This is a genomic window from Streptococcus parasanguinis, from assembly GCF_031582885.1.
Classification (GTDB): Bacteria; Bacillota; Bacilli; order Lactobacillales; family Streptococcaceae; genus Streptococcus; species Streptococcus parasanguinis_M.
Window position 1 is genome coordinate 57,672 of the sequence record NZ_CP133988.1, and the last position, 57,671, is coordinate 115,342.

Genomic DNA, 57,671 nt, shown 5'->3' on the forward strand with positions numbered 1-57,671 from the left:
GATCCCCAATTGTTCCATGGCTGTCAGAATCGCATCCATGTGACCTGGACTATTAATGGTTGGGATGACACCTACTTTCTTCGATTTGGCGTAGGCCAAAATATCATCCATTTGAGCCTGGGTCAAGGCTGTCCCGTTCGGATCATCGTAATAAGCTTTCGTTCCTTTTTCAACCGCATCTGTCACGGCTTGGCTAGAATAAGAAGTATCTCCAACTTTCAAAGACATATCATCCAGCACAAAGCGCAAGCCGTCATTTCCAACTAGAAGATGCAAGTCTGTATAGCCCGTCTTACTAGCTTCATCAATAATTTCCTTGATTTGGTCTGGTGAGAAGTACTTGCGACCAGCATCGATCGAAACAATCTTTTTCTTGGCTAATTTTTCTTCTTGGTCAGGATCTTTAGCAGGCGTTTCCGTCGCTGCTGTCGCTGGTTGAGCTGCCACATCCGACTCTGCGACAGAGCTCGCTTCTTCGCGAATCAAACGGTCAAGATCTGATACCCGCAATTCACGATCAGGCAGTGTCGGTTGACTTTGATCGACGATTGGGGCAGGAGCCGTTGGTTTTTCTACTGTTGGCTGAGAAGCTTCCTCATTAAGAGGAATCGTTGACTCACCCTCGCTTGGCTGAGTTGGAACTGTCGTTGAAGGACTTTCAGTAGTCGTCGGTGTATCTGCAGCTACAACATGAGCACCAGCAAAAAATCCTATGAGCACCGAAGCAGCTCCTACTGCATACTTGCGAATCGCATAACGTGGTTGATGTGATTTCATCAGGACCTCCTAAATCGTCTTTGTAATCGTTTTCTTAAATTTACCACGATATCTTAATAAATTCAATGAGGGGTCACATTATTCTTTAATTAGGAGAGGAAGTTCTTGGATTCGATCCAAAATAAAACGAGCCCCTTACTCAAAAGGAAACTCGTTCATTCTTATAAATCATCTAAAGCATCTTTGACCTTATCAAAGAACCCTTTTTTCTTTGGGTTGACCTTCAAATCACTTGCTTCCGCAAAGGCTTGAAGGGCTTCTTTTTGCTTGTCATTTAAACCAGTTGGGGTGACGACATTGACAGATACATATTGATCCCCCATAGCACCACCACGTAAGCTTGGAGCCCCTTTTCCACGGAGACGGAATTTCTTACCGGTTTGGGTTCCTTCAGGAATGACCAAATCGACATCTCCGTGAACAGTTGGCACATGGACCGTATCTCCAAGAGCTGCTTGAACAAAGTTCAGGTCTAACTTGTAGTAGATGGTTGAGCCATCTCGTTCGAAGCGATCGCTCGGCTCAACATTGACAACAACATACAAGTCCCCATAAGGTCCACCGTTAAAGCCAGCTTCTCCTTGACCAGCTAAGCGGATTTGTTGACCCGTTTCAACTCCGGCAGGAATCTTGACGTTCACGCTATGAGCTTGTTTTTCATGACCTGTTCCACGACAAGTCGTACATGGATCTTTGATTTCTTGACCACGGCCATGACAGACATCACAGGTCACTTGACGGCGCATCATCCCAAGAGGGGTTTGCGTATCCACATTGATGACTCCAGAACCATGACAGCGTCCACAGGTCACCGGACTAGTGCCTGGCTTAGCTCCAGAACCATGACAGGTATGACAGCTAGCTTCCCGATGGTACTTGACTTCTTTTTCCGCACCAAAAATCGCTTCTTCAAACTTGAGATTGACGCGGTATTGGAGGTCATCCCCTTGGCGAGGAGCATTCGGATTACGGCTTGCACCACCACCAAAGAAGCTAGAGAAGATATCTTCAAAGCCACCAAAACCAGCACCATCAAAGCCACCAAAACCACCTGCTCCGCCACCGAAGCCACCATTGGCACCTGCAGCACCATATTGGTCATAAGCAGCCCGTTTTTGCTCGTCACTCAAAGTCTCATAAGCTTCTTGAACTTCCTTGTACTTCTCCTCAGCACCAGGCTCCTTGTTGATATCTGGGTGATATTTTTTAGATAATTTCCGATAGGCTTTCTTGATCTCATCTTGAGATGCATTCTTTGAAACGCCCAAACGGTCATAAAATTCAGTATTGTTCATACAAGATACTAAGAGCGAACAGAAAGCGACTGAAATTTAGGAAACCGACAAGAAATCCTGATTTCTTAGGCGGTTTATCTAATTTCCAAGCTTTCCGCTCGGGTTCAATTCCCCGAACACTCTTTGTTCCTTTCTATAATTTTCATGTAATCTTTAGAGGGCATTTTCTATGCTTCGCTTTACTTGATCAAACTCTTTGTCCGATAGAGTAAATATCAAATCCTCTTCTGAGTAGTCGTTTTGTTCTTTAAAATAGTTGTCCGTATTCTCTTCCAAGCCTAAACTTAGAATCACTCTTCTTGCAAACTCTTGATGGGCAAAACCGATAGCCGTAATGATCTGTTTATCTTGCACAAGCACTTTCGGTTGGAAATTCTCACGTGGAAGAAATTCAAAATAGTCAAAGAAGTTTTGCCAAATTCCACCTGTAAATTTCGTGTCCTTCAACAGACCTGCTTTCGCTAATAAAAGAGGCGCTGAAGAAATGGCTGCAATGAGGATATCTTGCTCACCAAGGTCCCTCAAGAACGAAATCAATTTCTCATCCTGTAGGGCAGGTCCTATATTGACCATTCCTGGCAAAATCACGCAAGAATACTCTTCTATACGGATTTGATCTAGAGTTTTCGTTGGTTGACAGGGCAAGCCATCCTCAGAGACCACCATCGAATGATCTGAAGCGGCATAATCAATCGTAATATCAAAAGACAGAGCTAAAGTACTCGTTAAAGCAGTTATCTCATAAAGAGAAAAATTAGGATAAATGATACAAAGTACTTTTTTTCATAGGCAACATCCTCTATTTTACCGAAAAACAGAGGCTGGGTTGCAACCTCTGGATTTCTTTTTATCATTTACTAGTTAGGCGTTTAGGAAAGGCGCCATAGCGATTGCCGTAGAGTGACAATCACAAGAGTGAGTATCCATTATTAACGCCTCGCTCTCCGATTTTCAAGCTCGGGATAAAATAGTCCACTGGACTATTTTATTTTTCCGTAAACTCTCCGTCTACAACGTCATCGCCTGCGTTTCCTGATGCTTGTGCGCCTTCTGCTCCTGCTTGTGCTTGTTGCGCTGCTGCAGCTTGTTCGTAGAGTTTAACAGCCAATGCTTGTGCTTTTTCGTTCAAGGCTTCAAGTTTTGCTTTCATTTCTTCAAGGTTACCTGATTCTTGAGCTTTCTTAAGATCATCAAGTCCTGCTTGAGCTGCGTCACGTTCTGCATCAAAGCCTTTGCCTTCAGTTTCTTTAATTGTCTTTTCAGTCGCAAAGATAGCTTGGTCCACTTCGTTACGAAGGTCTACTTCTTCTTTACGTTTCTTATCTGCTTCAGCATTTGCTTCTGCGTCTTTCATCATGCGATCGATTTCTTCATCTGTCAAACCTGAGTTTGATTGGATAACAATGGTTTGTTCTTTTTGAGTTCCAAGGTCTTTCGCTTTAACAGATACGATACCGTTCTTGTCGATGTCGAATGTTACTTCGATTTGTGGGATACCACGAGGTGCAGCTGGGATATCAGTCAATTGGAAGCGTCCAAGAGTCTTGTTATCCGCTGCCATTGGGCGTTCCCCTTGAAGAACGTGAATATCAACGGCTGGTTGGTTGTCTGCTGCAGTTGAGAAGACTTGTGATTTAGAAGTTGGAATCGTAGTGTTGCGGTCGATCAATTTTGTGAAGACACCACCCATTGTTTCGATACCAAGTGACAATGGAGTTACGTCAAGAAGGACAACGTCTTTCACGTCACCAGTGATCACACCACCTTGGATCGCAGCACCCATAGCCACTACTTCGTCAGGGTTCACTGATTTGTTTGGTTCTTTACCAGTTTCAGCTTTAACAGCTTCTACAACGGCAGGGATACGAGTTGAACCACCGACAAGGATCACTTCGTCGATATCTGACAAGCTCAAACCTGCATCTGAAAGGGCTTGACGAACTGGAGTTTTCGTACGTTCTACAAGGTCACGAGTCAAATCATCGAATTTCGCACGAGTCAAGGTCATTTCCAAGTGAAGAGGACCAGCAGCGCCTGCAGTGATGAACGGCAAGCTGATTTGTGTTGAAGTAACACCAGAAAGGTCTTTCTTCGCTTTTTCAGCTGCGTCTTTCAAACGTTGAAGCGCCATCTTATCTGTTGACAAGTCGATACCGTTTTCTTTCTTGAATTCTTCAACCATGTGGTCGATGATTTTTTGGTCAAAGTCGTCACCACCGAGTTTGTTATCCCCTGCAGTTGCCAATACATCAAAGACACCATCACCCAATTCAAGGATAGATACGTCGAATGTACCACCACCAAGGTCGAATACCAAGATTTTTTCTTCTTTATCAGTCTTATCCAAGCCATAAGCAAGGGCTGCTGCTGTTGGTTCGTTGACGATACGTTCTACTTCAAGACCAGCGATTTTACCAGCGTCTTTTGTAGCTTGACGTTGGGCATCGTTGAAGTAAGCAGGAACTGTGATAACAGCTTTGGTTACTTTTTCACCAAGGTAATCTTCCGCATAACCTTTCAAGTATTGAAGAATCATAGCTGAGATTTCTTGTGGTGTGTATTCTTTACCGTTAGCAGAAACTTTTTCAGAAGTACCCATCTTAGATTTGATAGAGATGATGGTATCTGGGTTTGTGACTGCTTGACGTTTTGCGGCGTCACCAACGATGATTTCACCGTTTTTGAAAGAAACTACAGATGGAGTTGTACGGTTTCCTTCTGGGTTCGCGATGATTTTTGATTCAGTTCCTTCAAGAACTGCTACTGCTGAGTTTGTTGTACCTAAGTCAATACCGATAATTTTAGACATATGTTTTTCTCCTTAAGTTTTTTCTCTTTTTTTCTTTTTGATATTTCCCTTAAGTGGTGGGGACGTGAGCAACTCCCTTCGGGATTTCATCACTTATTTTTGAGCCTACTGTCTCAAAAATCCCCTATTTCAGTAGCACAAGCTACTGAAACTTTCACCACGGCGGGAAATATCTTCCTTGCAAGCCTCCGGCTTGCATCTTATCTTTCTTTCATAGTTTAGTGTCGTTTCGGACAAGGTAGCCTAGTTATATACTACTACCATGGCTGGGCGTAGGATGCGGTCATGGAGTTTGTAGCCTTTTTGGAAGACTTGTGCGATGGTGTCTGCTGGATGCTCGTCATCTGCAGGTAAGGTTTGGATGGCCATGTGGTAGTTATGGTCAAAGGCTCCATCTGCTGGAATTTCTTCAATCCCTTCTTCTTTCAGGGCGTGAATCAAGCTTTCTTGGACCATTTCCAAGCCCTTCTTCACATCATCTGTCAAGCCTTCAACGGCAAGGGCACGTTCGAGGTTGTCAAGTGATGGTAAGATCGCTTTTGCCAAATCTTGGCTACGGTATTTTTGTAATTGTTGACGTTCTTCGTTAGCACGGCGCTGAATGTTTTGCATTTCTGCATGAGCACGAAGGTATTTGTTTTCAAATTCCTCGGCACGCGCTTGTGCTTCTTCTAATTCAGAAGGTTGGTTGCTTTCCTCTACAACTTCTTCAGTTGTTTGGGCAACTTCTTCTTCTTTCACGTCTTCTTTTTTGATATCTTCTGTCAAGGCATACACCCCTTTCATTTGGTCTTAATTTACTTCATAATGGTTGCTGTTGAGGTAACGGTAGTAGTCCGTTAACTTCATGACCAGTACCCGTCCGATAACATTGACCAGGCTAATCACACGCCTGTAATCCATCTCTACGGGACCAATCACATGCATGAGGGCCATCCCACGATAAGGAACCAGGAATTTATGACTAATCACGGTCACATTTTTCAAAGCCTTCTCTTGGGATTCAGCAACCAGAATCTGGGTCATTTGGTCCTCTGGCATTCCCCCTCGCAACTCCAGAGCTACGTGTTGGGGGTTATCTAAGAACTGATAGGTCTGAAGATCGGCGTAGGTTAAGGATGAAACCTTTCCTTCTACAAAGACCAGTTCTTGAAACAGTTGCGAGAAGACATAATCAAACAGATCCAAGACATTGTCTGTCGTCTTAAAATAGCGCTGTACTATCTGTGGAATCTCTGTCCGCAAGCGGTAGTGGATATCCAAGACTGTATTTCCAATGAAACGTTCTTGAACCAGCTGATGGAAAATTTCCAAATCACTGGTTAAGAAATTCTTTGGAATGGCAAATTGTACAGTGACAGGCTTTGATTCATCCAAGGTCAGAACCGCTAAAGCATCGTGGTTGGATAAGGGAACAATCTCAAAACCAGTCAAGCGCTGCCGCGTCGGCTCAACATCCTGAATGACTGCGGTGTAGCCCGTCATCTGGGCCAATAACTTAGCCGTAGCATCCAAGATATCGTCTAACTTAAAGGCTTCGAAATCGAAGGCTTTTACCACCTGGTAGACATCTTGCTCATCAATCAACTCTAGATCCAGCGAGTTCTGAACAAAATATTGAAAACCAGCTCGGCTGGGCATTCGACCACTCGAAGTGTGGGCTTTTTCTAGTAAACCTTGCTTTTCGAGGGCAGCCATATCATTTCGGATCGTCGCACTACTAGATTGAATGACATCTTGCAGTGCTTTTGAACCGACTGGTTCGCGGATCTTGGTAAAGATATCGACGACAAGATTTAGAATCTCATTTTGACGTTCTGTAACCATGACCTCACCTCTCTTTCGTATTTAGCACTCTAAACACTCAAGTGCTAAACTGTGATTCTATTATACACCCTCTCAAAAGAAAGTCAAGAAAAAAATCCAAAAAATTAGCACTCTTTTCCCAAGAGTGCTAAAAATCATTCTGAAGACCTAGAAAAAGAGAATCTCCTCCTATTTTCCAGCCTTTTTCAATAGTTGAATATATTCTTCCAATACTAGCTGATGTTTGGCCATATACTGGGCATTTTCTACGCCAACATAACGGAAATGCCAATTCTCAAAATTTACACCTGTGATGTTGCTCTTCCCATCTGGGTAACGAAGGACAAAGCCATATTGCGGTGCGATGGCAGCCAGCTGCAAGCCCAACTCATCACTTTGACCAGCTTCGACACTCATATCGATCGCAAGCCCCGTCTGGTGTTCACTAGCACCAGGAACCTGTACCTGGGTCTGTACCTGCTTTTCAGCTTCTTCGTGCGAAAGGCCGCTAGCCTCTAGTTGCGAAACACGTTCATTATAGAGCTCTGTTTGCTCGGCCACACTTCGATAGCCTGATATCAAGGTTTCTTCTGGGGCAATTTTTCGAGCCGCTTCTAAAAATTGACGAGTTGGTTCTACAATCCGACTATCCACTTTGATAGCATCCACATCTGTCAATTGCGGGTTCAACTCTGGCTTCACATTGTCACGATTGACCAAGATCAACTGCCAGTCTTTTGTCGAAACAGCTGGTAAATCTGATTTTTCTTTCTTTTTCTTAGAAGAAGAGGGAGTCGTTACAGCTGTTTTTTTTGCCTTCCAAAACTGAAGCCCTGAAAACAAGCTTGGTTTAGCCAAGTAAGCACCAATTCCTGATCCAAGGACCACAAGAAGAAAGAAACTCAATAGGTAGGGCCACCATTTCTTACGTTTTTTTCTTGCGCGTCTATACTTATTTGTCATGGCCATCCTCTAAGAGTTTTGCTCCAACCTTACGATAGGACAGATCTCCAATCTTTTCAATATGAAAGGCGCCATCCTCATAGGCCAAAACCGTTACACTTCCGTTGTCCAAGACCAATTCTTCGACTGCTTTCGGATCGATGAGATAAATCAAAGTCGTAATGGTCATGCCGTGGCTGACAACAATCGCATTCCCACCACCAGCTGCTTCTACCTCTTTTGCAATAGCTTCAAATCCTTCTAAGATTCGGCCACTCAAGGCGCTCCAGGATTCAGCCCAACCCGTGGTATCCACTTCAACGATCCCTTCTGCCAACTCCATTAAACTCAACCGATGGAAATCATCGACCTTAAAGACACGGGGTAAAACCCCCATAAAGAGCTCGCCATCATAGGCACCGTCGAAGCTACCAAAACACCACTCGCGGATCCGTTTGTCATAATGATAAGGGGTTTTCCCTGTCAGACCGAGTTCTTGAAGAATAATCCCCATGGTTTGAATGGTGCGTCCAGAATCACTCGAAACAGCCTCTTCAAAAGAAAGGCCAGCTTCCTTGAGACCAAGACCGAGTTCTCGAATCCCACGCTCTCCTGCTTCTGTCAGCGGAGTGTCTGACCAGCCCTGTGCTCGCCCAATGGTATTAAACATGGTTTTTCCATGACGAGCAATATATAATCTGGTTTTTGTCATTGTATTACCTCCGTATGTATCTCTTTCATTATATCATTTTTTGTAAAAAGAAAGTAGGAAAGCTCTTACAAGTTTTGAGAGAAAGAAAAGGCTATGACCAAAGGGTCAGCCTTTCAGGACGGACTAGGATTCTTGCAAGCTTTCACCGACCTCACGGTAACTGCTATCTCCAACCCCCTTAACCGTCAATTTTCCATCTTCATATTCTACAAGGGTAACACTACCGTTTGAAAGAGGCAGATTAAGATTTGGTTTTCCTTCGATCAAGCAGACCAAGGTCTGAATGGTCCAACTATGGCTGACCACCAAGGCATTGCCTCCACCATTTTCTTCCACTTCTTTGGCAATAGCTTCAAAACCTTCTAGGATTCGGCCTTTCAAAACTTCCCAAGGTTCAGCCCAATCTGCTGTGTCCACTTGGCAGATGCCATTGGCCAAGTCTTCCAAGGTCAAGGTCTTATAGTCTTCTACATCTAGCACGCGCGGCACGACACCGTGAAAGAGCTCCCCACCGTAGGCCCCATCAAAGCTACCAAAACACCACTCGCGGATCCGTTTGTCAAAGCGATAAGGAATCTGGTCTTTCAAGCCCAATTCATCGAGAATGATCCCCATAGTCTGAATGGCACGGCCTGAATCACTGGAATAAGCTCGAGTAAACTCCAAACCGGACTCACGCAAGCCGATTCCTAGAGCTTGAATCCCTCGTTCTCCTTCTGCTGTCAAGGGTGTATCGGACCAGCCTTGAGCACGGCCAATGGTATTAAACATGGTTCTCCCATGACGAATCACAAATAATCTTGTTTTAGCCATCTTGTCTCCTTTTGCAAGAAAAAAGTCTGGAGTTTTATCATCACAGACTTTTCTATTTTCTACTATTATACTAGATTTCTCTTAGTTTTTAAAGCTATGAACCGGAGCTGGAATTTGACCACCACGGGCAATGAAATCAGCTGATGAAGCTTTGTTGACCTTCATTACCGGAGCAGATCCAAGAAGTCCACCGAGCTCTAACATATCGCCTTCTTTTCCATAAGGAATGATCCGAACGGCTGTTGTCTTTTGGTTAATGACCCCGATAGCTGCTTCGTCGGCGATCATGGCCGCAATGGTTGTATCTGGAGTATCAGCTGGGATGGCAATCATATCTAGACCGACGGAGCAGATAGCTGTCATGGCTTCCAATTTTTCCAAGTTGATATGACCGGATTGAACCGCCGCAATCATCCCTTCGTCTTCTGAGACCGGAATGAAGGCACCTGACAACCCACCGACTTGGTTACAAGCCATGATCCCGCCTTTTTTCACTTGGTCATTGAGCAAAGCTAGTGCTGCTGTTGTTCCGTGGGTTCCTACTACTTCAAGCCCCATGGCTTCAAGGACACGGGCAACCGAATCCCCAACAGCTGGTGTTGGCGCGAGAGACAAGTCTACAATCCCAAACTCAACACCGAGACGTTCACTAGCCATTTGACCCACTAATTGCCCAACACGGGTAATCTTGAAAGCTGTCTTCTTGACTGTTTCAGCCAATACATCAAAGCTAGCGCCTGGAACTTTTTCGATCGCCCGTTGGACGACACCTGGTCCTGAAACCCCAACGTTGATGACGACATCCGCTTCACCGACACCGTGGAAGGCACCCGCCATAAAGGGATTGTCTTCTACCGCATTGGCAAAGACCACGAGTTTACCTGGTCCCATTGGATCTGCTTGGGAAGCTTCTTTAATGATGCGCCCCATGTCTCGGACAGCGGTCATATTGATCCCTGTCTTGGTCGATCCGATATTGACTGAAGAGCAGACAAAATCTGTCTCCGCAAGGGCACGAGGAATGGAATTAATGAGGATCTCATCCCCTTTTTGGTAGCCTTTTTGAACCAGAGCTGAGAAGCCACCGATAAAGTTGACCCCAACTTCTTTGGCCGCACGATCTAGTGCCTTGGCAAAGGGTACATAATCTGTCGCATTGGTTGCTGCCCCGATAATAGAAATCGGAGTGACCGAAACCCGCTTATTCACAATGGGAATACCAAGTTCTGCCGCAATCTCATCCCCAACAGCCACTAAGTCTTTAGCCTTTTTCACAATCTTATTGTAGACTTTTTCTGCCGCCTTTTCGATATCCGGATCAATACAATCTAGAAGCGAAATCCCCATGGTGATAGTCCGAACATCGAAGTTCTGCTCCTCAATCATGGCAATGGTTTCTGTTACCTGTTTAATGTCCATAAATTCTCAACCCCTATCTTACAAATTGTGCATAGCATCAAAAATCGCTGCGCTTTGGATATTGATTTTCACATGCAGAGACTGACCGAATTCTTCCAACTCTGAACGAAGCTGTGTGAAATCTTTTTTCTCATCTGACGATACAACCGCCATCATGGTAAAGTATTCATCCAATACGGTTTGAGAGATATCATCGATATTGAGTCCTAATTCTGCCACTTTCGTTGCAACACCCGCTACGATTCCTTTTTGGTCTTTACCAACGACTGTAATAATTGCTTTCATTTCACTGCTCCATTCTATCTATTTGCTTCCATTGTAGCACAATCCCCTTAAAATCGCCCTTCTCAACCGGGAACGTTCGTATATTTTCCGCGTGCATAAAAAATAAAGAGGCTGGGACAAAAGTCCTAGCCTCTTAATTGTTTTTGGATTGTCGAACAAGACGCAGTGGTTGAGTGGGCTCTACTACGCTGATTTCATCAGCTTTTACAGCCCTACTCAACTGTGCGGAGGTGAGACGACGAAATCGAATTCTAACGAATTACTGATTTCTGTCCCACTCTCTCTATTTTGACGATTCAGTTTCATCTTTTAAGAGCTCTTTCTTCACGCGCACCGTACTCTCATACTCAGCCCCAGCTAGACGGTCAAACAGAAAGCGACGATTAAGCAAGATAATGGCAAGAGTGAGAATCAGGTACAATAAAACCACAAAGAAGAGCAATAAAATCATGGACAGGGTTAAGAGAGAATTGTCCGTCAAATCGCTATTCAAGAGCGAAATCAAATAGAACAACCCTTGAGGAATCAGATAGAAATAACCTACTACCAGGATTCCCCACCAGATGGTGCGAAGCCATTTTTGCTTGTCAAAATGCAAGCGGAATTTCAATAAAGCCATTCCCAAGGTTTTGCCCCGCCACAAGGGAATCAAACCAAAATAAACAGCCAAAACCGCTACATAAGGAATCGTCTCTAAACGCTCGATTACCGCGTAAAGCAAGGATAGCATCACAAAGTCGATCAAGAAGGCAAGACCCGTCCGGAAACCAGATACTCTGGTTCCTACTCGGAAAGAATGTTCGTCAATTTCATCTCGTGTCGGCAATAACCAAACCAGGAACCAACCAAGCAGATAACCCACTCCACCACCAGTGGTATTTTGAATAATATCATCGACATCTGCTAGGCGGTAAGGACCCGGATATAGAAAGTAGAGACCTGATAACTGGGTCAGCTCCAAAAAGAGACTAAAGAGGGCTGTCAGGAGAATCGTTTTCTTAAAACCACACTTGAAATAATAGCGTAGATACATCCCAAAAGGAATCAACATCAGAACATTAAAGGCAGGCACATAAAAAGTTGGATGCTTAAGGGCTTGAATCCATGTACCAGTCTGCGCTAAATCAAAGGGGCTCTCCTGGAAAAAATCCACTACAAAAGCAAAGGGATGGAGATTGACCATTTCCGAGTAGTTAGTATGAATCTTACTTGGATCCGGCAGAGGCAAGATCACCAAGAGATAGACCGTCATCAAGTAAAGCATAAAAGAATAGAAAATCAGCACCCGCAGTTTATTGACCGAACCATATTTTCGATAATTCAAAATCATGTAGGGCAAGGTCAGCAAAAATGCCAGAAAAGGAAAGAGCTGAACAGCTGTTTTGATCGTAGAGATATACCCCATTGTGTCTCCTTTTTTTCGTTATAAAATCACCCTTTGCACAATGACAAAAGGTGATTTCTTCATTGATATAGAATATTATACGGCCCGGTAGAAGAAGAGTCAAGGAAGTACGATGAAAACCTTACTGAGGAGCCATCTTAATAGTTAGCTCCTCCCCTTCAATCCTTTACTTCCGATAAAGACCAATAGATAACTCACAATCCCTGAAAGATGCAATAGTGTTGATATCCATCCGGTGATTACTGGTAAGAGCATGAGGCCAGATAGAAAAATCAAGAATAGATAAAGCCATTTTACGGTACGTGAAAATTCTTTCCACACGTTTGGCAGGATCATAACCCCTCCGGTCACAAAGGCGTATCCTACAGCAGAGATCCCTGTTGCCTGAATGTCCTGCTCCTGGGTTAAAAAGTGAAAAACGATGGAAGAGAGGACTGTCGCCGTCACAAAAACGATTAAGACTTGTCTGGAGCCTCTTTTTCTTTCTAGCAGTCCTCCGAAGGGAAGGATCATGAGTCCATTTAACAACAAATGGACCCATAAAAACCAGATAGGGGCTCCTTTACTACCGTGCATCAGGGTCCCACTAACATATTGCCAACCATACACCGGCTTTGAATGAAAAGCCAATAGGTCATAATACATAGCATCCCCATAAAAGGAAGTCAATAGACCGAGCGATAAACAGATTAGAGCTAAAGTACTGATAACAGGGTAGGTTGTAAGGATTCTTTCCATATTTATCTTCTCTTTTTCAAAAAACAGCGTTACGATGTCTCCATTCACGACCATTATACCATTTATTTCATTGGAGACAGAAAAGTTTTTGCTTCTTTCGTTTCAAATCTTTGCTGGAAAAACGAAATATCGTGACTTATTAGTCGGTCATTATTCGTGACCGGAAAGCGATCCTATTTTTTAGCCGTAGCAAAAATTTGACTTTCCATTTTAAAAAGAATATACTCATTCTAATCTGAGACAAATATTTTTTATTTTTTTAAATCAACAGTATTGCATTCAGAGAAATAAACGACTAACTTCATGGAGGTGACGCTATGTCATTAGAAGAAAAATTGAACCAAGTAAAAGGCTCTGTTAAAGAAGGCTTCGGTAAATTAACCGGCGATAAAAAAACAGAAGCTGAAGGCACTGCTGAAAAAGTTGCTTCAAAAGCAAAAGAAGTTGCTGAAGATGCAAAAGAAGCTGTTGAAGGAGCTATCAAGGGCGTTAAAAATATCTTTCATAAAGAAGACAAATAGTCTTTAACATCCTAGACCCACTCTATTTTCTACAGTCATGTTTGACCGTGGAAGATAGGGTGGGTTTTTATTTTCCATTTATCTTAGGTATAGAAAAAACACCCCGAAGGGTGCTCTTTGTAAGTATAGTAATTCTTTCGAATTAACATTTTGCGTGCAGTGGTTGCTATCCATTCAAATATCGCTTCGCTTGTTTTCTTGGGGCAACTGTGCATAGCATATCTCTACGCGACTAAAGTCGCTAGAGCTATCCTAATTGCGCACCGCTAGTTCTCATACAAAAAACACCTTGCAAGATGCAAAGTGTTTTCGTTTGTATTCTGCTTTCCAGCAACGAATTAACGTTTAGAGGCAATTGACTTCGTCGAATTGCAGCCGTATTTGTAAGTGGCTAAAGCCACAACAACTACGTCAACTGCCACAATTTAGTATGAAAACATAAAAAGAACACCTCGAAAGGTGTTCTTTGTAAATATTGTAATTCTTTCGAATTAACGTTTACTAAATTGTGAAGCTTTACGAGCTTTCTTAAGACCTGGTTTGACACAGTTGGATTTCAGGTACTTTCAGTTTAGCTTTATATCAACCATCATCAAAATCCAACTATTTTCTTATTTTAAAAAATATGAATAAGTTTGATTGAATGAGGGAATTTCTTTAAATTTTTTCTTAGCACCTATAAGTTAATAATACTATTCTTTAAATTATAGTTTATAATTATCTGATGTTTCAATGACCACAAAACAAAGTACAGCGAATCACTTCCTTTAGTCAAACATATAACTGAACAACATTGTTTATCTTCCTGCACTTTCATATTTTTTCAATCCTTTTCTAAAAATTGTACGACTGATAATAATCAAAAAAACTGTAAAAACTATTTGATAGAAAAATAGGTTCAATGTATCTTTCCCTAAAAATATTAATACTGCAGGATTGGCAATTAATAAATTGGGAACAAATAACATAGTGATCAATCTGTTAATACCTGTAAAAATATTATATGGATACTTAGAAATTCCAATATAATTCAAAAATACATCTACTTTTGAAAATTTAGTTGGGAACCAAAATGAACTAATCGTTATTAGAAACCAAATTGAATAATATATAATACAACCACACATTAAAGAAAGGATATAAAATAATATTTTTAATGAATTTAAATGTACATTTAAATTTCCATAACTTATAAAAATGATCGCAAGACCAAAAAAAGTATTCACGAATTGAACTAAATTAAATGATCTAAAAATATAGAACAACTGAGTATCAAACGGCCTCAATAAAATTTGATCCAAGTTACCACTCAAAATATCTGATTCTAAAATTCCCATACTTCTAATTAACAATCCCATCATAACTCCATCTACAATAGTGTAGGAACCTACCAAAAATAAAATTTGATAATAGTCCCAACCATTAAAAGAGTCTATGTTTAAGAAAATCAATCTAAAAAATACAATAGGTAAACCAATCCACAGTATCGACGAAAATAGACCACAAAAGAAGTCAAAATGAAAATTCATATCAGATTTAAAACCAAAATGAAGTAGCCTAAAAATTACTTTTATTCTAAACATTTTATCCTCCCACATTTGAGAAGTGCTCCACTCCTTTTCTCAATATGAATCTTGATATAATATAAAAAATGATGCACCAAATCAATTGAATACAAATAATTCTCAAATAGTCTATTAATTTATATGTATCATTACTAAACATCTGAAGCGGTTCATATACTAAGTATTTAAAAGGTAATACATCTAAAAACAGACGAAAATTATTTGAAAAAAAACTTAAAGGCAATAATATTCCTGATAAAAACTGAATTACTATTTCTTTAACAGTAAGGACAAAAAATATATTTTCTAACCAAAAAGAAAGCATACCTACACAACATGATATTAAAAACCATAGAACCATAGATAGAATAATTGCAATACTTCCTAAAATAAGAATTTCAATGGTTAATAACTTATTCTTGTAATAAACACTGGAGAATAAAATGACAGGAATGATGATAAATAATAAATGAGCAAGCCTATCTCCAAGCATTTTACAAAAATAATACTTATAAAAAGTAACAGGTTTTATTAATATGCTAAAAAAATTTCCTGAATGAACATCGTCATTGATTTCCCAATCAACTGGATAAAAAACAAAATATGAAAAAATTATAGTCCCCAAATAGTATTGAACCATTGAGGTAAAATCATATCCTGCTATATTTATCTGGTTACTCTGATATATATACGTCCATAAAAATACTGATATCATAATTTGTATACTTGCCTGTAACATTAACAATAGTACACTTGATTTATAGTTCAAAATAGATCGAAATGATATCAGAATAATAGACATTTCTTTTTTCAATTGTGCTCCTTTTTTGTAAAATAGTTTTGTAAAATAATTTCTTCTAAAGAAAGATTTGATATTTCAAAATCTTCTATATCTACAAGCTTATTGATTGATTCTAATGTCTCAAAGACAAAATCTCTAGGTATTTTTAGTATACATTCCGATTTTGTTTGAGAAATGACTACTACTCCTTTAACAGAGCATAACTCTGGTACCAAATCTAATGTCATTTTTATCTTTAAATATTTAAAATCAGAAAATTTAGATAAAATAACATCCATTGACTCCTGCAAAATAATTTTTCCTTTGTCAATGACGATTAATTCGTCACAAACAGACGAAATATCATCCATATCATGACTCGTTAAAATAATAGTAGTATGACATTCTTCATTCATTTTCTTTAAAAATGTTCTGATATCTTTTTTAGACTGTATATCTAACCCTATAGTAGGCTCGTCTAAAAATAATATTTCCGGACTTGTTAAAGATGCCGCGATAAACTCCATTTTCATTTTTTGTCCAAGAGAGAGGGTCCGGACCTGCTGGTAAAGCTGATCTTTTACATTCAACAAATTGCTTAATTCCTGAATTCGTTCTTGTAAAATCGCCGGTTCTACCTCATATAAAGTACCAATCAATTGAAAATAATCCATAGCCGAAACATCTTGAAATAACTGTAATTTATTTCCTACTACTATTGAAATTTTTTTTCTAAAATTTATACTTCTTTTAAATGGAATTTCTCCATTCACTTCTAATTTTCCGGAACTAGGATAAAGAGTCCCAGTCAACATTTTAATCGTTGTGGATTTACCAGCTCCATTACTCCCAATAAAGCCAACTATACTCCCTCTCTTAATCGTAAAACTAATATCTTGAACAGCTCGAATCGTTATTTGATTACGTTTCAAAAATCTCTTGATAAATGGGAGTCTTGAATCAAAATTATAAAAATTTTTAGATAAATTCTGAGCATTAATAACTATTTCACTCATATATCTCTCCTTTCGATAAAATATATTTACTTGTACTTTTTCCATACTTTACCAAAATGCTAAAGATTGAGCTAAAATCTTCGGGATGGGTAAAATAATATTTGTCTTTAAAAAGTTTCTCAAAACCTTCAAGGCGATTATTGAAATCATTAAATTTTGTATTGTCTAGCTGGTTGAATGTCTCTTTAATATCCATAAACTTTCTCCGTGATTCTTTATTTCACTTTATAAATAGAAGAGTGTCTGTATATTTATAGATCCTCAAGAACTTGCATTTTATCAAGTATAAGTAGAATAGTATGTAAGGGTTTACATTTTCATATTATATGATTATTTAAGGAATCCGTCAATTTTCCACATTATTATATGACAAAATGTATTTTTTAAAAATGCAAAAATCTATGAGCAAGATGTTTGACTTCCTTTTTTAAACTATATATACTTATATTAACCTTAGAAAAGAAAAAATGTTTGAACAGATATTCAATAATAATTACTTTTTTTAAAATTAAAATTCGAACTTTAAATTTTTATCTTTTTTATATTATTGAGTAACCTAAATTGCCCAATTTGTAAAATTTAGCTAGACAAAAAAAGACATCCAAGAGAAATTTCTTAAATGTCTGTAAACGTTGATATAAGCGTGTTGATTAACGTTTTGATAATTGTGATGCTTTACGAGCTTTCTTAAGACCTGGTTTGGAAAGTATGGGTTTCAGTTGGACTAAAAACAGCGTATTATCAAGGCTTTTCAGAACGATATCTACTGATTAATTTCATAAAATATGAATCAATAGATTATAAATAGGGGAATAGTTTAGGTCTGTGAGCATTAAAATAATACACCTAACTTTGATCACCATTTTTTAGTTATTCACTCTTTTTTCAGATAGTGTTTTTAAAGTTATGATGTAAAATGCCGCAATTAAAACACTATACATCATAATCGGAGGATAGAGAATTAAGGATAGAATCAATCCCACTCCTTTAATTATTTGGTCAGGTATCAATAACTTTCTATATTGTGCGTTAGCTTCAAGTAATTCTTTCTGATCTATATTGGGTTTATCAATTACTTTATGTAAAAACCAGTTTGCTACCGTTGAAACAATAACGATCAGTCCATAAAAGAGCTGTGCCGTATGATTCATGAAATGACTACTATCAAAGATACATTTTCTTTCAGATTTCTCCCTTTTCAACTTGGCTAACTTGACCTGCATTACCTAGGTCGCTTTGCTTTAAATTATACTTTTTTCTTAAACATTTGCTACGAGTAGTCTTTCTTGTGAGTAATTTTCATCAAAAAATTTCATAGATAAGTCCTATATATAATCATGATAAAGTAGTAAAAATAGTTGTTATCCTAGTTGATTAAAAAAGTCTTTGATTTCCTCATCTTTTATAAAATAATATATAATTTTCCCCTCTCTTCTAGTATCCAAGATGTTTTGATTGGCTAGTTTACGAAGATGGTGGGAGGCAGATGCCATACTGAGATTTAGTAAACAGGCTATATCGCAGACACAGAGTTCTTCGACGGCAAGGAGATAAAAGATGATATTTATCTGTTTATTATCGGTAAATTTTGATAAAATGCGAAGTGATTTTTGGACTTTTTCCTTTTCAAGGTAGTTCGTTGCGGTTGTAACATTTTGTTGATTTATAACATCCACTTGACAGATACTATCTTTTTTCATAATTTTTTCTCCTAGCCTAACACAGCCCATAGCATGTCAAAGCTGTTGTTTTCAATCAGGATATACATCCCCAATCCTAAATAGACAACAGCAATAAACCATCTGCTATATTTTTCCAAAGTTTCTCCAACAGAAGGGACTTGTGCTAATTTTTGGGCAGAAAAAACCAAGAGATAAATCATGACTAGAAAAGTAAGTAAAGTCACTATCAAATTCGCTAAATTTAAGGTGGTAAAATATGGGACAAAGACACCAATATTGTCAGCGCCACAACTTGCAAAAGTAATCATAGCGACTAGAAAAATCAGGTTTTTATTGTCTTTTCGCAAACCATCTTTTGCAATAGCTTCTCCATCAGAATCTCCTAAAAGCAAAACTTTGAGGCCTAGGAAAATTGGAATCAAACCGAGTAAACCTAAAATCTCTTTACTAGGAATATAATTTAAGACAAATGCAAAAAGTAAACTTAGCAATATTAGACTAACAGAGCCTAGAAATTGTCCTAAATAGATGTTAATGATGTCTTTTCTGCTTTTTCTTTTGGCAAAAAATAACATTAGGATAATAAGTAAGTCTACGGCTGTCCCAGAATACAGGATTATTGAAGTAACAACATTTTGAACCATAAAGCACCTCATTCAAATATATTTTTGAATGTATTTTAACATTAAACTTTGTAGATGTCAACTTAAAATCCACCAATTAATAATTGCATGTCAATATTTGTATTGTGAAACTAGTTTCAGAAATATATAGTCTTAAAGTATGTCCACTGCCAATGGTTTTTTCAATATTTAAGAAGAGATTTATAATGGTTCATTTCTATAAATTTATAAACGAGTTATATATTTTGTTTAACCAATTATTAACTATTTTTATCAATAATCACTTCATTAATTTGTACTTTTTAATTTTGATTTATTTTTCGTGCATATTTTATATGAATTTAATTCTAATACATTTTAAATAAAAAATACGCAATTTTAATTGGCACTGACCCCCGTAAATGAGAATTAAATAAAAACACCTCCAAGTTGGATTTGGTACAATATAATCAAATGCTCATGGAGGTGTCTTTTTATGGTTAAAAAACGTGTGGAGACGGTGGTATTATTGTCAAGAAAATAGAATAACAAGCTATAAAACTGTCGAAATAGGTGGCTTATAGGATTTTCACAGAAATCAGTTCTATAATAAATTAAAAATCGTGTTGGTAGAAAAATCGTCTACTTCTACCAACACGATTTTACAAAGAGCCTTTTTTATACAAAAAAGACATCCAAGAGAAAACTCTTGAATGTCTGTAAACGTTGATAGTATCGTATTGATTAACGTTTTGAGTGCAGCGGTCGCCATCCAATCAAACATCGCTTCGCTTGTTTTCTTGGGGCAACTGTGCATAGCATATCTCTACGCGACTAAAGTCGCTAGAGCTATCCTAATTGCGCACCGCCAGTTCTCATAGAAAAAACACCTTGCAAGATGCAAAGTGTTTTCGTTTGTATTCTGCTGTCCAGCAACGAATTAACGTTTAGAGAACTGGCTAGCTTTACGAGCTTTCTTAAGACCTGGTTGGAAACACTTTTATTTGAATAAGTTTCAATATCCGCTTAAAATCAATGTTTTCCCACGTTTTCAGAAAGAATAATTTCATCTAATTTGAATATATTTCATTTGAATGGTGTGAATTTTACCCTAAAAATACACAAATTGAGCTAGATTTTACCAAAAAGTTCACACCATTTGAATTGTTATTGTTTTGTACATTTGATATACGGAGTGCATTATAAATTATCTCAAATATCTCTCAATATACTCTACGAAGATAAAAGGTTCTATATCTTTATAAGCGAGACCTTTAGATAGAGTAAGGCATTGTTTTGCTGTGCCTTTTCCTGGTCGATGGTAAAACGTTCTAATCCCTTGAAGGAATATTCCAAAACGCGAATGACGTTCCGAGGTTGTCATCTCATCTAAATATTTGTCAACAGCTAAAGCGAATACATTTCCATAATACCTATCATCGTCAAATCTTGTTCTAGCCATATAATCTTGAATGTCATAGAGCATAGATTTCATATTTCGATAATTGGGTGCTCCCACCAATGCTCGACTAGCTCTATTTATACCATCAACATAACTGTAAGCATCATTTAATTGACCAAAATCCCAAAACCTTTTAGAATCAAAATACTTATACTCCATATCTAGTTGTGATTTTAATATTCTTAAAATGGACAGTGCTGTACTGTCATCTTTATTTTTTATTGCCACATAAGCTTCTTCTACTCCAGTATTATAAAAATCAATATGTTGATTGATTTCATAGCCTAAAATTCCTGTAATATCAAATTCAAGTAAATCATTTTCCAATGTAATCATAATTGCTCCTTCAACTTTCAGTTCAACAATTGTTAAAGTTTATTTACTAATCAACTAATGACAGAACATCAACAATATCACTCTGTTCAAAATAATCTTTAGCTTTTTCAAGAATCTGTTGGTCATTACATGGCATATAAACAATTAAGTTTTTCATTGCTCTAGTGATTGTAACATAAAATAGTTTCTTAGTTCTGTTTTGAACCTTCTCATTAGATGAACCTTTACCAAATATAGAATTAAAATTATATTGATTCCATCTTCCATTATCTAACAAAACTAAGACATTCTCATATTCACTGCCTTTAACCTTATGCTGAGTTATGACAGATACATATTCTCTAAGATAAGCAATACTATTTACATATTCTTGAAATGGTAATTTCTCAAGGCGTAACCATAAATAATAGCCCTTATTTTCTATAAAATTAGTAAATAAGTCGTCCTTTGAAATTAATCCAGTTCTCTCTGCAAGTTTTATGACTTTTCCAATTGTAATATCATTATCAGAGATTTCTTCCATAATTTTAGATAGATTAATTTTATCAGCGGACGAAGTTATTTTAAAGCAAGTAATACGCAAAAATTCGTTATGCTTACCTATTTTATATAGTTCTATTAGTTCAAAGATTAGATCTAATCTTTGAAGAATCCTATCTCTATCTGTACCCGCCTCATATCTACTACTTAAACCATTAAATTTATAGGCCAATAAAGAATCTTTATTAACTTTACTCTTACTAATCACTTCTTCAAATGAAAATGTCTTAATTTCTTCGTAAATGGCTAAAAGTTCTGGAATAGATTTGACAATATCAATTATTAATGGACCACCCTTTCTAACAACAATTTGAGCTTCTTCTACTAATTCTTCAAAAGTTTTTCCTTTATCAACTAACTCACTTGCATTAAATTTTTTCTTCATATCTGTAATTAATTTCACAAGCAAATCAGAACTATACAATTCAAATAGTTTAGAAAACCCAGCCGTTTCTGCATTAAGTTTGTGTGTTAATCGCAATTCCTTTGTTTTCTGTGGTATATCAAACTCTAATTCTTTAAATAGTTCGCTATTTCTAAGATCTTCAAGGTGGGTAATACCATCACCATAAATGAATTTCACCGTTCCTTCAATTACATTACCATTATTCATGTTTGGAGCCGCTACATCACTAGAAGGAATCTGAACTAATCCATCGCTTCTAAATTTATTTGCTAAATTAATAACTTTTCGTGGATTACGTCTATTTTGATTTTTTTGTATTTTTTCAAGACCATAGGAATCTATGTTTCCCACTCCTGAGTCATAGATAGCCTGCATTGAATCTCCAAAAAAACCTACAATATTATCTCTAGTACTCTTTCTGAGATGCTCTAATAAAATTTTTACAACTAAGGGACTCGTATCTTGATACTCGTCAACAAAAATATAGTTTGCAGTATCCTTTAAAATATCACTCAACTTCTTATATTTAGAAAACATTTTTTCAGCAACTATAAGAACATGGTCATGACTTATTTGAACTTTATTTTGCTCAGTTATGCTCATAGAATACCATTCAGTATATTCAACACGAACACTATCAAAGTAATCAAGCGAAATAAGTTCCTCACCTAATACTTCCTTTGGAGCAACGAATAGAATTTGTTCATCATCATTTATTAACTCAACAAGACATTCTTTAATCTCTTTTTGGAAATTTTTAATGACATGCCATATAAAATCGTGAATAGTTGAAACCCGTAAATTATCATTAATGATTCTAGATCTAATCTCTGCAACAGCATTGTTAGTATAAGTAATGCATACAATCGATTTTTTTGGTTCTTCCATAGATATTTTTTCAATAATGGAAATTAATGAATAAGTTTTCCCACTCCCAGCACCACCCTCAAGGATAAAATTTTGACCTTGTTTTATTACTTCAAATACTTTTTCTACCTCTGGTTCTACTGTTTTCTCAACCATAATAATCCCTCCGAAATATATTTAGGTACTTTCCAAGTATTTTCTTCACCTTCAAAATATAATAAACTTGATGCAAATGCAGATTTTTTGTTTACTTTATCCCTAGCAAATTTATAGAAATCTTCTATTTCACTATCATCAAAGTCTTTTAAAGCTTCAAATTGAATAAAACCAGCTTTTTGATCAATAATGAATTGTTTATTTAAACTGATAAAAGCATCCTCAAAACTAGCAGGCTGATAACCATTTTCATCTTCGGGAATTTGATATGCAATACGAATTCTACCATCTGATGTTATTTTTTCTGCCAAACTCTTTTGAGCTACTATTGAAAAAACTTCATCTCCAGAAATATCAAAAAAATTTTTAATTGAAGCATTTGTCGTAGAGGTAGCATCTACTGCTGAGCAAGAAGTTAAGCGATTATTTTCATTTTTATTTGCTGGATCAATATCCGTAATTATCAATACTTTTATTCCTAAAAAATCAAATAACTTCCTAAACACTTGTGAATGGGCACCTGTTTCAATGATTGAAATATTTTGAGAAAGCAATGGCATTGTATTAGAAGCTTGATTTATTGGATTGGTTGTATCTACCTTTTGCATCATCGTAGGAATTAAAATCCTTTCTGTATCACCTTCAACACAAATGACTTTATCAGCAAAAAATAATTCACTACTATTGAGAGTAAGGTACTGCTTTACAAATTTATATCCTAGTTGTTCATCACCATATTCTTCTTTCAATGAATTAAAAGCCTTTGATACTGCTGTACCGTTATCACGTTTAAAATAAATTAGATCATCAAAGTTACAATCAGAAACTATATGAGAGGAATGAGTTGTAATTAAAGTTTGAATACAACTAAAATCTCCACTTTCTTTTAGTTCATCATTGTGTTCCTTTAGCAAATCTTTAATATTCTTGATAAAAATATACTGTAATTGTGGATGTGTATGTGATTCTGGTTCTTCAATATATATTAGGTTAATATCAGCAGGTTCGCTTTTTATATCTGCCATTAAAGTTTCAATTTCAAAAATAATTCCATATAAATTTAAATATCCCAAACCATTATATGTTTCAGGTAATAGACTATCGTCATGCTTATAATACAATGTCGTATTATTGCTTAAAATATCTTTCTCAGATAGTGATGAATGAATTGCTAATTCTGCTTCACTATCATTTCCACCAAATCTTTTGACGCGTTCAAAGACTGAAGTAAAAATTCCTTCGACGCTATCATCACCACTATATGCTCTGGTTAAAGTTTCATCTGCCTTTAAAATAGCAGATTGCAGTAAATTATTTGCTTTACTGTTAATTTCTTCGCCATTATTTAATTTATAAAATCGATTTGATGTCTTAGATAATGAATGGTTATTTTCTTTATTAGATACTTCTCGACTAGCACTAATCCCTCTTACTTTAATAATTTTATGAACATCTTTCATTTCATGTAAATCAGACTTTTCTTCTGTCATTGCTTGAGTAATAGGATTATATCCACGTGAATAAATCTGTATTTCGAAAAATTTATTCAGATTTTTCTTCATAAATGATTCAAATTTTGAAAAATCATCTGCAAAATCACAAGTCAAACTACTTATCTCGCGAAGCTTTTGAGTAGGAATTATATACGAAAATTCAAGAATAATAAAATTATTTTCGGGATTTAAATCCATCATAAATCCTTGGATATTTTGATAAGAATCTAATTCTGAGTATTGAATCCAAATTTGAAGATTAATCCCTAAAATAGACGATAATTCCGAATCAGGAATATCAGAGACTCTCTTTATATTCTCAAAGATTTCCCTCCTATGATTTAAATTAATATCTTCCCATACCAAATTGCGATTGGAATTTTTATTGAATATTTTTTCTAACACAGATAAAACCGAAGTCTTGCCACAATTGTTTTTACCCACAATTAAGGATAAATCATTTTTTAACTCTAAAGAAAAATCGTTTAATGAACGATAATGTTGAATATAGATTTTTTTAATTTCCATCAATTATCCCTTTTTTCATTTCCATTAATTCTCTCAACCGTTCCTGCCCCATCTTAAACATCTCTTCCTCCACCTTACTCCATTTTCCGAAGAGGCATTCTTGTAGAATTTCTGCTGCTGAGGTTTGATCTACTTGCGAATCATAAACGCACGATTGATCTCTTTGATAAATTTGAATTTGTCTAAAAAGCTGATCCTTTTCCAACTCCCGTAAATTCTCAACCAAATTTTCTACAATTCCATCATGGTGTGCTTTAGGAGTTGCTCTGGCTTGACTAGGATTTATAGCATAGAGCTCTTCATAACGTATCAAAGTGCTGAGATAGGACAATTCAGGCTTGGTCGCAATCAGTGCAAGTGAGACTTGGTAACCTCTAGTTGCCAATAATTGGGCCGTTTTTCTAGGAACTTCTGTTGTTCTCAAGGTGCCCTCGATTAACAAATGATAACCTTGTTTACTCAATTCATCTACGAGATATTCAACCATTTGTCCCGCAAATACTTTGGTATAATCCACACTATCTTTGCCATACTTTTCCTGTAGGCCAAGGTAGTTCGGATGAAAAGAGCGATAACTATCTCCATCAATGATAATGATATTGCCTTGAAATTCCCTTTGTTTCACACGATGAATCGTTGTCTTACCAGCACCACTCTGTCCACCTAGCAAGATAGCCTTGGGCTGAGACGAAGTTGTTTTACCACGAGTTAAAGAACGAACGAGTCGTCTGGATGCTCGTTCAAAATCATCTTGACTAAATTCTTCTAGTTTCATTAAGCCACCACCAGATGAGTTGCTTGTTCTAGCATCCGTTCAATGCCATCCAAATAGCCATTATATCGCTCTACTTCATCAACAGTCCCCACAAGATAAATCTTCGTGTTCAGCAAATCAGACAAATCATCGCTCATTAGAACCCAAGGATTAGAAGTATCATCAAATGAAATTCCTTGTTCATCTTGAAAACGATAAAGTTGCGCTAAGATATTCGCCCCTCGTTCTTTAATTACTTCAATTTTTAGAGTGAGCTGGTAATCTTCTACTGGCGTGAGCATCTTTTCCTCTCCTACAATATCGATATAGGAAACATTAAATTTCTGACAAATACGATCTATTAATTCTGTCGAAACTGAACTTGTCCCGTTTTCATAACGACTCAGGCTATTTCGAGAGATACCAACAATCTTTGCGAACTCAGGCTGGGTTAGGTCATGTGTTTTACGTAACGCTTTAATATTTTCTCCGATCATGAGGGCCCTCCTTTTATTTATTTCTATTATAGCACAAAATTTAAAAACGCACCAAAAATGGTGCGTTTTTAAATCTGGTAGATGAATCTTTCTTCAATCTAACCTACTGATCTCAGTATGTTAAAACTAATCCAAATATATAATTTTATCAAAAAGAGATCTTATATTTTCATCTAGATGATGGCTTACAAAAATAACAGTTTTTTCTGTCATCGAGAATAGATGTTTCTCAATTTGATACCGTCTTTCTTTATCAATCGCATCAGTTGCCTCATCAATAATTAAAATTGGTTTTTCTTCAAGATAAGCTCTAGCTAGACTAATTCGTTGCTTCTGTCCACTAGAAATGTCTTGGCTAATTTCCGATAAAGTAGTTTCCAATCCATGACTCAATCCATTAATCCAGTCTCTTAAATAAAATAATTCCAATGCTCTTTCGATTTTTGAATCTTCTATTTCTCGGCCTAATGTCAAATTAAATAAAATGGATTCGTTAAAAATATGATCTTCCAAACTAACATAAGAAATATTTTCATGAAGATCCTTGAAATTCATATTTTTTGAATCGATATTGTCATAGAAGATGTGGCCTTTCGAAATTGGGATTTCACCATTAATAGCCTTTAATATAGTTGATTTTCCTGAACCAGATGACCCTGATATTGCATACTTCTTATTTTTTTCAATTTTAACATTTAAATTATCTAAGACAATCTTACCGTCACGTTCAATAGTTACCGATTGAAATTCTACTTTATCTATAAATTTCTTCCAAGTTTGTTTATTAACATTACTTTCATTAATACTTTGGTCACCTTCCAATTCAAATTTTTCAAATATTTTGTTTACAGTTTTAAACTCAGCGTAATTTGCCGTTAAGCCTGTTAAGCCAGCAAAGATAATTGATGAAAAATATTGAGAAGAAGATACAGCACCAATCGGAATTAATCGGTTAAAATATAAGACCCCTGCGTGGGTCAACATGGCAATTTGACTCACAAAACTAGTCCCATTTTGAACAGACATAAGTCCACCAAAGGTTTTTGAATATGAAACTCTGGACTTCGAATATTTTTTTGAATAAGATAAAATTTTTACCATTAAAAAATGAAGTTGATTAGCATTGGATAACATTCGAAATCCACTTAAAGAATCATCAATTGCTTTAACTAATTCTTCATTCTTCTCAGTAAAGTAAACAGCTTTATTCTCCATTTTCTTTGTAAATATTTTAGGGAGATTTACCATTAGAATGAAGAATATCAAAATTGTAAACAATAATGAATAATGGAAACTAAAAAAGGCAATAATTGCAAAAATGATATTTAATGCTTGACTAATCATTAATTCAAGTGTTTCAAAGCCAAGATCTCGAATAGTATTAAGATCATTTGTCAGCCATGAGGTATAGGCGCTAACACTTTTTGAGCCAAAACGTATCACACCCTTACTTTCAATACTTTTTACAATATCTTTACGTATTTCGGTACACATTTCTTGTATGGCTTTTTCACTTGCTTTTGAGTTTTGATATATTTGCAATACCCATATTAAATTTACAGCTAAAATCGCTCCACTTAAATACAAAAATCCCTGTAAATCAAAATTTACAATTGTAGAGATTGCTTTGGCACTCAATATACCATTTAAGTAAACACATAATGAATTAATAAAAATCCAAAACAACCATATAGAATTACTTCGTTTGCATCTAATTAAATAAGTTTTTAATGTCATATCCCAGCCTCACTTAAAAATTCCAAATATTTCTTCACCAATTATTTTTCTTTGATATTTAATTGCAATATAAGATAATAAAATTCCTATTTTTCCATCTAATACTCCCCATATACTGTACTCATCCAGTACTTTGTTATTGAAATAATTACTTTCCAATAACCTACAACACTTCTGAATATCTTTAGTTGAATACCTATCATGACACGAATAAAGTAGCCCCGCTAATCCGTGACAAAAACAAACATTATTTGTCTCTAATGTCTCATTATTAATAAACTCATTCACACGAACCAGTAATCTATCTTTTAGATAAGTAGAAAAATTTAGCCCCTTATTTCTTTGAAATATATAGTGTCCATATACTCCATAACACCACGAAAAATTTTCATTATCTCTACTATACAAAAATTTCACATCTTTATTACATTGTAAATCTACTTCTACATACTCTGGAATCCAAGCTATATTGTCAATAAAATCTTGATAAATTATATTCAACTTATTTGGCACCATAATATCTATGCCGTCTAACAATAGGGAAGAATTCAGTAACGAAACCATTCCATGAGATAAACTTAAATTAATAATAACTGTTTTATCCAAATTCTTAGCTTCTTTACTTTCAAAATTGGAAAAGAATAATTTAAAGTTGTCATTATTTTTAATAATTTTATTAACTAACTTCGACAAACATTGATCTAAATTTCTTTCAGTTTTAAATAATGGATGATATTTAATAAAAATAATAATTCCTGCTAATCCATATAAAATATCATAAGTAGTAGAATCCGAATAGTTCTTTATTTCTTCATTTAAATAAGTGTCTATAATCTTTTTAGAGGCTTCCGTTAATTGTAAATCTAAATTTTTAAATATATCGTTGCAAGAATATCTTCCCCACAAATTTATAACATAAGATAAACCTATGACACCAGTCCACAACCCTCTATTATAGTTCGAAATACTGAAATTAAAATCCGTTTGATATAGTACTTCTATCGCCTTCTGTTCATAAAAATCATCTTTTTCTATTAAATACAAGTTTAATAGAAACAAAAGGAACCCTGAACTACCATCCAATAAACTAACGTCATTATAATTTGTAAAATTTTCTAAACAATCTCTTATTAATTTATTTTCTCTTAATTTCAAAATTTAATACTCCTAGAATATAATTTCTATATTTAGACTCAACCTCTAAATCACCAAACAACCTATTAAAATGCATATGTAATAGACTGTCTAATAGTTGTTCAACATTTTCAAGATGTAATAAACCAATAAACTCAACAAGCTTTTTAAAATTTATATTACTTTTAATTAAATTCAAATTTTTTGAATCACTTAATCTAATTATAGATTTTAAAATATTTTTATCTTCTAGTTCTCCTTTTTTATAAAACAAAAATTCATAGTTATTTACTTGTTTTAATAATTGTTGAAAAATTTCTATCGAGCTATAAACAATTAACCATTTAAACTTAAGATCAGATAACTCTTTTCTTTTTTCTAACGAATCAAGACAAAGCTTCGAGTCAAATTCAAAAATTTTTTCAACCAAAGGATAGTTTTTTATACCGTATCTCTCATATTCTCTTTCATATGGACAAATAGAATAATCATCAATTACCCCATTACTTAATAAACTTGTAACAAGATGAAAAATATCGTATAAGTTATACTTACTTTCAGAGTCAATATAAATTCTGAACCTTATATGTGGTCTATCATCCGAATAACGTAGATAAAACCAACTCATAGTTATATCTTTAAAGTATCTATTCAAATATGTCAACAATTGATCCTGTAAATTTTTGTACGTATACAATTTCACGTAAAACCATCCATAATTATTCTCCATAATTTGCAATCTATCTTTCACTTCAATAACAGGTTGAATTTGATGACTACTTACTCTACGATTATAAAAAGTAAATGTCAACTCAGTTGCAAGAGATTCCAAATTTGTATATGTGTAACATTCTCCATAGCATTCATAGACTTCAATTTTCCCTTCTTTCTTTAAAATATCAATAAATAGTTCAACATCTATCTTTTTAGTGATATCCAAAACCAATACTTGATCTTCAATCATAAGCTTCACTTTTTTAGGTATACAATAACTATTAAATAAATTTATAACTCCTTCAATATCATACGAGAGTAACATATCTTTTGTCAAATTCCATTTTTCTGGAACGAGTACAATATCTTCAAAAACTATTCTTTTCTGATGAAACTCATTCAACGATTCTAGTATTCCAAGTAACGAACCAATTTTGTCTGTTTTAGAAGATAATAATCCAATAAACTTTATATAGTCATTTGTTAAGTCTAGGTTTATCATGCTTCTTATGTCAATATTCAATACTCTTCCGTGGACATCTTGCAAAATAAATTCATTGTCTTTAGTTAATTTCAAATATATTTCTGATAAAGTTAAATCTTCTGAAGATTTTTTTATTCCATTAATTACCAGATTCGATTGATACTGATTTTCTAAAGCTACTCCTAAATTTTTAATTTTGGTATTTTTGGGGTAGTAAATCAAGCCATGAGTGTAATTGTCGTTCTCATCTAAATTTAAAAAACCAAATCTTCCGTGGTATGATCTGGGACTTCTTGAATAGGCCGAACGTCCAAGTGTTAAATTCACCTTACCATCAATATTATAAATATTAAAGTTTAAATCAAATCCTAACTCCTCTATATTTCTTTGATGCTCATAAAAAATTGATAAATCAAAAGTCTCATATTGATTTTTGGAGTATTCCAATTTTAATTCGTTTTTCCATTTTATTTCATCATATTTTAATTTATCAATAATAAGCTCTTCAGTAAATGGGGAACCCAATCCAGAAATCTCATCAAAAACTTCTATTAAAGAAACTGCCCTATAGTGGCCATATCTTTCTGAAAATTTTTCCTTGTATATATTTACCTTATGTCTACTATCTGATACTGATTTATTGAAATTAGAAAATACAAACTGTGCTAGATGTTGAATTTGTTTCTTATCAGTATTTGATAAAAAGAATTCTATTTCATTCGCTATTTCTTGAGTTATATTGTACTTATTCAGTCTATTTGCATCTTCTAAATGAAAACTTATTTTTTTTAGAATATCAATATTCCCAGATTCATTAAATTCTTTACCTATATTAATAACTGCCTCTATTTCATCTATAATTGGTAATTTGGAATCGCTTCTTAACACATTTAAAGATTCTTCAGATAATACAAACGGATATACATCTAACAAAATGAATCTTATTTTCAATAACTCCAGTATTAAAGATTCTATAATTTCGTTTGAAAAATCGTTCGAAAATTTTTCTTTTGTTAACGAAATTAGTTTACTAATTGAATAAACTCCCTCTAAAGACTTTTCGTATATAAATTCTAAAACTCTATTTTTCTGGAAGAGAATCTTATTACCTTCTCGTTCATCCAAAGAAATATTTGGAAGAAAATAATCAATATAATTCTTTGTTTCTTTTATACTTGTATTCGCCTTACATAAAATAGAGGATTGATTAACGAATTCGATATTAGTAACCAATTTATCATAGAAATACTCTTGTATCTCTAAAGAAAAATTTAGATGTTTTTTTGTTTCAAAATTGGATATTAAAAAATTTGTATCAGTATCAGTATTTTTAGTAATAGCTTTTCCAACACTACTAAAAATACCAAAAGGTGTTGCTCGATATAACATTCTATTTAGATATTTATAAAACGTTAAACAAACATTCCGTTTCTTTTTATCACTTAGTTTTTCAAAATTAAAACAGGATTTTAAAAAATCAGGTGAAGATACTAATATACTATCTCTTATTTTTTTATTATTTTTTACAATCTCAATTATTCTTATATAATCTTCATTTTCAAAAAAAGTAGATACCTGCTCTAAAATAGGTTTTAATTCTTTAAAATTAAAATTTGACTGTCTGACTATTACTTCACTAGATAATTTCATAACTTCACCTCACACTTATTTGAAAATTATAATATTAAGATATTTGATAGCAAAAAAACATCTAAAATCGTTATCCTGAACTTAGCCCATTATAACAACTTCAGATGTCATGTATATAAGCAATAAAAACGACCGCAATGAATATTACTTAACTTAATTTTAATTTATTTACTAAAAATAAAACTATGAACAACTTGGAGTTGAGGAACATCCACCTGAACCACCCGTATGTTTCAACATTACTTCAGGTTGCTTAGCTGGTGTTGTTTCGATTTTTACTGTTACTAGTAAGTCATTAATTGATTTTTCCATCTGCGAAATCCTCCAGAAAAAATATTTATAAAAGCCATATTAGCGGTCATCACATAGCTTTCCGATAGATAGCATTTACAGATATCCATCGGAAAGCCAATTTGGCAAAAGATTTTATTTAAAATTAGCAGGACCAGGATCAATACCTGTTCCTATATTATTTGGTTGTACAATGTTGAAGTCTAAATTCGTGACTGAATTAAATCTTATAAATACGACTCCTAAAAATAGAATTACTGTAATCTTTTTTAAAAAAACTTTCATAGTCTTCTCCTTTTTGTTGTTGCATACATTTTAGCACTTCATATTATCCAAGTCAATCTTTTTTATAACCTTTTTTTATATTTTTTTTTTTTATACATTTTTGTATCTAAAAAAATTGTTCAAAATATCGTACTAATACAACAAAACACTCTAGATTAATCAAATAATTTCTGAAATCTATTAGATTGTTTTTAATATTTTACCTATTTACTGTAACTGTTTTAGAAATCTTTCTTCGAGAACAAATAAAAAAGATTGAAGAAATTATCAACAATGGACTTTCTCTTCAATCTAACATAACTTACTTTTGGACATTCTTATACTTTATTCGCCATTTTTACAATATAATGCTCCACTTTTAACATCATTGGGATATTTTCATCGAGTTTATACAAAAAACGAGCTAATTCATAATTTTCTACTGCAATATCTTTTGAGGAGATAATTTCACTTATATTTCCCATCAACAAATATAAATCAGCTAATAGATAAGTCGTTCTGTAATCCTTACATTTTTTTATAGTAGTGGTAATTCTAGTAATTGCTTGCTCAATGTCTTTTTGGAGCCATAAATAGCGACATATATTGTAGTTGAATTTAATAGACAATTCTAATTCTTCAACAGTATTTAAACTCAATTGGCTGACTCTTTCTTCCAATTTGTCTTTTATCTCATTAAACCGCTCTAAACTCCCAACTTCATAGTAAAAATTAAATAATGTATTAGATACTTGAAGGTAGTTAAGATCATATAAACTAGTCTGTTCTAGTACTTCCTCTAACTTTATAACCGCTTCATTTTTCTTTCCATAAAAATAAAAATCAATAAGAGACTTTATCCACTCCAAATAAAGTTTATCAGATAAAGATAAGCGATGACTCTTTATCTTTTCTAATTCAAATATATATTTTAAAGATTCATAATTCCGATTCAGAATAAAAATATGTGCTAATTTTTTAAACTCAGATAGCTCATCTGTTTTCTGTTCAACCTGTTCTTCAAAAAAATAATCCATACTAACTTTTAACTTCTGTGCTAGAGCATATAGGAAGTCCGCTCCTGGAGTATAGTCTCCATTTTCTAGTCGACTAATCTGACCCTGTTTACAAATTCCTTCAGCCAATTCTCTTTGCGACATTTTTAATTCTTTTCGTCTATTTTTTAACCTTGTTGCTAATAGTGTCCTCAAACTTATATCCTCTTCATCACTTTATTGCATCATCAATTTTAGCACGAACGATATTAATATTCAAATTTTTTATCTAAAAAATACACATTATGGATATATGTTTAATTTAAAAGATGATAGATAATTTTAACAATATACCAAATAACAATTTTAACAATATACCAAATAACAATTTTAACAATATACCAAATAACAATTTTAATAAGACCATACAAAAATAATGTAACAAAATTTTTATTTCTTATGACTCTATAATTTCTGAAATGGATAAAAACATCATAGAAATATTGATTGATACGTTTTGAGAATTATAATGCTTTACAAGATTTCATTAAAACTAGTTGACAAGATTCTGTTTCAAATGATCTTAGAATAGGTTGATATAAATCTCCAATAGTTATCTAATATTTTTTAATTTGATAAAATCTCAATAAAAAAGACTTAGAACCATGTTAACAATAACCTTAATTCTAAATCCTTTTATTATTTATCTTTTAACTATATTTAAGATAGATACTTAAATTATATTACTGTTTTTCAAAAGTTCCGTCTGCTACACGAAAATCACTGTTAACAGTTTCAATTGAATTAAATTGAATCTTTAAATATTTTACTTCTTTTTCATCTTTTCCAGGTAATTCAGCTTTAGCACTCGCTGCACTAGAAACCTTTAATTTGACGTATTTCCCAGCGATTTTCCAAGTTCCATCTCTAGATTCGTCTTTATTATTTGTTACTTCTAGTGTTTTATCGCTATTGAAAACGATAGTTGAATCGTGTTTACTATCATACCAAGTACCAATAATTTGCTTCTCTGGTCCTGAATTTTGATTCAAGAAAAAGAATACTCCACCGGCAACCGCAAGTACTAAAACAACTAAAGCAATAATTTTTTTCATTATTTTTCCTCCTATAAATATCTAAAGATATTTATTATTTTTTTCATATACCTAGTTTCACTAAAATCATTAGTAAAAAATCAAATTTTGAATGATAAACTTTTATTCATTACTACAATAAGAAATACTTACCAGCTTTTATTAATCACGATGTTTCCGTGATACTGAAATACCAAAACTACAAAGAACAATTCCCATTGCAAACACTAACCAATTCTCAATTGAACTTGTATTAGGCAAGGCTCTATTTGCAGCATATTTAGCTTGATTTCCAGCATAGCTATATACTCGTTCATTAGAAGTACTTTCTGGTATACTCTTTTCTAACGCAGGATTCAGAGAAATCATCTTGTGATCTACTTTATCGTTAAAGACTTCGCTTTGTCTTGTACGAGTATTTAAATAGGCTTCCCTAACTGCTTCATATTGCGCAGTTGCATCCAATTGATCTTGTAGAAGTGTTTTAAGTTTAGCTTCCTCTCTTGCGACATTCTCAAGTGCTAAACGGTGCTCTTCAACTGCATTGTCATATGCTCCTTTTGCTTTCATCAAATATGCATCAGCATTTTCAAGATGATCTAAAAGTGTTTCTAAAGCAACTAAGTGAGTCTTTAATTTAGAAATTTCATCCTTAATTTGACTTTCTTTAACTTTTAACTCTTCAACTTTATTCTGACGGTTTCTGAGTTCTGCTTCATCCGTAGCTTTTTCAGCTTTAAGATCTGAAAGTACTTTAAGTTCTTTATCCAAATCTGCACGCGCATCTGCTAAAACTTTTTGTTTTGTTTGAATATCTGCATTTAGATTTTCAACAGCTAATTGTGCTTTTGCATAACGAGTCTTGGCAGCAACCAATTGTTGAGAAGCTTCATCTAGATTCTTTTGCGCAAGAGGTGTCTTATCTGAGATTGAGTTTAATCTTGCAATCGTTTGACGTGTAGCATTTAAGGCTGCCAAATGTTTTTCATGAATTTTTGTTGTTTCATCTAAACTGTTTCTTGCAGTCTTATCTGTTGCTTTTGCTTTTTCAAGCTGCTCTTTTGCAGTTTCTAATGCTTTTTGCTTAACTTGAAGGTCTGCATTTAAGTTATCCAGAGCTGTTTGAGCTTTGATATATCTTGTTTCAGCATCTTCTTTTAGTTGTTTCGCATTGTCGTATTTCTTTTGTGCACTTGGAGTTTGATCAGGAACTGACATTAATTCTGCTACAAGTTTTTGAGTTTTTTTCAGATTTTGATTCGCATTTTGATTTTCTAGTTTTGCTTTTTCAAGATCAGATTTAGCTTTTACTTCTGCTGTTGTAGCCTGGTCTAAATTGTCTTTTGCATTTGCTAAAGCTTGACGCTTGTTTTGAATATCAGCATTTAATTGATCAAGTGCATCTTGAGCCTTATTAAATTGGATTTGTGCTTCATTATAATTTTGTGTAGCGTTTTCCAATTTAGTAGTAGCTGCAGGTGTTTGGTCAGGAGTAGCTTTCAAAGCATCTAATTTTGCTGTCGTTTCTTTGAGAGCTTTTGTACTTGAATCATTTTCTGATTTAGCTTTTTCCAAACGATTCTGTGCAGAATTATTTGCTGTATTTGCTGCAGTCTGTTTAGCTTTAGCAGCTGTTAACTCATCTTCCATTTTTGAAGTATCAAATGGAGTAGCTAGAGGTTTAGCAATCCCTTTATCATAATAGTCGTCAATGAACTTAGAGTGATACTCACCTGTTTGTTCATCTTTAATGTAATCGAAATGGCTAGATTGACCTTTGAATTTAATAAAATGCATTCGACCAACACCACTAGGTGTTAGGCTATTTGCTACCCCGACTGCTTGTATATCTGAAGGAGCTTTTTCTCCAATCATTAATCTCATATGTCCAAAATATGCATGTACATCATTTGCCATAAAGCTAATTACGGCATCATATACCTCGCGATATAATTGAGACATTGTAGCTTTTCGTGTTTCTTTTGCTTCTGAATAATAAGCACTAAAACCTAGCAATGTATTATTGAAGCTCATATTTTCGCCAGCCCAAGCGATTGAATCCAGTCCATCTTTTGCAAGAGCTGTCACACTATGACTTGTACCAAATGGTTTATTTTCTTCAGCATAGGCTTTTGCGATATTTTTAACACCTTGAACAGATTCTTTAGTAACTATAAAATCATGGCTTCCCCAGACTTGGTCTTGCAGATTGTTTGCGAGAAGCACATAATATTGACTCAAAGCTTCAATCTGTTTATCTGTAAGATTATCCAAATCGACTTCAGAGTCATCGATAGGCAAAACAATATCCTTATTTGGCCAACCTTTGATAACAATATTTTGGTGTTCAGGAGAATATTCCGTCTCTGGAGTACCAAAATCATACTTACTACCTGTGAACCATTTTTGAATAACATCGTTTAATGCATTTTTATTTGCATCTGAGTTATCGGCAAGATAAGCCTTGTAAGCATCAATGACATCTTGAGGCAATTGAGGAATAGTGAGATTTTTAATTGCTACAATTTGTTGATTCAGCATTTCAACTGCTTGATCAGCTTTCTCTTTATTCTCTTTTGCTTCCTGAGCTGCTGATGTAGCACTCGCTAGCTCATTTGAAGTTTCATTTACTTTTGCCTCTTCTTGGTTTTTCTTAGTAGTTAAAGCTGAAATTTCTGAAGCTTTCTTAGCATCATTTTCTTTAGCTGTTTTGAGCTCTTCTTCTGCACTAATCTTACTATTTTGTTTATTTGCTAAATCATTTGCTTTACTATCACGATTTGCGATTGTTTGGGCAAGTTGTGATTCAGAAGCATCAAGATTACTTTGTGCTGAAACCTTATTTTCTTGAGCTTTCTTTAGATTCTCTTGTGCTTGTTTTTGTTTTTCTTCAGCAGATGACAAGTTTTTCGCCGTTTCTTGGCTTTTCTTTATTTGATCCGCTTCAACTGATTTTGCATTTTTTAGTGCGGTAGCTTTTTTAGCATCTGCTTCTTTGGCACGATCAAGTTCCTGTTTTGCTATATTTTCAGTTGCTTCTTTAGCATCTAAATTTTTCTTAGCCGCATCACGTTCTGCTACTATTTCTTCAACGCCAGTGCCGTCTAAAACTTTCTGAGCAGTTTCTTTCTCTTTTTGAACCTTCACTAATGCACTTGCTGCTTCTTCTGCAACCTTTTTAGCATCTGCTAATTGTTTAGCAGAAACTTGACTAGCACTAAGTTGCGTTTTTTCATCAGCAGAAGCTTTACTGAGTTCTTCGGCTTTATTTTTGTCTTCGTTAATGGCAGTTTCCAAAGCCTTTTTCGCTGCTGATTCTGCTGATTCTTTTTCAGCTACATCACTTTTTGCTTTTTCTCTTTCAGCAATGATTTCCGATGCACCAGTGCCATTAAGATTTTTTTGTGCAGTTGCTACGGCTTCCTCAGCTGTTGAAACTTTCTTTTCTTGCTCTGAAATTTTATCTTGATCTTTTTTAATAACCTCTGATTGCTGATTACGTTCTTTCTCAGCTTCTAGAACTTTTTCAGATGCATCTTTTTGTGATGTTTCCTTTTTCTCAATGTCAGCTTTTACCTCTGAAATTTCATTCTTCGTTATTTCAATTTTTTCCGGCGTAGCTAATTCTTTATTTGCCTCAGCATTCTTTAAGTTAACACTTGCTTCGGAAACTTTTGATGCAACGGTTGCTTCCGAAGCCTTAGCGTTTTCTAATGCACTTTCTTGATTTAAAACCGATTGATCGGCTTCTTCCTTGATCGTTCTTGCTTCTTCTACAACTTCAGGAGTTGGCGTTTTCGTTACGGTTGCAATTCCATTATGGACAAATACCCCGTCTACTTGTTTTATATTTGTAGACGAAGGAGACGTCGATTCAACACTTAATGTTGACTCATTTGGCTGAGTTGCAGTTACTTCATCCGCTTGTACAACAGAAAATCCCGCAAAAGCTGTAGCTATTGATACAGCGGATACAGTTGCTTTGATCGTTTTCTTTTTCATAATTCCCACCTTTATGATTAAGTATTGAGCAATTTATCACTATCTAATTATAAACACCCGAATTATACTACATTTTATCAACTTTGTAAAGTTGTATCCAACCTTTTAAGAACTAGAATCTAACCTTCTAAGACTGTAAAATAGTCTTACGAGGTTACAAATGTCAAAATTACAAAAGTATATAAGCAAAAGAATACGGATTCTGCGGACCCAGTCAGGAATGACTCAGGAACAATTAGAAGAAAAAGCAGATCTTGGAACCAATTACGCGTATAAGTTAGAAAATTTAGAGCCCAATATAAAAATTAGTACGCTTGAGAAAATTATAGAAGCGTTAAATGTTGATCTACAAACTTTTTTTGATTTAACACTTAAAGAAGAAAGTACTGATTTAGCACAGCTTATTGACACTATCAAATCTTTACCAGAGTACAAACAAAATAAAGTCATTTCAGCTATTAACACAATTATTAACGAGACAAAATAAAAAGAGTGGAAAAGGATAAGTATAAAAACGATTCCTTTCCCACTTTTTTTGTGCCTAAAAATATGGCCATTAGCTATTAGAGCCTGCGATTCTTGGGTAACCAAATGTCATATCGAGGTTATCTTTCTCGTAATTCTTGATCAATTCCCAGAAATCTGCAACTGATAACGCTGCAACTGATTCATGCCAATTGAATCTAAAAAACAAATCTAAGAGAAAATTAATTACAAGATGGATTTTAGCTGTTTGTTCTACAGTATCAAATGTAATCAAAATTTTCTCACACAGCGGATCAATTAATTCAATTTCAATGCTATCATTTACAAAATTGAATGACACTTCTTGATCTTGGTCATTCAAGATTGAGATATACTGATCCTCTTCAAATGTTGAATAAAACATTCTAATATTAACTTCTTCATTGTGATTAATTAACTCTGAAATATATTGTTGAGTTAAATCAATCACATGTTGTTTGTAAATCTTCATAAGTTTCACCTCTAATTATTATTTTTTTTTAAGATTTATTTCCTTAGATTTACGGTGGTCTTACTCTCTTTAATATTATTATTAAATGATTTGGATTGAGCATCTTTTACCTCCTTTTTTGAGGAATAAAAAAAAGACAGTTCACCACTGCCTTTCTTTTTTTATCTATACTATTATTATGCCATTTTTCTGTAAAAATAAAAACAACATTTCCATTCCTAAAATAACGATGTTTTTCTTCTATCTTTATTTTTATCAAAATATGGCATACTATTATTATAAATTAAGTTGAATAAGTAGAGCCATTAGTCATATGGTGAGAAAGTAAGTTACCGGGCACGGTTAACGTACTTATTTCTCATATGCTAGTCATTGCAAAGGAAAAAGCTAAGAAAAAAAGAAAGAAAATCTAAATGGTTATTCTCTACTGAATAACATGAAGTAAAGAATAACCATTTAGTAGATAAAAAGTAAAGAAAAACGTGTTTAAAGTAAAATAAAAAAGGTAAAAATAAAAGTAAAAACTAAAAAAATAACTAGTTTAGCAAAGCAAAAAAATAATGTAATAAAAAAAGTAAAATAGAAAAGTTTTATAAGCTCGAACAAGCAATGACATCTTTATGATCCTTCCAAACATAGATCACGGTGAGTACTGAAAATCTATCGCAAACATTAAACTTCAAGAGTTAGCCTCGATGGGAAGTATCAAAAGCATACCCAGCTTATTAAAAAGGGTGGGAGGCAGTTTAACAATAATATGTAATTATTTTAGAAAGGAATGTATAATGCCAAGAAAAAGAAATTCCCTCAAGCACGATTTATTTATTGCAGCTTCAAAAAATATCACAAACAATCGAACGAGGACAAGCTATAAAAGAGCAATTACTCGCTTTACAAAGTGGGCTAAAGAACACAATATTAAAAAAAAATCAGATATTACTGAAGAAGTGATTCAACTATACCAACTAGATCTAAATGATGATCCAAAACAATACTCTGTTGCTACCATCCATACTTATTTAGCACCTATTTGCAAAGCAGTTGATATCAACATGAATAGAATTAGAAAAGACAAGCGTTCCAGTGACAAAATTATCCGAGGTCGTGTAAAATCAAAAAACTCACAAGGTAAGCATCAAGAAACAGACTCTCGCTTCTCTCGGCTGGTTAATTTTCAGCGGGCAGTTGGGATTCGTAGATCCGAATTAAAAAAATTAAAAGGAAAAGATATTCGAAAAGATAATAATGGAAATTACTATGTTTTAGTTCAGCGTGGAAAGGGAGGAAAATTTCAACCTCAACTTATTCTTCCTCAAGATGTTCCAGTCGTCCTCGATACCTTTAAAAATAAACAAAAGGATGATTATATCTTTACAGATGTAGAAATGAATAATCTAATCAATCTACATGGGATGAGAGCCCAACATGCAAGAGAGTGTTATTACTTCTACTTGAAGAAGCTCCAAGATAATCCTAATTTCAAGGTGAATTTAAAAAATTTTTTAATAGAACGTTGGGAGGTTGGCCACCAAAATTTAAGGGATAAATCATTAAAGAAATTTGAGAAACAAAAGAAAAACTTCATTAATGAACTAAGAGATGAACCTTATAAAATTCGTGGATCAAACTATAAAAAAGCCTTAAATTCAGCACTGCCTACAAAATATAATCGTTTAGCCTTGATGGCTGTCTCGGTCTTCCATCTTTCCCACTGGCGTCTATCCGTCACAGTGACTAACTATATTCTTTAAAGTATCTCATTTTCGACTAAAAAATGAAGAAAAAAAAACGGAAAAAAACAGTTTTGGAACGTTTTTGCGGCATACTATTATTATCCAAATTTATTAGTGATATTTTATGAAAAAAAGAAAGGAAATTTAAAAATATGATTCACAATAAAAGTTCATCCATACAAAAACTAGAAAAAGAGGCAAAAATGTTGGAAAATGAGAAAGAAATTAAAAAGTGTTTTTCAAAAAAATCTAACTTTTGGGGAATCGACAAATGTGAATTATCTCTCATTGATTTCAACATTGACATTCTCAACTTTACTACTATTAATAGTAAAAAAGATACAAAAGTATTCTACAACTCTAACCACAAACTTCTTCAAATAGAAATTAAATCTGAAAAATTTGGTAAACTTACTATTTCTTTTGATGAATCGGGATATAAGAAAGAATATGCTAGGATAGAATTAATTAATCCGACATTAAATTTCGGAACAGTCGGTATTCACGGAATAAAGCAAAGGTTAGCAAATGCAATCCTATTGATTAAAAATGAATATGGAATTAGTATTACGTACAAAGATGCTATCTTCAAATTAATCGAACTAGCATTTACTGTTTCATTTGAGAAGAAGCCACATTTACAGGTAAGACGATTTTTAATAGAATGTCTATCTTTAGGAAGGAGCCCGAATTTTATTCAGCATAAGAATAAAAAAAATAATAGTGAGTACTCAATTCTCACTTGCAAAAGTAGAAAAGACGCATCATATGTACTTTACAACAAAATTGAAAAAGCTAAGGTTAATCGTCAGATCAGAAGAAAAAATTCTAGTTTAGAGAACGTCGATGTTCAAAGATTTGAATTAACACTAAAAAATCAAAAGATCAAACAGGAATTGGGTCTAAATACAATCAATGATCTAACAGATCAAAAAATAATAGAATATTTAGAGAATCACTTAATGTTGGCTTCTTTGCAATATATCAAAGCTATTAAAAGTTCAATAAAAGAATGTGAAAAAAAACTGCACGACACTTTTTCAAACTATAGTTCTCAAAGATATATTCCTCAATTTATTCTCGAGTTAGAAAATTATAGTAGTGAGGAATTAAAACCACTGATGATCGATGAAGAAATTATAACTTTCATGAATCCAACTTTTATTAAAAATAAAGCTAGAACAAAAAGAACGTTATTAAAAACATTTCAAAAAGAAAACTGTCAATCACCCCCAATGGTTTCGTGGCAAGTTCTAGATATTATTAATTTAATGTTTATAAGCTTAGAAGACGCTCGTAATACTGGCCTAGGTTTTCATACCAATTCTACGTCAGTTATTTTCCATAAAATAAGATTTAAGAACTTTTCTAAGAAAGAAAAACTTAAAACTTTTGAAAAAACAATTAAAAAAATGAAAAGAAATATTGAATATCAAGTTGATTGTAAACTTAAAGAGAGATTTTCAAAGAAAAAATTTATCGCTATTTTAGATAATTAAAATAGAGTAGATAATCCCAAAAACGCCTGCATTTCAGCAAGCATTTAAAAATATGTACACAAAGGTGGTGTACATAAGGAGGAAAAAAATGAATCAGCGGAAAATAAAAAGGTTATCAATTCTAGCGTCCAAACCAACATTGATAACCCCAAAAATCAACAAAAATAGCACAACTATTTCTGTTGTTGCTATTATCTCACAATATTAAAGATTACTCAAGAAAGGTGAGCAATATGCAAGTTATCCTACCCGATGAACAAATTCATCAAATTAAACGGTTGTTAGGCAATCTAATTGAACAAGAAATTAAAAACAAATTGCACAATAGTCATTTTGACAGCCCTTTTTTAAATAAGAAACAAACCTGTGACTATCTAGGAATTTCAAACAATACACTGGATTCTTGGATAAAAAAGGGATTACCCGTTATTCGAGTTGGAAAAACCGTTCGATTTGATAAAACAGAAATCAATCGCTGGTTACAAAATCAGTAGCATTATAACCGTGGTTTGATATAATTAAGCCACGGTATTTTTCTAGCTCAATTCAAAAAAGGAGAATACTATGTCAATTACAAAAACTAAAAATGGAACTTATCGCTTACGTATCTATATCCCAGAAGAAGTCAAATCATCATTGGGAATTGATAAAAAAGTGATTGAAAAACGTTTCAAACTAAGGAGTGAGGCTAAAAAATACGAACTTGAATTACAAAACAGGATTGATAAAATTTTAAGCGGAGATTCAACCTCATTGGAAACAAATGGTTCAATCCTCTTTTCCGATTTTTATCACAATATTTGGTGGGAATCCTATAAAGCAGGTCAAACAACATCTACCACAAAACCACCTTCACAAGCTACTATTGACGGTACTGAAATTGTCTTTAGAAAACATATCCTCCCCTTGCTTGGAAATTATCCTATTGATTTTCTTAATCAAAATAAGCAAGTTGTACTAAATTTATTGACTCAAAAGGCTGAAGAATATGCAAATTTCAAAGTTATCAGGAGCTACGTTAACTCTATCTTTGACTGGGCAGAAGAATTAGAGTATATCGAAACTAATCGCCTATCAAAAACTATAAGCCGTATCAAAGCCACTAAGAAAATCAAGCTACAGGAATCTAAAAAAGATGAAGATTTATATCTATCTCAAGAAGAACTTCAAGCATGGTTTACAGCTTTTGAAAAGGATTTGGAGACTGAAAAAATTCTATTCAAAGACTATGTTTTGTTCTATACTACCTTCTTTTTAGGAGATAGAAAGTCAGAGAGCTACGCTTTGCAATGGAAACATATTGATTTCAAAAATCAACAAATTCAATTGCTTCAAGCCTTAGATCGATATAAAAATCGAAAGTCAACTAAAGGGAATAAAAAGACGATTTTTTCGATTCCACAAGAACTTACCGACTTGTTAAATTCTTGGAAGAAGCAACAAAAATCTGAACTGGCTTCATTTAACATCATGCAAACTCCTGAACAGTATGTTTTTACGTATATTGATACAAAGGGAAATGTAAACAGTTGTCTCCATGCTGATTATCTTAACAACAAGATGAAATCTGTTAAGCGTCGACATCCAGAACTCGCACATGCAACCCCTCATAAATTACGACATACAGGAGCTACACTCGCTAAACAGGCTGGAACCTCTATGGAAGCTATTTCTGAAGCACTCACTCATAGTGATACGATTACAACTAAGACTTATGTCAACACTTCAAACGTAATCCCAATGGCTGTTGGAGAAATTGCCTTTCGTAATCTTAAAAAGTAATGGTGTGAATTTGGTGTGAAAAGTGGTGTGAATTTTGCTAAAAATCATCAAAAAAACACTCCATGGTGTGAACCATGAAGTGTTTCGAAACGTTGATATAATCGTATTGATTAACGTTTTGAGAATTGTGAAGCTTTACGGGCTTTCTTAAGACCTGGTTTCTTACGTTCAACTTTACGTGAGTCACGTGTAAGAAGTCCTGCGCGTTTCAATGAATCGCGGAAGTCTGGGTCTACTTGAAGAAGGGCACGAGCGATACCGTGACGGATAGCTCCTGCTTGACCAGCGTATCCACCACCTACAACGTTAACGAAAACGTCGTATGAACCTGCAGTTGAAGTAACTGCGAATGGTTGGTTGATTACAAGACGAAGGTCAGCGTGTGGGATGTACTCTTCAACATCTTTTTTGTTAACAGTGATTTTACCAGTTCCTGGAACAAGGCGAACGCGTGCAACAGCGTTTTTACGACGTCCAGTACCTGCATATTGTGCTTGTGACATACTTTATTGTTCCTTTCCTTAGATAAGTCCTGAAATATCAAGAACTTCTGGTTGTTGTGCAGCGTGAGTGTGCTCAGCTCCAACGAATACTTTCAATTTCATACCTTGAGCGCGGCCAAGAGTATTGTGTGGAAGCATACCTTTAACTGATTTCTCGATCAAACGTACTGCATTTTTAGAACGAAGTTCACCAGCAGAGATTGATTTCAATCCACCTGGGTGGTTTGAGTGAGTGTAGTAGATCTTATCAGTTGCTTTTTTACCAGTCAATTTAACTTTTTCAGCATTGATAACGATTACGAAGTCACCTGTATCAGTGTGAGGTGTGAATGTTGGTTTGTTTTTTCCGCGAAGCACGCTAGCAACAACTGCTGAAAGGCGTCCAAGAGGTACATCAGTTGCGTCAACAACGTACCATTTGCGTTCTACTTGGCCTGGTTTAGCCATGAATGTAGTTTTGTTCATGATTTCTCCTATATGAATGTCGTTTTTGTTTACAGGGCGGATGTTCCGGTCCGCAAGTTATTTGAAAGGTTCCGGGGCCTTACAAATGGGGTAAACAATACCGCCTACTATTGTATCAAAATTCTAAGATAAAAGTCAACCGATTTGGAAAATTATTTGCGATTTTCTTTTCCAATGACAAATCCGATCAAGGAATTCGGGCCGACGTGGGCTGAAATAACCGGTCCAAGAGGCATCACGAGAACTTCATCGATGCCTTCAAGCGCAAGCATTTCTTGCTTCAGTGCTTCGGCTCCTTCTAGATCGTTGGTATAAGATACCAAGGCTGTGCTTTCACCGATATCTGCTTTGATCAGCTCCAGTAATTCCCGGACAGCTTTTTTGCGTCCCCGAACCTTGCTAATAGGGACTAATTTCCCTTCCGCATCTATCCAGAGAATGGGTTTGATGCTGGCCAAACTTCCCATGATCGCGGCACTTTTTGAGAGACGGCCGCCACGCATGAGGTGGTAGAGGTCATCAACTAGGAAATAAGTCCGCAGTTTTGGCGCTAGGTCCATGATTTCTTCTTTGGCTTCTGCTAATGAACGACCTGCATCACGCGCAGCTACTGCTCGCATGACCAGATAACCCTCTCCAATCCCAGCAGCCTTCTGATCGACAATCTCGATCACGGCTTCCGGGTAGTCTTCTAAAACCAGGTCTCGTGCCATGACTGCACTCTGATAGGTCCCAGATAAGACTGATGAAAAGGCCACATAAAGCAGATCTTTTCCTTCTTTGGCAAATTGTTTAAAGGTTTCCTGAAATTGGCCCACATTGACCTGACTGGTTGTCGGTTTGGCCCCATTTTTCATGGCTTCTAAAAGCTCCGGGCTGGTCAATTGAGCTTGGCCTACTGTCTGGTAAACCGTCCCATCTAACTCAATGGTCAAGCCAAGAATGGTCACCTGATGTTCCTTGGCCCAGTTTTGGTCTAAATCTGCGGTCGAATCGGTTAAAATAGCAAATGTCATTACTTGTCTCCCATCATTTCTTGTAATTGTCGCAATACTTCGTGATCGAGCGGTCGCATGGGTGGTTTTTGATCGTTAACCACTCGCTGCGCTTGATTGAGGTTTCCTTTGACGACTGCGACCCGTTTTTCTAACTCTCTGGCAGATACCCGAAGAGCTCCTTGAGCAAAGACGGTCCATTGCTCATTTAAGTCACTGGTCGCTACTGATACTTGGTGGAGGGGCGTGTTAAGCTCTGCCGCCAAGCGCTCGATATAGTCATCTGCCGTCTCATCCTCACCGGTAAAGACCACCTGAACATTGAACTCCTCATAGGTCTGCCGCACTCCTGGCATATACTGGGCATCAAAGACACAGATGACTTCGATTCCTTCAAAGCTAGCATAGTGGCTCAGTTTTTGCAGGAGGATATTGCGGGCTGCATCGAGCTCACTTTTTTGAAAGAGCTGGCGGGTCTCCTGCCAAAAGGCAATCATATTATAGCCGTCAACCAATAAGATTTTTCGTTTCATATCATTGCCTTTCTAGGATTATAGTCGATTGCGAAAGACCTCATACATAAGGATGGCTGCTGCCACACTGGCATTGAGGCTTTGCACATGACCATTCATGGGAATGGTGATCATCTCATCGACTTGTTTTTTGATATTGGCTGAGATCCCTTTTCCTTCATTGCCAATGATCAAGGCTAACTTGCCAGCCGTATTCCACTGATGAGATGGCGTGCCGTTCATGTCGGTTCCAAAGATCCAGAAGCCCTCTTCCTTTAGCTTGTCTAAGGTTTGGCTAAGATTGGTCACACGCGCAATGGGAATGTGTTCCACTGCTCCGGTAGAAGTTTTTGACACCACTGGGGTCACCCCAACCGCTCGGTGCTTAGGAATGATGACTCCTGAGACATTGGTCGCATCAGCTGTCCGCAAGATAGATCCAAGATTGTGCGGATCTGTTAAGCCATCGAGAATCAATAAAAGCGGGTTCTCTTCTTGGGCTGTCTGTTTCAGAATCGCTGCCAAGTCGGTGTAAGCAAAGGCTGCCACTCGAAGAACAAAGCCTTGGTGAACAGCTCCTTCTGTCATTTCCTGCAGGGTTTTCTTTGGCGTCCAAGAAATCGACACTTTTTTCTCAGCTGCTAAGGCCTTGATCTTGTCGACATTTTTCCCTCGGAGATCTTCTTGAATATATAATTTATTGCCTGTATTGGCTTGTAAAGCCTCGGTGACTGCGTGGACACCGTATACGATATCGTTATTTTCCATAGAACTAGTATACCACAAGAAAGGAGGAAGAGGCCAATTCATGATATAATGAAATCAAATCTATCTCAATGAACGAACCAAACTAGAAAGGAAGCCATGCCTCTTTTTCAACGAACCATCAAGCTCACCTTGGCCACCTGTTTAGCAGCGGCCCTTGCTTATGCTCTAGGCTTGACCTATGCCATCTCAGCTGGCGTCATTGCCATCTTGAGTATCTCGGATACGCGTCGCAGTACCATCAAGCAAGCCTACCAGCGCTTTATGTCGACCTTGCTGGCCCTTGTGATCGGAAGTATCGCTTTTTCCTTTTTTGGATTCAACCTTTGGGCACTGGGAGTCTTTATCGCTCTCTATGTTCCTTGTGCCTTTCTAATGGGCTGGCAGATCGGCATCACCCCTAGTACGGTCCTCGTCACCCATCTCTTGATTGAGCAGTCTACTTCCTGGGGGCTCTTGCTCAATGAACTTGCCCTCTTTTTAATCGGGACCAGCTTTGCCCTGCTGGCCAATCTCTATATGCCTTCTAATCAGGCTGCGATTGATCACTACCATGATGTTGTCGAAGACCAACTGAAAAAGATCCTTGGTCGTTTTGCGGAATTACTTGGTAAAGGGGATGGTCGCAACGATGCCCGCTTGATCAAGGAATTGGATGGTATCCTAAAGGACGCTTTAAATCTCGTTTATCTGGACCATTCCAACCACCTCTTTCATCAAACCAACTACCACATTCACTACTTCGAAATGCGCAAGCGTCAAAACGACATCCTGCGGGATATGGCAGAAAACGTCAACCGCTGTCAGTTAGCAGCGAGTGAAAGTATGATCCTGGCTCAACTTTTTAAGAAGACTGCGCAACAGTTAAGTCAGGAAAATCCTGCCCAAGATCTTCTAGATGATATTACTCAGTATTTGGCGATCTTCCGCGAACGGCCCTTGCCCAAGACTCGGGAAGAATTCGAAACACGCGCCACCTTGCTTCAACTCTTAAGAGATTTAGAAACCTTCATTCAGGTAAAGGTTGATTTTTACCAACAATTTCATCAGGAGACAGTATAGACAGAGAAGCCCTTGCCAAATGCAAAGGCTTCTTTATCGCGGTAACTGTTGAAAACGCTTTCCTAAAATGGTATACTAGAACAAGAAAATAACTTTTTAAGGAGGGTCTTCTATATGAAGTCTTCATATAAGAAACATTTGTACACTACGACGCTCAGCCTCTCAGCTGCTGTCTTGCTTTCCGTTATCGGACATGGCCAAGTTTCAGCCGATAGCTTAGAAGCGCCTCAAACAGAGCCAAGCACGGTCCTTGAAGCGGCACCCGCTACTGAGCAAGCTGTGACAGCTGAGACTGCCAGTCCTGCTACAGCTGAAAAAGGAGACACCGCAGCCCCTGCCACTTCTGTAGAAACAGCAGCGTCTTCTGATGTGGCTTCTACTACAGAAGTTGCTCCAGCCGCTAGTCCAAGCACTAACCGTGCTACAACAACCACTGACCAAGCGACACGATTGGCTGATAGCACCATTTATCTCTCTGAAAAGAGCACGATTGTTGACAAAGTCCAAGAAAAAGCTCAAGCTGCTGGCAAGATCAACTGGACCTTGGACAACAAGCCTCTCTCTGAGTGGAAAACCTGGGATATGGAGACTGGAACCCTGAGCAAGGATCCATTCCTTACTATCACAGAGACTGCTAACGGAAATGATTTAGATCTCCACATTGACGTGCAGGATCTCTTTGGTCAAGATCTCAGTCTTCGTAGCCCAAATAATATTCGCCGAACTTACCGCAACTACATCGGCAACCATGAACTGGTCGGAACCAATGCAGACTTGGGTGTGACCATCAATAAAACTCTTGTTTTTCGACCTTACCAAGACTACCATACACATGAAGAGATGCTCGCTGCTATCGAAAAATCCAAGGAAGAAGCGAAACCCGATCGTTTGGTGCAGTTAGAAACCCTTGGTAAGAGCGCCCAAGGCCGGGACATGAAGATGGGAATTGTGAGTAAGGACCAAGCCAGCATCGATCACTACCTGTCTAGCACCAATCCTACAGCTTTGACCAAACCAAGCGAAATGCTGGCTGCACTGAAGGACAAGACCTTGGATTACAAACTACCTGTCTTAGTCCACAACACCCACGCGGATGAGCAGCCAGGGATCGACATCATCACAGGCCTCTTTAATACCTTTGCGACCAAGGAAAAGGTGACCTTTAACACCACAGATGAAGCTGGAAATGCTAAAACTGTCACGCTAGATATTCCAACCTTGCTCAATAAATTCATCTTCTTATTTGACTTCACGGAAAACCCAGATGGAGATGCTCTCAACCTGCGGGCCCTAGCAAACGGGCTCGATCCAAACCGGGATGCCAGCTACCAAACCAACCCTGAAGTCCGGACCGTCATCCAAATGATCAACAAGTGGAATCCGATCGCTCTCTACGACTTACACGGTTTTGTAAAAGAATTCTTAATCGAACCTGCAACACCTCCACATGATCCAAACTTTGAATACGATCTTCTGTCAGATCTGATGCTAGAAAATGCCCATCATATGGGACGGGCAGGAGTTGCCAATTCTAAATACGATAGTTACATCATTCCTAAATTGGATTGGGGCGATGGCTGGGATGACTCCTTCTCTGGCTATACAGGAGTTTATGCTGTCTACCATGGTATCTTAGGCCATACCATCGAAATTCCAGAAGGAAATGAAGAATCCTACAAAGCAGGTCGCAATGCTGTCCTAGGCGGAATTGACTTCCTCAACCAAGATCCGGACCGTCTCCTTGAGATGCGTCTCAACTTCTACCTGCGCGGTCTCAATAAAACCGAAGATCCAAAAGCCGAAAATGAACTGGTCGGCCCAAATGGAGAAATCGTTGGACGGGTGAAAAACGGTCGTCCGAAATTCTTCCCAGACTACTACGTCATCCCAATGAGCCTCGACAAAGACAACGATGCACAAGAAGCCTTCAATATGATCGACTACTTCAAACGCAATGGTGTCCTCGTCAAGGAACTCAAAGAAGATATTGGCAACTATAAAAAAGGGGACTTAGTCATTGACATGGCCCAAGCCAAACGTGGCTATGCCAACCACATTCTCTACAAGGGCTCCAACGAATCTGCCTGGGCTGCTATGTACGCAGAGTTGCTGGTCAACTTCCCAGATATGAGAGGGTTCAAGTCCGAACCTGTCTTTGCGGATGGTCTTTTCAACGGAAAATTAGGAGAAGTTACCACCACCCGCGCGACTCGTACCTCTGAAATCGATCCAAAAGCTCCTTACTATGTGATCGCAAATACCTCAGCCAGTGCCGTTAAAGCTGTTAACCAGGCCATCGCGCAAGGAAAATCTGTCTACCTAACAGACGATGGCTACATCGTTGACCGCGATACCTTTGCTTCGCTCCTACCAAACTATGCCATTTATGGTGATGCCCTCTACAAGGTACCAAGCGGACCAACCTTGAAACCGATGAAGGTCTACTCTCCGAACTACCACTATAATTGGGCCGGAGTAGATGCTCCTGCTCATACTAGTCTGGTCCTTGAAAAATTAGGCTTCCAAATCGTCAATACTCCAGAAGAAGCAGATGTTGTTATTTTGGAAAGCAACCGCTTTGACGCTTCCATTTTTGGTAAGAAACCAACCCTTGTCATTGGTGGGGAAGCCATGCAAAAATTGGAAAAATTGGGAGTTCTTGCAGGATTTGACGCTGAAAAACTAAAAGGCGGTAGTGACTACGAAGGCTTGATGAAAGCCATCATTGATGATCAGGATCCATTGACCAGCGGATACAAGAAGAATACCCTCTTCTACTCCAACTCAGGAAACTGGATTGAAAAGGTTCCAGAGCATTTCAAGACCTTGATGAGCATCGCTCCGAGCGATTATTATATTGCAGGTTGGTGGCCAAATAATGATGTTCTGGCCAACAAAGTCATGGCCATCTCTGGAGAACTGATGGGACAACCACTCTTTGTCTATGCAGGAAATCCAACCAACCGTCAACACCCTGTCCACTTCTTCCGCTGGGTAACCAATGCGATCTTTGGCAACAAGTTAGCAAGCTTGATGGATTACGTTCCAGCTAAAGAACCAGATCAAGTGGTGGTTCCAATTCATAACCAAACAACCAATCCACAGCCAATCTTAGCCAAGAAGGAGACTCCTAAAGTCCTCCTTCCACAAAAAGAAATGACAACTGAAAATGGAGAAAGTGTGCAAGCCTTGACTTACCAAGTAGGACAAAGCTTCCAAGAAAGTCCAGCCAAGGCACAATTGCCACAAACTGGAGAAGACACAACCGCACACTTCATTCTTTCAGGCTTCTTGTTAGCCGTTAGCGGAGGCTTCCTCCTCTTGAAAAAGAAAGAAGTTGAGTAAGATTTTAGACTAGCTATGAATTTCAAGTTCATCTTTTCATAGAAAATCAATTTTTCATATGAAATAATCTAAGAAATTAGACAAAAGGTATAAAACTCGCTCTAGTATTTAGCAGTATTCAGTCTTATACTGAAACTTTCCGCCGTGAGAAAAGTGCTTGAAACTATTATGTTTCAAGCACGCGGAATTATTGAGACCTCAGGCTCAATAATTAGTCATGGAACTTCGAAGAAGTTCGCTGACGTCCGTACTCACCTAAGGAAAGTTTCAAAAGATATATCTTCAAAAGAACCTTCGCGTCTGCGAAGGTTCTTTTCTATTCCACCAATTCCAACACAACAGTTTGGTAAGGGGTCAATTCGAGCACTTGGTCTCCTTCTTGGAATAATCCTGCTGTATTATTTAAAACGACTGTTTTAATCGGAGCTGGCAACTCCAAGGTGCCCTGGCGATTTTGGAAATTGCTGATCACCAAGAGACGCTTGTCCCCACGGCGTTCGAAGGCGATGATATTCTCGCGGTCCCGATAAGCTGGGATCATATCTCCAAACCGGATGGTATTTCCATAGAGGGGATGACGATACAAGGCCGTCAGCTGACGGTAATAATTCAAAATAGAATCTGGATCTTTTTCCTGGTCTTCCACATTGATGGCAACATCTGGTTTGGGACTGATCAACCAGGCTGACCCATCGCTAAAGCCCAGACCTGGCTCTCTTGACCATTGCATGGGTGTTCGCGCATTGTCCCGGCTGTAGTTGGCAATCACTGCTAAGGCTTCTTCCTCACTCAAACCAGCTTCTTTAGCGACATGATAGCCATTGATGGTCGCGATATCATCAAAGTCCTCTACTGATTCAAAGACTTGGTTTTCCATTCCAATTTCTTGGCCTTGATAGATAAACGGAATTCCCTTGCGCAAAACCTGAATAGTTCCTAGGGCTTTTTTACTGGTGTCGTTTACTGGACCTTCAGCAATATAATGGGACACCCCACGAGGCTCATCGTGGTTTTCAATGATCGTCGAGAGAACCCCAATGCTATCCGCGCGCTCATGCGCTTGGAAAATACTTTCCTTGAGTTCATCTGCTGTTGGAAGACTATGGTCAAACCAGCCCTTTCCTTCCTGCCCTAAGCAGGTTTGTTTGAAATCAAAGATCGATGAGAAAACGCCATCTTTTCCAATGAAGAAATGCAACTCTTCGTCGGTTTCATTGAACACTTCCCCTACTGTGAAGGCATTGTACTTGGCGAAGGTTCGCTCATTTAACTCATGCAAGAAAGGTTCAATCGATTGGGCATTCACTAGAGACTCCGGTACTGGGACCAAGCCATTTTCGCGATCAGACGGAAGCGAACGCCATTCTAGATCTTTTTTGATATTGATAATAGCATCGATCCTAAAGCCCGCAATTCCCTTGTCCAACCACCAGTTGATCATCTTGTAAATTTCTTCGCGCAAGACAGGATTTTGCCAATTAAGGTCTGGCTGATCCTTGTGAAAAGAATGGAGATAGTATTTGTTGGTGCCAGGAACTGGTTCCCAGACACTGCCTCCAAAGTAACTTTCCCAGTTGTTGGGTTCCTTGTCACTTTCGATGAAATAAAAGTAATCTGCATAAGGGCCATCTGGATCTGATAGAGCCTTTTGGAACCACTCGTGATGACTGGAGCAGTGGTTAACCACCAAGTCCATAATGATAGAAATGCCCCGCTTCTTACCTTCAGCAATTAGCTCCTCCATATCTTCCATAGTTCCAAAAATAGGATCAATGGCATAGTAGTCTGAAATATCATAGCCCTGGTCAATAAACGGACTCTTGTAAATAGGCGATAACCAGAGAATGTCAATTCCTAAGTTTTGAAGGTAATCGAGTTTCTTCGTGATTCCTTTCAAATCCCCAACGCCATCACCATTGCTATCTTTAAAGCTTTTTGGGTAGATCTGATAAGCGACCTTCCCCTTCCACCAGTCTTTTTCCATGTTTTGTCTCCTTAAAATGAAAGAGACTGAGACATATCGTCTCAGTCTCTACAGTGTCAGTAGGTATTAGTATACTGTTTTTTCAGTTTCTTTGTCGAAGAAGTGAGCTTTGTTCAAGTCAAATCCAAGTTCGATGGTTTCACCAGTTCCAAGGTAGTCACGTGCATCTACTTTAGCGATGAATTCGTTGTCACCAACTTGGCAGTACAAGTGAGATTCTGAACCAAGCAACTCAGATACAGAGATGGTTGCTTTCACGACTGATTCTGGGAATGTTTCAAGGAAAGCAGCTTCTGTATTCACGTCTTCTGGACGGATACCAAAGATCAATTCTTTACCATCATAGCCTTTTTCTTTCAAGACTTTCAAAGCACCTTCTGGAACTTTCAAGTTCAATCCATTGGCAACGATGTGTCCACCTTCCAATTTCACGTTAATGAAGTTCATGGCAGGGCTTCCGATGAATCCAGCTACGAATTTATTCACAGGGTTCTTATACACTTCTTGCGGAGTACCGATTTGTTCTACACGTCCGATAGTACCTGTACCAGCTGGGTTTTTAGTAGCAGACATAATAACGATACGGTCAGCCAATGTCATCGCTTCTGTTTGGTCGTGGGTTACATAGATCGTTGTAGCTCCGATACGACGGTGGATTTTCGCAATTTCAGCACGCATGGATACACGAAGTTTAGCATCCAAGTTTGACAAAGGTTCGTCCATCAAGAACACTTTTGCATCACGGACAATGGCACGACCCATGGCCACACGTTGACGTTGACCACCAGAAAGGTCAGCTGGTTTACGATCCAAGAATTCTTTCAAGCCAAGGATTTCAGCTGCTTCTTGTACACGTTTGTCGATATCTTCCTTGCTGTATTTACGCAATTTCAAACCAAAGGCCATGTTATCGTACACAGTCATGTGTGGGTAAAGAGCGTAGTTTTGGAATACCATGGCGATATCACGGTCTTTAGGTGCTACGTTGTTTACAACAGTACCATCGATGGAACATTCACCTTCTGTGATGTCTTCAAGACCAGCGATCATACGAAGAGTCGTTGATTTACCACATCCTGAAGGACCTACGAAAACGATAAATTCTTTGTCTTTGATGTCCAAGTTGAAGTCTTCAACTGAGTAATGTTCGCTATTTGGATATTTTTTATAAATGTGACTAAGATTCAATTCTACCATGATGGTACTCCTTTGATTTTTATAGTTCTATTGTAAATGAAAACGTTTTACAAATCTATGGCAAGTCTCACAAAAAAGAAAAAGAGTTTTGTGCAAGTTGCACAAAACTCTGGATTGATTCCGTTTAAATCACATCTTGTAAAACTAAATGATAGCACAGGGCTAGATCTGTCAGATTTTTCAACTGAAGCCCCGTCAACTCCTCCCACTTGTCAATCTTGTATTGGAGCGAATTACGGTGGAGATAGAGTTGCTGGGCGGCCTTGGTGACGACTGCCCCATTGTCCCAAAGAGCAACAATGATGTCTTGCAATCGATCTTGACTTTCAATCAACTGATGCAAGCTTGCCTTGATTGGAGTGAGATCCAAATCTGCCTGCTCGATTCCCCACAGATAGAGTTGAGAAAAGCGATAGACACCTTGATGGCCTTCTCGAATCCAAGCTCGAAAGACAGCCTGTTCTGCTCGGATGACAGGAGACACTTTCCCGTCTTTAGACTCGGTCCATACTTGTCCGACCAGGATAGATAAACGAATATTGAAGTCATACTCCATGGCAGAGACGGTATCTTTTAAGATATCGGCCACAGGCAAAGACTGGTCTTGGTCCAGAATGAGCACATAGTCCTGCCCACTCAGTTGCAAGGTTGCTCGGAAGTTGGGCAAGAGTGTCTGCATCATCTCTAACCAAGAAGCTGTCCCTTCCGCTGTTGAATGCGAGATGTGGCAATAGACGAGCTGCATTTTTTTGATGACTTGAGGGGCTTCTCCCTTTCCATCGATCAGGTATTGGTACCAAGGATTAGGGGCAACCTCTTCTTCACCGCCCAACCAGGAAATCAATTGTTTTTCTCGCTCGGTTAGCTCTTCTTCCTTCAGCAGCAACCATTGATGAGCCTGAAGGGGAACGGCTACATAACCAGCTGGTGGATTGGCTTGATCCGTCACCTCTGCATGAGGAAACCACTCTCTGATATTTTTCACTGCTTTCTTCCTTCTTCTACTTGCTGGATGCACCAGTTGATCAATTCTTCTAAACGAGCAAGCTCACCCGTCATATGAAGATAGCCCATAACGGCTTCAAAGCCTGTCGACATACGATAAGTCACGACATCCGCATTTTTGGCCTTGGTATGGCTATTGGTATTGCGACCGCGCTTGTAGATCTCCAACTCTTTTTCTGTCAGAATTTCTTGCTCCAGCATGCTTTCAATCAAGCTAGCCTGAGCTCTGGCAGAGACGTAGCGGGTTGCAGTCTGGTGAAGCTTATTGGGCTTGGTCATCCCTTGAAAAATTAGGTGCCTGCGAATATACATGGAATAGACCGCATCCCCTTCAAAGGCAAGGGCTATGCCATTGATTAGATTGACATCAATCACGTGTCCACCTTACGCCTTCTTTTGTATCCAAGAGCTTGATTCCTTGCGCAGCCAATTCATCGCGAATCGCATCTGCTCGGGCAAAATCTTTCTTAGCCCGCGCTTCCTGACGTTCAGCGATCAAGGCTTCAATATCCGCATCCAAAACTTCTTCAACAAAGACCACTCCAAAGACTTCTAACATCTTTGCCAAGGCATCCTTGACGTCTTGATTGTAGTGACCTGAATTGATCCATTTGGCCAATTCAAAGACAACGGTGATTCCGTTAGCGGCATTGATATCTTCATCCATAGCCGCAATAAACTTGTCCACAAAGTTTTGTAAGTCTGCTGGATCCACTTCTCCGGCGAAAGGTTGCTCATAAGTATTTTTCAAATACTTGAGGTTAGTCTCCGCATCGCGTACAGCTTTTTCTGTGAAGTTAATGGGCTTGCGGTAGTGCTGAGTCGCAAAGAAGAAGCGAAGCACTTGGCCGTCAATAGTCTTCAATGCATCATGCACCGTGATAAAGTTGCCCAATGATTTGGACATCTTGACATTATCAATATTGACAAAGCCATTGTGCATCCAGTAATTGGCAAAAGTTTTTCCTGTCTTAGCTTCTGATTGAGCGATTTCATTAGTATGGTGTGGAAACTCAAGGTCGGCTCCACCACCGTGGATATCAATAGTATCCCCTAAAATCCCCGTTGACATGACTGAGCACTCGATATGCCAACCCGGACGACCAGGTCCCCAAGGGCTGTCCCAAGAAATCTCTCCTGGTTTGGCAGCTTTCCAAAGGGCAAAATCCACCGGATTTTCCTTGCGAGCCGTTTCCTCATCTGTCCGACCTGAAGCGCCTAGCTCCAAATCTTCCAGGGTTTTATTAGCTAACTTAGCATAGTTGTTGGATTTTTC

At 36.7% G+C, this 57,671-nt stretch carries 52 protein-coding genes (2 of these 52 cut by a window edge); 8 read left to right on the forward strand and 44 right to left on the reverse strand.

The window, feature by feature from the left end; all coding sequences use genetic code 11:
• From RDV49_RS00280 to RDV49_RS00340, 13 genes are all read right to left on the reverse strand, one after another.
• Window positions 1–777: the start of a family 20 glycosylhydrolase gene (locus RDV49_RS00280; protein WP_003010168.1), read on the reverse strand. 2,763 nt of this gene lie to the left of the window's left edge; 777 of the gene's 3,540 nt are visible here — the first part of the coding sequence; it begins with the start codon at window positions 775–777; its stop codon lies off the left edge, out of view.
• Between the two features lie 161 nt (window positions 778–938).
• The gene (gene dnaJ, locus RDV49_RS00285) at window positions 939–2,072 is read right to left on the reverse strand and encodes a molecular chaperone DnaJ (protein ID WP_003004734.1); all 1,134 of its coding nucleotides are present in this window, start codon (window positions 2,070–2,072) and stop codon (window positions 939–941) included.
• Between the two features lie 153 nt (window positions 2,073–2,225).
• Entirely contained in the window at window positions 2,226–2,840 is a 615-nt protein-coding gene (locus RDV49_RS00290) for a DJ-1/PfpI family protein (protein WP_037608293.1), read from the reverse strand.
• A gap of 217 nt (window positions 2,841–3,057) precedes the next feature.
• On the reverse strand, window positions 3,058–4,881 hold the full coding sequence (gene dnaK, locus RDV49_RS00295; protein ID WP_003010159.1) for a molecular chaperone DnaK: 1,824 nt from the start codon (window positions 4,879–4,881) through the stop codon (window positions 3,058–3,060).
• A 243-nt stretch (window positions 4,882–5,124) separates the two neighbouring features.
• Window positions 5,125–5,649, reverse strand: a complete 525-nt coding sequence (gene grpE / locus RDV49_RS00300) for a nucleotide exchange factor GrpE (RefSeq protein ID WP_310744357.1) — start codon at window positions 5,647–5,649, stop codon at window positions 5,125–5,127.
• Window positions 5,650–5,673: 24 nt separating this feature from the next.
• Complete coding sequence (gene hrcA, locus RDV49_RS00305) at window positions 5,674–6,708, reverse strand: heat-inducible transcriptional repressor HrcA (RefSeq protein ID WP_003010153.1); 1,035 nt, start codon at window positions 6,706–6,708, stop codon at window positions 5,674–5,676.
• Window positions 6,709–6,876: 168 nt separating this feature from the next.
• Window positions 6,877–7,656, reverse strand: coding sequence for a M15 family metallopeptidase (locus tag RDV49_RS00310; RefSeq protein WP_003010150.1), 780 nt, complete (start codon window positions 7,654–7,656; stop codon window positions 6,877–6,879).
• Entirely contained in the window at window positions 7,640–8,341 is a 702-nt protein-coding gene (locus RDV49_RS00315; RefSeq protein WP_003010148.1) for a histidine phosphatase family protein, read from the reverse strand. Before RDV49_RS00315 ends, RDV49_RS00310 begins: the two co-directional genes overlap by 17 nt.
• A gap of 123 nt (window positions 8,342–8,464) precedes the next feature.
• A complete protein-coding gene (locus RDV49_RS00320; RefSeq protein WP_003010145.1) occupies window positions 8,465–9,154 on the reverse strand; it encodes a histidine phosphatase family protein in 690 nt (229 codons plus the stop codon).
• Between the two features lie 81 nt (window positions 9,155–9,235).
• Window positions 9,236–10,573 (reverse strand): PFL family protein, encoded by a 1,338-nt coding sequence (locus RDV49_RS00325; RefSeq protein WP_003010144.1) that lies wholly within the window; start codon window positions 10,571–10,573, stop codon window positions 9,236–9,238.
• 18 nt (window positions 10,574–10,591) lie between these two features.
• Entirely contained in the window at window positions 10,592–10,858 is a 267-nt protein-coding gene (locus RDV49_RS00330) for an ACT domain-containing protein (protein WP_003004214.1), read from the reverse strand.
• Window positions 10,859–11,141: 283 nt separating this feature from the next.
• Window positions 11,142–12,263, reverse strand: a complete 1,122-nt coding sequence (locus tag RDV49_RS00335; RefSeq protein ID WP_003010141.1) for a VanZ family protein — start codon at window positions 12,261–12,263, stop codon at window positions 11,142–11,144.
• A gap of 144 nt (window positions 12,264–12,407) precedes the next feature.
• Window positions 12,408–13,001, reverse strand: a complete 594-nt coding sequence (locus tag RDV49_RS00340; protein WP_037608289.1) for a rhomboid family intramembrane serine protease — start codon at window positions 12,999–13,001, stop codon at window positions 12,408–12,410.
• Between the two features lie 317 nt (window positions 13,002–13,318).
• On the opposite strand from RDV49_RS00340, the gene RDV49_RS00345 reads away from it, so the two are divergent.
• Complete coding sequence (locus tag RDV49_RS00345; protein ID WP_003010136.1) at window positions 13,319–13,522, forward strand: CsbD family protein; 204 nt, start codon at window positions 13,319–13,321, stop codon at window positions 13,520–13,522.
• A gap of 797 nt (window positions 13,523–14,319) precedes the next feature.
• Here RDV49_RS00345 and RDV49_RS00350 read toward each other — a convergent pair.
• The 20 genes from RDV49_RS00350 to RDV49_RS00445 all read right to left on the reverse strand — a co-directional run bounded on the left by RDV49_RS00350 (window position 14,320) and on the right by RDV49_RS00445 (window position 38,572).
• A complete protein-coding gene (locus RDV49_RS00350) occupies window positions 14,320–15,105 on the reverse strand; it encodes an ABC transporter permease (protein WP_003013947.1) in 786 nt (261 codons plus the stop codon).
• Between the two features lies 1 nt (window position 15,106).
• Window positions 15,107–15,901, reverse strand: a complete 795-nt coding sequence (locus tag RDV49_RS00355) for an ABC transporter permease (RefSeq protein ID WP_003010132.1) — start codon at window positions 15,899–15,901, stop codon at window positions 15,107–15,109.
• Window positions 15,898–16,884 carry an ABC transporter ATP-binding protein gene (locus RDV49_RS00360; RefSeq protein WP_003010129.1) on the reverse strand — a complete coding sequence of 329 codons (987 nt, stop codon included), beginning with the start codon at window positions 16,882–16,884 and terminating at the stop codon, window positions 15,898–15,900. The genes RDV49_RS00355 and RDV49_RS00360 overlap by 4 nt, the downstream gene beginning before the upstream one ends.
• Entirely contained in the window at window positions 16,877–17,080 is a 204-nt protein-coding gene (locus tag RDV49_RS00365) for a hypothetical protein (protein WP_003010127.1), read from the reverse strand. Before RDV49_RS00365 ends, RDV49_RS00360 begins: the two co-directional genes overlap by 8 nt.
• Before the next feature lie 670 nt (window positions 17,081–17,750).
• Window positions 17,751–18,035 carry a hypothetical protein gene (locus tag RDV49_RS00370; RefSeq protein ID WP_229041728.1) on the reverse strand — a complete coding sequence of 95 codons (285 nt, stop codon included), beginning with the start codon at window positions 18,033–18,035 and terminating at the stop codon, window positions 17,751–17,753.
• A 210-nt stretch (window positions 18,036–18,245) separates the two neighbouring features.
• The gene (gene cadX / locus RDV49_RS00375; RefSeq protein WP_002889640.1) at window positions 18,246–18,584 is read right to left on the reverse strand and encodes a Cd(II)/Zn(II)-sensing metalloregulatory transcriptional regulator CadX; all 339 of its coding nucleotides are present in this window, start codon (window positions 18,582–18,584) and stop codon (window positions 18,246–18,248) included.
• An 11-nt stretch (window positions 18,585–18,595) separates the two neighbouring features.
• Window positions 18,596–19,210 (reverse strand): CadD family cadmium resistance transporter, encoded by a 615-nt coding sequence (locus RDV49_RS00380; protein ID WP_003010121.1) that lies wholly within the window; start codon window positions 19,208–19,210, stop codon window positions 18,596–18,598.
• 1,165 nt (window positions 19,211–20,375) lie between these two features.
• Window positions 20,376–20,966, reverse strand: coding sequence for a hypothetical protein (locus RDV49_RS00385; RefSeq protein ID WP_003010116.1), 591 nt, complete (start codon window positions 20,964–20,966; stop codon window positions 20,376–20,378).
• Between the two features lie 46 nt (window positions 20,967–21,012).
• Window positions 21,013–22,935: an ATP-dependent helicase gene (locus tag RDV49_RS00390; protein WP_003010115.1), complete on the reverse strand. Its 1,923-nt coding sequence runs from the start codon at window positions 22,933–22,935 to the stop codon at window positions 21,013–21,015.
• Window positions 22,917–24,956: an ATP-dependent nuclease gene (locus tag RDV49_RS00395; RefSeq protein ID WP_003010113.1), complete on the reverse strand. Its 2,040-nt coding sequence runs from the start codon at window positions 24,954–24,956 to the stop codon at window positions 22,917–22,919. Before RDV49_RS00395 ends, RDV49_RS00390 begins: the two co-directional genes overlap by 19 nt.
• On the reverse strand, window positions 24,946–25,731 hold the full coding sequence (pezT, locus tag RDV49_RS00400; RefSeq protein ID WP_003010111.1) for a type II toxin-antitoxin system toxin PezT: 786 nt from the start codon (window positions 25,729–25,731) through the stop codon (window positions 24,946–24,948). Before pezT ends, RDV49_RS00395 begins: the two co-directional genes overlap by 11 nt.
• Window positions 25,731–26,207 (reverse strand): type II toxin-antitoxin system antitoxin PezA, encoded by a 477-nt coding sequence (gene pezA, locus RDV49_RS00405; RefSeq protein WP_003010109.1) that lies wholly within the window; start codon window positions 26,205–26,207, stop codon window positions 25,731–25,733. The genes pezT and pezA overlap by 1 nt, the downstream gene beginning before the upstream one ends.
• Before the next feature lie 126 nt (window positions 26,208–26,333).
• Window positions 26,334–27,944 carry an ATP-binding cassette domain-containing protein gene (locus RDV49_RS00410; protein WP_003010108.1) on the reverse strand — a complete coding sequence of 537 codons (1,611 nt, stop codon included), beginning with the start codon at window positions 27,942–27,944 and terminating at the stop codon, window positions 26,334–26,336.
• Between the two features lie 9 nt (window positions 27,945–27,953).
• On the reverse strand, window positions 27,954–29,099 hold the full coding sequence (locus RDV49_RS00415; RefSeq protein WP_003010107.1) for a lanthionine synthetase LanC family protein: 1,146 nt from the start codon (window positions 29,097–29,099) through the stop codon (window positions 27,954–27,956).
• Window positions 29,080–31,926, reverse strand: a complete 2,847-nt coding sequence (locus tag RDV49_RS00420) for a thiopeptide-type bacteriocin biosynthesis protein (protein WP_310744358.1) — start codon at window positions 31,924–31,926, stop codon at window positions 29,080–29,082. The genes RDV49_RS00415 and RDV49_RS00420 overlap by 20 nt, the downstream gene beginning before the upstream one ends.
• A 183-nt stretch (window positions 31,927–32,109) precedes the next feature.
• Window positions 32,110–32,238 carry a hypothetical protein gene (locus tag RDV49_RS00425; protein WP_003010100.1) on the reverse strand — a complete coding sequence of 43 codons (129 nt, stop codon included), beginning with the start codon at window positions 32,236–32,238 and terminating at the stop codon, window positions 32,110–32,112.
• A gap of 114 nt (window positions 32,239–32,352) precedes the next feature.
• Complete coding sequence (locus tag RDV49_RS00430; protein WP_003010099.1) at window positions 32,353–32,502, reverse strand: hypothetical protein; 150 nt, start codon at window positions 32,500–32,502, stop codon at window positions 32,353–32,355.
• Between the two features lie 317 nt (window positions 32,503–32,819).
• Window positions 32,820–33,692: a helix-turn-helix domain-containing protein gene (locus RDV49_RS00435; RefSeq protein WP_037608285.1), complete on the reverse strand. Its 873-nt coding sequence runs from the start codon at window positions 33,690–33,692 to the stop codon at window positions 32,820–32,822.
• A 527-nt stretch (window positions 33,693–34,219) separates the two neighbouring features.
• Window positions 34,220–34,591 (reverse strand): hypothetical protein, encoded by a 372-nt coding sequence (locus RDV49_RS00440; protein WP_003004846.1) that lies wholly within the window; start codon window positions 34,589–34,591, stop codon window positions 34,220–34,222.
• A 141-nt stretch (window positions 34,592–34,732) separates the two neighbouring features.
• Window positions 34,733–38,572, reverse strand: coding sequence for an SEC10/PgrA surface exclusion domain-containing protein (locus tag RDV49_RS00445; protein WP_003010095.1), 3,840 nt, complete (start codon window positions 38,570–38,572; stop codon window positions 34,733–34,735).
• Window positions 38,573–38,732: 160 nt separating this feature from the next.
• On the opposite strand from RDV49_RS00445, the gene RDV49_RS00450 reads away from it, so the two are divergent.
• Window positions 38,733–39,059 (forward strand): helix-turn-helix domain-containing protein, encoded by a 327-nt coding sequence (locus tag RDV49_RS00450; protein WP_003010093.1) that lies wholly within the window; start codon window positions 38,733–38,735, stop codon window positions 39,057–39,059.
• Window positions 39,060–39,128: 69 nt separating this feature from the next.
• On the opposite strand, the gene RDV49_RS00455 is transcribed toward RDV49_RS00450, so the two are convergent.
• A complete protein-coding gene (locus RDV49_RS00455; protein WP_003010091.1) occupies window positions 39,129–39,548 on the reverse strand; it encodes a hypothetical protein in 420 nt (139 codons plus the stop codon).
• 695 nt (window positions 39,549–40,243) lie between these two features.
• Here RDV49_RS00455 and RDV49_RS00460 point away from each other — a divergent pair.
• The 4 genes from RDV49_RS00460 to RDV49_RS00475 all read left to right on the forward strand — a co-directional run bounded on the left by RDV49_RS00460 (window position 40,244) and on the right by RDV49_RS00475 (window position 44,562).
• On the forward strand, window positions 40,244–41,299 hold the full coding sequence (locus RDV49_RS00460) for a site-specific integrase (protein WP_310744359.1): 1,056 nt from the start codon (window positions 40,244–40,246) through the stop codon (window positions 41,297–41,299).
• Between the two features lie 134 nt (window positions 41,300–41,433).
• Entirely contained in the window at window positions 41,434–42,780 is a 1,347-nt protein-coding gene (locus tag RDV49_RS00465) for a hypothetical protein (RefSeq protein WP_003010082.1), read from the forward strand.
• Window positions 42,781–43,013: 233 nt separating this feature from the next.
• Entirely contained in the window at window positions 43,014–43,274 is a 261-nt protein-coding gene (locus RDV49_RS00470) for a helix-turn-helix transcriptional regulator (protein WP_003010080.1), read from the forward strand.
• 70 nt (window positions 43,275–43,344) lie between these two features.
• Entirely contained in the window at window positions 43,345–44,562 is a 1,218-nt protein-coding gene (locus tag RDV49_RS00475) for a tyrosine-type recombinase/integrase (protein ID WP_003010078.1), read from the forward strand.
• 110 nt (window positions 44,563–44,672) lie between these two features.
• On the opposite strand, the gene rpsI is transcribed toward RDV49_RS00475, so the two are convergent.
• The 5 genes from rpsI to rlmB form a co-directional block, all read right to left on the reverse strand.
• A complete protein-coding gene (gene rpsI / locus RDV49_RS00480) occupies window positions 44,673–45,065 on the reverse strand; it encodes a 30S ribosomal protein S9 (RefSeq protein WP_002893764.1) in 393 nt (130 codons plus the stop codon).
• Window positions 45,066–45,083: 18 nt separating this feature from the next.
• On the reverse strand, window positions 45,084–45,530 hold the full coding sequence (gene rplM / locus RDV49_RS00485; protein ID WP_002876943.1) for a 50S ribosomal protein L13: 447 nt from the start codon (window positions 45,528–45,530) through the stop codon (window positions 45,084–45,086).
• Between the two features lie 152 nt (window positions 45,531–45,682).
• Window positions 45,683–46,546 (reverse strand): DegV family protein, encoded by an 864-nt coding sequence (locus RDV49_RS00490; protein WP_003010076.1) that lies wholly within the window; start codon window positions 46,544–46,546, stop codon window positions 45,683–45,685.
• A complete protein-coding gene (locus tag RDV49_RS00495) occupies window positions 46,546–47,058 on the reverse strand; it encodes an NYN domain-containing protein (protein WP_003004212.1) in 513 nt (170 codons plus the stop codon). The genes RDV49_RS00490 and RDV49_RS00495 overlap by 1 nt, the downstream gene beginning before the upstream one ends.
• 18 nt (window positions 47,059–47,076) lie before the next feature.
• Complete coding sequence (gene rlmB / locus RDV49_RS00500) at window positions 47,077–47,805, reverse strand: 23S rRNA (guanosine(2251)-2'-O)-methyltransferase RlmB (protein WP_003010074.1); 729 nt, start codon at window positions 47,803–47,805, stop codon at window positions 47,077–47,079.
• 96 nt (window positions 47,806–47,901) lie between these two features.
• Between rlmB and RDV49_RS00505 the strand changes: the two genes are divergently transcribed.
• Together RDV49_RS00505 and RDV49_RS00510 are read left to right on the forward strand one after the other, a co-directional pair.
• Window positions 47,902–48,864, forward strand: a complete 963-nt coding sequence (locus RDV49_RS00505; RefSeq protein ID WP_003010072.1) for an aromatic acid exporter family protein — start codon at window positions 47,902–47,904, stop codon at window positions 48,862–48,864.
• A gap of 114 nt (window positions 48,865–48,978) precedes the next feature.
• Window positions 48,979–52,209, forward strand: a complete 3,231-nt coding sequence (locus tag RDV49_RS00510) for an LPXTG-anchored zinc carboxypeptidase (RefSeq protein WP_003010069.1) — start codon at window positions 48,979–48,981, stop codon at window positions 52,207–52,209.
• Between the two features lie 316 nt (window positions 52,210–52,525).
• Here the strand turns inward: RDV49_RS00510 and RDV49_RS00515 are convergent, their stop codons facing one another.
• The 5 genes from RDV49_RS00515 to cysS form a co-directional block, all read right to left on the reverse strand.
• Complete coding sequence (locus RDV49_RS00515; RefSeq protein WP_003010066.1) at window positions 52,526–54,193, reverse strand: alpha-glucosidase; 1,668 nt, start codon at window positions 54,191–54,193, stop codon at window positions 52,526–52,528.
• A 66-nt stretch (window positions 54,194–54,259) separates the two neighbouring features.
• The gene (locus RDV49_RS00520; protein ID WP_003010064.1) at window positions 54,260–55,390 is read right to left on the reverse strand and encodes an ABC transporter ATP-binding protein; all 1,131 of its coding nucleotides are present in this window, start codon (window positions 55,388–55,390) and stop codon (window positions 54,260–54,262) included.
• A 124-nt stretch (window positions 55,391–55,514) separates the two neighbouring features.
• A complete protein-coding gene (locus RDV49_RS00525) occupies window positions 55,515–56,375 on the reverse strand; it encodes a helix-turn-helix domain-containing protein (RefSeq protein WP_003010062.1) in 861 nt (286 codons plus the stop codon).
• The gene (locus tag RDV49_RS00530; protein WP_003010060.1) at window positions 56,372–56,770 is read right to left on the reverse strand and encodes a Mini-ribonuclease 3; all 399 of its coding nucleotides are present in this window, start codon (window positions 56,768–56,770) and stop codon (window positions 56,372–56,374) included. The genes RDV49_RS00525 and RDV49_RS00530 overlap by 4 nt, the downstream gene beginning before the upstream one ends.
• Window positions 56,763–57,671 carry the 3' portion of a cysteine--tRNA ligase gene (gene cysS / locus RDV49_RS00535; protein WP_003010059.1) on the reverse strand. The gene runs 435 nt beyond the window's last position, so only the last 909 of its 1,344 coding nucleotides appear in the window; its start codon lies beyond the right edge, outside the window; its stop codon occupies window positions 56,763–56,765. The genes RDV49_RS00530 and cysS overlap by 8 nt, the downstream gene beginning before the upstream one ends.

Coding starts and splice junctions, on each gene's coding strand:
- dnaJ (WP_003004734.1), bottom strand. CDS start 2,072: ATGAACAATACTGAATTTTATGACCGTTTGGGCGTTTCAAAGAATGCA.
- dnaK (WP_003010159.1), bottom strand. CDS start 4,881: ATGTCTAAAATTATCGGTATTGACTTAGGTACAACAAACTCAGCAGTA.
- hrcA (WP_003010153.1), bottom strand. CDS start 6,708: ATGGTTACAGAACGTCAAAATGAGATTCTAAATCTTGTCGTCGATATC.
- RDV49_RS00310 (WP_003010150.1), bottom strand. CDS start 7,656: ATGGCCATGACAAATAAGTATAGACGCGCAAGAAAAAAACGTAAGAAA.
- RDV49_RS00315 (WP_003010148.1), bottom strand. CDS start 8,341: ATGACAAAAACCAGATTATATATTGCTCGTCATGGAAAAACCATGTTT.
- RDV49_RS00320 (WP_003010145.1), bottom strand. CDS start 9,154: ATGGCTAAAACAAGATTATTTGTGATTCGTCATGGGAGAACCATGTTT.
- RDV49_RS00325 (WP_003010144.1), bottom strand. CDS start 10,573: ATGGACATTAAACAGGTAACAGAAACCATTGCCATGATTGAGGAGCAG.
- RDV49_RS00330 (WP_003004214.1), bottom strand. CDS start 10,858: ATGAAAGCAATTATTACAGTCGTTGGTAAAGACCAAAAAGGAATCGTA.
- RDV49_RS00335 (WP_003010141.1), bottom strand. CDS start 12,263: ATGGGGTATATCTCTACGATCAAAACAGCTGTTCAGCTCTTTCCTTTT.
- RDV49_RS00340 (WP_037608289.1), bottom strand. CDS start 13,001: ATGGAAAGAATCCTTACAACCTACCCTGTTATCAGTACTTTAGCTCTA.
- RDV49_RS00345 (WP_003010136.1), top strand. CDS start 13,319: ATGTCATTAGAAGAAAAATTGAACCAAGTAAAAGGCTCTGTTAAAGAA.
- RDV49_RS00350 (WP_003013947.1), bottom strand. CDS start 15,105: ATGTTTAGAATAAAAGTAATTTTTAGGCTACTTCATTTTGGTTTTAAA.
- RDV49_RS00360 (WP_003010129.1), bottom strand. CDS start 16,884: ATGAGTGAAATAGTTATTAATGCTCAGAATTTATCTAAAAATTTTTAT.
- RDV49_RS00365 (WP_003010127.1), bottom strand. CDS start 17,080: ATGGATATTAAAGAGACATTCAACCAGCTAGACAATACAAAATTTAAT.
- RDV49_RS00370 (WP_229041728.1), bottom strand. CDS start 18,035: ATGAATCATACGGCACAGCTCTTTTATGGACTGATCGTTATTGTTTCA.
- cadX (WP_002889640.1), bottom strand. CDS start 18,584: ATGAAAAAAGATAGTATCTGTCAAGTGGATGTTATAAATCAACAAAAT.
- RDV49_RS00380 (WP_003010121.1), bottom strand. CDS start 19,210: ATGGTTCAAAATGTTGTTACTTCAATAATCCTGTATTCTGGGACAGCC.
- RDV49_RS00385 (WP_003010116.1), bottom strand. CDS start 20,966: ATGATTACATTGGAAAATGATTTACTTGAATTTGATATTACAGGAATT.
- RDV49_RS00390 (WP_003010115.1), bottom strand. CDS start 22,935: ATGGTTGAGAAAACAGTAGAACCAGAGGTAGAAAAAGTATTTGAAGTA.
- RDV49_RS00395 (WP_003010113.1), bottom strand. CDS start 24,956: ATGGAAATTAAAAAAATCTATATTCAACATTATCGTTCATTAAACGAT.
- pezT (WP_003010111.1), bottom strand. CDS start 25,731: ATGAAACTAGAAGAATTTAGTCAAGATGATTTTGAACGAGCATCCAGA.
- pezA (WP_003010109.1), bottom strand. CDS start 26,207: ATGATCGGAGAAAATATTAAAGCGTTACGTAAAACACATGACCTAACC.
- RDV49_RS00410 (WP_003010108.1), bottom strand. CDS start 27,944: ATGACATTAAAAACTTATTTAATTAGATGCAAACGAAGTAATTCTATA.
- RDV49_RS00420 (WP_310744358.1), bottom strand. CDS start 31,926: ATGAAATTATCTAGTGAAGTAATAGTCAGACAGTCAAATTTTAATTTT.
- RDV49_RS00425 (WP_003010100.1), bottom strand. CDS start 32,238: ATGGAAAAATCAATTAATGACTTACTAGTAACAGTAAAAATCGAAACA.
- RDV49_RS00430 (WP_003010099.1), bottom strand. CDS start 32,502: ATGAAAGTTTTTTTAAAAAAGATTACAGTAATTCTATTTTTAGGAGTC.
- RDV49_RS00440 (WP_003004846.1), bottom strand. CDS start 34,591: ATGAAAAAAATTATTGCTTTAGTTGTTTTAGTACTTGCGGTTGCCGGT.
- RDV49_RS00445 (WP_003010095.1), bottom strand. CDS start 38,572: ATGAAAAAGAAAACGATCAAAGCAACTGTATCCGCTGTATCAATAGCT.
- RDV49_RS00450 (WP_003010093.1), top strand. CDS start 38,733: ATGTCAAAATTACAAAAGTATATAAGCAAAAGAATACGGATTCTGCGG.
- RDV49_RS00455 (WP_003010091.1), bottom strand. CDS start 39,548: ATGAAGATTTACAAACAACATGTGATTGATTTAACTCAACAATATATT.
- RDV49_RS00460 (WP_310744359.1), top strand. CDS start 40,244: ATGGGAAGTATCAAAAGCATACCCAGCTTATTAAAAAGGGTGGGAGGC.
- RDV49_RS00465 (WP_003010082.1), top strand. CDS start 41,434: ATGATTCACAATAAAAGTTCATCCATACAAAAACTAGAAAAAGAGGCA.
- RDV49_RS00470 (WP_003010080.1), top strand. CDS start 43,014: ATGCAAGTTATCCTACCCGATGAACAAATTCATCAAATTAAACGGTTG.
- RDV49_RS00475 (WP_003010078.1), top strand. CDS start 43,345: ATGTCAATTACAAAAACTAAAAATGGAACTTATCGCTTACGTATCTAT.
- rpsI (WP_002893764.1), bottom strand. CDS start 45,065: ATGTCACAAGCACAATATGCAGGTACTGGACGTCGTAAAAACGCTGTT.
- rplM (WP_002876943.1), bottom strand. CDS start 45,530: ATGAACAAAACTACATTCATGGCTAAACCAGGCCAAGTAGAACGCAAA.
- RDV49_RS00490 (WP_003010076.1), bottom strand. CDS start 46,546: ATGACATTTGCTATTTTAACCGATTCGACCGCAGATTTAGACCAAAAC.
- RDV49_RS00495 (WP_003004212.1), bottom strand. CDS start 47,058: ATGAAACGAAAAATCTTATTGGTTGACGGCTATAATATGATTGCCTTT.
- rlmB (WP_003010074.1), bottom strand. CDS start 47,805: ATGGAAAATAACGATATCGTATACGGTGTCCACGCAGTCACCGAGGCT.
- RDV49_RS00505 (WP_003010072.1), top strand. CDS start 47,902: ATGCCTCTTTTTCAACGAACCATCAAGCTCACCTTGGCCACCTGTTTA.
- RDV49_RS00510 (WP_003010069.1), top strand. CDS start 48,979: ATGAAGTCTTCATATAAGAAACATTTGTACACTACGACGCTCAGCCTC.
- RDV49_RS00515 (WP_003010066.1), bottom strand. CDS start 54,193: ATGGAAAAAGACTGGTGGAAGGGGAAGGTCGCTTATCAGATCTACCCA.
- RDV49_RS00520 (WP_003010064.1), bottom strand. CDS start 55,390: ATGGTAGAATTGAATCTTAGTCACATTTATAAAAAATATCCAAATAGC.